This window comes from Pseudomonas sp. NFACC42-2 (assembly GCF_900116055.1).
Classification (GTDB): domain Bacteria; phylum Pseudomonadota; class Gammaproteobacteria; order Pseudomonadales; family Pseudomonadaceae; genus Aquipseudomonas; species Aquipseudomonas marginalis.
The window spans coordinates 571,902-628,874 of sequence record NZ_FOZO01000002.1; the positions used below are offsets into that span (position 1 = coordinate 571,902).

The following is a 56,973-nucleotide window of genomic DNA, read 5'->3' on the forward strand; positions in this document are numbered from 1 at the left end:
CAGTATTCACCGGCGGTCAGCTGACGTTTCTCTTCCGAATACGGCAGCAACAGATCCTTTGGCAACCCCCAGTCGAGGAACACGCCAATGCTGTTGACTTCCACGACTTTCAAACTGGCAAATTCGCCGACTTGAACTTTCGGTTTTTCGGTAGTGGCGATAAGTTTGTCATCGCTGTCCAGATAAATGAAAACGTTAAGCCAGTCTTCATCTTCACTGGGAATATCTTTGGGGATATACCGATTAGGCAAGAGGATTTCGCCATCTTGCGCACCATCGAGGTACAAACCAAAGTTAGTGTGTTTAACCACTTGCAAGCTGTTGTAGCGCCCGACTAAAGCCATTTCCAATACCCTCATTGCGTGGGCGGCATTCTACCCGAGTTGCCCTCGCCGCGCGCGCGCGCCTGAAAAATCGCGGGCTTGCCTGGCGTTCCAGTGGCAGCGCCCCGCTCGTCCGATCATTCGGCTGAATTTTGCCACGCCGCCGGTGCCGGCTCAGCCCGTGGTTTCGAGTTAAAACAGTAAGTTAGGGGCTAATATCAAAAATAAACTTTGGCTGTTTTCAGCTGCCGCGCTTATTCCCGGGAGATATTTACCAAGCAATTGTCAAGTGTTTCCTGTACGATGCCTGGCCAAGTTAATTTTCTACAGGTTAGTGGCCGCCATGCGTGTAAAAGCATCCAATAGCAAAGCAAAGCCAGCTCCCGCCGTTGAAACCAGCGAATCGATCAACAGCCAGATTGCTGCTTTCCTCAAGTCCGGTGGCGAAATCCAGCAAATTGCCAAGGGCGTGAGCGGCCAGACTTTCGGCCCGTCCAAGCAGATCAGCCTGGGTAAAAAGTAATACCGCGCAGCACATCTGGTCCCTAAGCGTCTTGCCTTCAAGGCGCTAGGACTAGAGCCCGAAATACCCTCTCGCGTCACCTTCAGAACGTGCAAATCGACGAACGGGCCTCACCTCCTGGCATTCGCCGGTATGCTTGCACACGTCTAGCACGGGCATCTGCCCTATTTTTCCGTTACTGCTCCTCGCTTTTCATGGAGTGAAGCATGCTTAAACGCTGCATTTTCGTGGCCAGTATCCTGGCGGCCAGCCCTCTCGCCGAAGCGCAGATTTTCCAGCGTGAACTGGGTGACTTCGACCTGAAATTGGGCACCACCCCCAGCCGCAGCATGGCCCAGGGCCTGGTCAAGCCGACCTCGCCAGGCAGTGACTCGTTCCATGGCGGGCTGGACCTGAGCCATGACAGCGGCCTGTACTTCGGCCAGTTTTCGCCGAACATGGGCCTGTCCTCGGCCAGCACCCTCGAAGTCGATTCCTACATGGGGTTCAAACACCCCTTCGACCAGACCCTGGGCTACGAAGTCGGCCTGATCCACTACAGCTACCCCAAGCTCAGCCCCCTCGACAGCCAGGAGTTCTACGGCGGTCTGAATCTACTCGGCAATCGTTTCGGCGCTTCCTTCAGCAACGACCCGGACCGCCAGGACAGCACGCTGTTCGCCGACCTCGGCGGTACCCAGCCCTTCGGCATCGGCGTCAGCATGAAATACACCACCCATCAGCTGGGCACGCCGGCTTCGGTAGAGGGCGGCACCATCAGCAGCTTCAGCGACTGGTCGGTACAGTTCTCCCGCGCCTGGAAAGGCATCGACCTGGACCTGATCTACAGCGACTCCAGCCTCAGCGGCGGCGATTGCTCGGCCTATTCCGGACACAATTCGCAATGCGATGGCCTGTTGACCCTGAAGGCGGCGCGGTCGTTTTATTGATGGGCTGAACTGTCGCGGGCGCCGCGGGTTCACATGCATTAACTCCCCTCTGCGCAAGGACACGCCCATGCTGCGTCGGCTCAAACTGCTGGTGGTATTCCTGACCCTGAGCCTGGTGCTCGCCGGCTGCAACCGCGTGGGCCTGGCCTACCGTAACCTGGACGTGATCATCCCCTGGACCCTCAACGACTACCTGGACATGAACGCCGGGCAGAAGAGCTGGTTCAACGACAAGCTCAAGGACCACCTGGCCTGGCACTGCACCACACAATTGCCGGGTTACCTCGACTGGCTCGACCGCCTGCAAGCAATGGTCGAGAGCAACCAGGTCACCGATGCAGCGCTGCAAACCCGCACGGTTGAGGCCAAGCAGGCGATTGCCGAGATGGCGCGGGAAATCACCCCGTCGGCGATTGAATTGTTACAAGGGCTGGATGACCAGCAGGTCAACGACATGAACGATGCCCTGGCCAAGGACCTGCGCAAACGCCAGGACGAATACCTCAAGCCGCCGCTGGCCAAGCAGATCCAGGACCGCGCCGAGCGTATGAACAAGCGTCTGGATGCGTGGATGGGGCCACTGAGCGATAGCCAGAAGAACCGGGTCATGGCCTGGTCCATCAGCCTGGGCAAGCAAAATGAACAATGGATCGGCAACCGTGCCCACTGGCAGGCACAATTCATCGACGCCGTGCAGCAACGCCACAGCGCCGATTTCCCGCAGAAAATCCAGCAACTGCTGGTGGACCGCGAAAGCCTGTGGACACCGGAGTATCGCGCGGCGTATGCCCAGACCGAAGCCGCCGCACGCAGCCTGATCGTCGACGTCATGGCCGACAGCAGCGTGCCGCAACGGCTGAAACTCACCCAGAAAATCGACAAGGTCCGCAGTGACTTCCAGGCGCTCAAATGCCTGAAAAGCGCGCAGTCCTAATTGGGCGCCAGGGTGCCCAACCAGGCCACCAGCGCGAGGACCAGCGCCCCGGCCCCCATCTCCAGCACCATGCTGCGCCGTAGCGCAGCCATGGCAGCGACATAATCACCGGCCGCCACGGACCGTTGCAGAAGCGGCGTCAGGTGGAAACGATTGAGCGCCGCCAGCCCCAGCATCAAGCCAAACAGTCCCAGCTTCAGGCACAACAGGATCGCGTAGACACCGCCGGTAAGGCCGTCCAGATTCGGTCCGACCACCAACAGATAATTCGCCACACCGGTGCCGATCAGCACCGCGACAAATCCCGCTCCCACATGCTCGAACCCCTTCAGCGCCCTTGCCAGCACCCGAACGTGATAAGCATCGTGCAAAGACGTGCGCCTCGACAACAACCCGAACGCCGCCAACGCCCCGCCCCAGCCACCCGCTGCCAACAGATGCGCGCCGTCGCTGAGGATGTGCCACACACCCAGCGTGCCTTCATGCATCACTCCGTGCCCGGTCCACGCCAGCGTCACCAACGCGGCGGCACCCGACAACGTGACCAATGGCAGGCGGGTGCCAAGCGCAGCCACCACCAGCGCCGCCATCCGTAGCCACCACGTCAAGCCCAGGTCGGTCTGCCAAAGCATCATGTGCAGATGCGGCCACAGCGTCTGCCAATCCGTCGCGCCACTCATGGCCTGGGTCAGCGTCAACAGCGACGCCATCGACAGCACTATCCCGACGCCAGCCGTCAGCCGCAGCAGGCCGCTCAAATTCAGCAGCACGCGCTCCGGCGCCTTGAGCCCGTAGAGACCAAAGAGCCCCAGGCCAAACAACAGCATCAGGTCAAGATAGAGCGCAAAGCGCAGTGTGACTTGGGTCAGTTCGCTCATGGCTGGACGCTGAACACCACATTACCGGTAATCGGGTGCGTGTCGGATGACACTGCGCGCCAATCGACCCGGTAGGTGCCGGTAGCCAGTGCAGAAGCCGGCTTGATCAGCATCACCCTGGGGTCGGTGCTCGCCGCGACACTGGCCTTGATGGGCATCGGCGAATTGGGCATGCCGGGCATATCGGTCATGGTCAGCCTGGCCCCGGAAAACTGCGTCAGCAGGTTCTCCGAAAAGCGCAGTTCAATGACGGCCGGCGCGGCACCTTGGGCCCCGGCTGGAGGGAGGGAGGACAACAGTTTCGGATGGGCCGAGGCCGGCAGGCTGATCATCAATCCGACCCACAGCGCCCCCCCCGTTAACGCGGTTTTCAACATCGACATGCAAGGCTCCAGGCCGCTCAAGGCGGCGAGTTATAGGAATAAGAAACCGGTTAAAACCAAAGGCGCACACCGACCACCCAGCGCAGTTGGCTGATGTCCTCGTCTTCGTCGCGAGCGTATTGCGCCGTCCGCCCATAGCTGCGGTTCCAACTCACACCCACGTAAGGCGCAAACTCCCGACGCACCTCATAGCGCAAGCGCAGGCCCAGCTCGCTTTCCGACAGGCCTGCGCCCAGCCGGCGCTGCGGATCGTTCTGCGCATAAAAATTGAGTTCGGCCGTCGGCTGAAGGATCAGGCGGTTGGTCAGCAGGATGTCGTAGTCACCTTCCAGGCGTGCCGCGGTGTGGCCCGACTCGCCCACAAACAGCGTCGCCTCGGCCTCGAAGTTGTAGAGCGCCATGCCCTGCAGGCCGAACGCCGCCCAGGTCTGGCTGTCTGCGGGCTTGAAGTCCTGGCGCACGCCGCCAACCAGGTCCCACCAAGGGCTGATGGCGTGCCCCCATAACGCCTGGGCTTCGGCGCTGTCAGTGCGACCGGCGCTGCGCTCGCCTTCGCTGCGCAGCCACAGGCGGTCGATGTCACCACCGAGCCAGCCCTTGATGTCCCAGTTCAGCGCACCACCGCCACCGCCGCCTTGCCATTCCAGCTGGTTGACCAGCAGCATTGAGTTGATGCCGCTGTCATGCACCACATGCCCGCCCGGCGCGTTGTACACGGCGGCGCGATCAGCGTCGGTGAGCAGCGGGATCGGCGTACGGCTTTCGCTCAGCGCCGGAACCGCCGGGCTCATGCCTTGAAACTCCTCGGCCTGCGCCGGCGAGCCGAATGCCCACCCGGCCAGCGCGATACACACAGATAAAACCCGACGGCTCATTCTCGCTTCCTCATTCATGCACGCGCACTTCACGGAACATGCCCATTTCCATGTGGTACAGCAGGTGACAGTGATAGGCCCAACGCCCCAGGGCATCGGCGGTCACCCGGTAACTGCGGCGCGAGCCCGGCGGCATGTCGATGGTGTGCTTGCGAACCTGGAACTGGCCGCTTTCATCCTCGAGGTCGCTCCACAGGCCGTGCAGGTGAATCGGGTGGCTCATCATCGTGTCGTTGACCAGCACCAGCCGGACGCGCTCGCCATAAGTCAGCTGCAAGGGCTCGGCATCGGAGAACTTCACGCCATTGAATGACCAGGCGAACTTCTCCATATGCCCGGTGAGGTGCAATTCAAGGGTGCGCGCGGGGTCGCGGCCATCGGGGTCCTCAAAGGTGCTGTGCAGGTCGGCGTAGGTCAGCACTCGCCGACCGTTGTTGCGCAGGCCGATACCGGGATCGTCGAGCTTGGGCACCGGGCTCATCGCCTGCATGTCCACCAAAGGGTTGTTCTGCTCGCTGGCCGGGTGGCTCTGCATCGACATCGCGCCCATCGCGCTGTGATCCATGCCCGCCATATCCGGCATGTCCGCCATGGCGCCGTGATCCATTCCCCCCATGCCCATGTCGTCCATGGTGAGCCAGGTGCGCGGCTCAAGTGCCGGTACGGGTGCCGTCGCCCCCGCCTGGCGGGCAAGCGTGCCACGGGCATAACCTGTGCGGTCCATGGACTGGGCAAACAGCGTGTAGGCCGCTGCCGTGGGTTCCACCAGCACATCGAAGGTTTCGGCGACCGCAATACGGAACTCATCGACGCTGACCGGCTTGACCGGCTGGCCATCGGCGGCGATGACGGTCATCTTCAGCCCCGGGATGCGCACATCGAAATAGGTCATCGCCGAACCGTTGATAAAGCGCAGGCGTATTTTCTCCCCGGCTTCAAACACCCCGGTCCAGTTGAGGCCGGGGGGCTGGCCGTTGAGCAGGTAGGTGTAGGTCTGGCCGCTGACGTCCGCGAGGTCGGTAGGGTTCATCTTCATCTGCGCCCACATCAGCCGGTCAGAGACGGTGGCCGACCAGCCCTGCTTGCCCACATCCCGTGCGAAATCGCCCACGGTGGGCTTATGCAGGTTGTAGTAATCGGACTGCTTCTTGAGGGTTTTCATCAGGGCGACGGGGTCTTCGTCGGTCCAGTCCGAGAGCATCACCACGTAGTCGCGCTGGCAGGTGAAGGGCTCGGGCTCCAACGGCTCGATGACCAGCGGGCCGTACACCCCCTGCTGTTCCTGGAACCCGGAGTGGCTGTGGTACCAGTAAGTACCATGCTGTCTGACCTTGAACTGGTAGACAAACACGCCACCCGGCTCGATGCCCTTGAAACTCAGGCCGGGCACGCCGTCCATGGTCGACGGCAACAAGATGCCGTGCCAGTGGATCGACGTCGGCTCGCTGAGGCGGTTGTGCACGCGCAGGGTCACGGTGTCGCCCTCACGCCAGCGCAGCAACGGGCCGGGCAGGCTGCCATTGATGGTCAACGCGGTGCGCTGTTGACCCGTGAGATTGACCGGCGTCTGCTCGATAAACAGAGCGAATTCGCTGCCCGCCAGCACCGTGGGCTCGCCCGCACTTGTCAGCGCCCATACCGGCGTGCGCCATAGCCCGAGCCCGCCGAGCAGGCCGCCGGCGGTCAAGCCTTTGACGAAGGTTCGTCTGGAGGTAGTAGAGTGCATGCCGATTCAAGTCCGTCAGTTGAATGGCAGCAGATTAGGGGTCGCCGGCTGTCAGCAACCTTAGCGGCAGATTACCGATCCGACAGTTTCGGCGTGCCCGGCACCGCCTGGGTGCCGGGGCATGGAGGGGTCAGGCGATCTGCGCTTTGGACGCCACCTCTGCAAAGGCCGCCGGGTCCAACGCATCGGCCTGTTCATCCAGCACCTGGCGCGGGTGATCGTTGCCCGGGATGGAGCTGTCGATCAGCGCCATCAGCTGCGCGCCCAGGGCGGTCAGAATGAAATTCTCTCCGTTACCGCCTTCTTCCTCAGGCCGCGACTCGATAAACCCACGCTTGAACAACAGCGCTTCATAGTCCGCGGCGGTCTTTTTCAGCGCATCCAGGTTACCGGTGGACTCGCCCGCCGTGGCCTTCTCGGCCGCTTCCTGCTCGGCGTATTTGCGCGGGGCAAAACTGCCCTCGCCGTTCTGCACTTCATGCAGCAGACGTTCGATCAGATCCCAGTTGTAAGTCGTCATCCTGATTCCTCCTGCAGGCCTAAGGAAAGTAGCCCGTCTGTAGGAGTGACCCTGTGGGTCTGTGGCCGTTCATACCAACCGACGGGCGTCATTTCTCTGAACTTTCCAGACGTTCGCCCCCTCAACTGAGCATCACCGCCAAGGAGGTCCGACCATGAAAACCCTGATGAACCTGGCCATCGCCGCCACGTTGCTCACCGCCCTGCCTGCCTGGGCCTGCACGCCGGAGGAGGCCACGGCCAAGCGCGAGCAACTGGCCCAGGAAGTGGCCAAACTCACCGAGCAGAACCCGACCAAGGCCAAGGAGATGAACGACGAGCTGCAGAAGATGGACCTGGATACTGAAAGCGCGGAGTTCCCCGACAAGTGCCAGTTGATCGACGCCCGGCTCAAGGAATTGAAAGAAGCGGCGGCCAAGGCGAACAACTGAGGTTAAAAAAAACCGGACAACGTCCGGTTTTTTCACATCCCCCACGCCTTACTCGGCAGCGGGTGCTTCTGGCTTGCGACGCTTGAGCGGCGCCATGCCATCCTTGCTGACGAGCGACAGGTTGTCGGTCTTCGGCCGGTTGGCGATCTTGCGCTTGGTCGGCGACTTGGCACCGGCCTTTTTCTTCTCGCCCTTGGCGTCGGTCTTTTTCTTCTTCACGCCAACGGCCTTGCCCGATGCCTTGACCTTCTTCGGCCCGGTGTAGGTGCCTTTGACTTCCTTGATGGTGCGGCGCTCGAACGACTGCTTGAGGTAGCGCTCGATGCTCGACATCAGGTTCCAGTCGCCGTGGCAGATCAGCGAGATCGCCAGGCCATCGTTGCCCGCACGCCCGGTACGGCCGATACGGTGCACGTATTCGTCGCCGCTGCGGGGCATGTCGAAGTTGATGACCATGTCCAGGCCGTCCACGTCCAGGCCGCGCGCGGCGACGTCGGTGGCGACCAGGATCTTCACGCCGCCGGCCTTGAGGCGGTCGATCGCCAGTTTGCGGTCCTTCTGGTCTTTCTCGCCGTGCAGCACGAACGCCTTGTAGTCCTGGGCTACCAGGCGGCCGTAGATGCGGTCGGCGGCAGCGCGGGTATTGGTGAACACGATGGCCTTCTGATAGGTCTCGTTGGCCAGCAACCAGTTGAGGATCTGTTCCTTGTGCACGTTGTGGTCAGCGGTGACGATCTGCTGGCGCGTGGTGGCGTTCAGGTCGCTGACGTTGTTAACCTGCAGGTGCTCAGGGTTGTTCAGGACCTTGGCGACCATCTCGCGCAGGGTCGAGCCACCGGTGGTGGCGGAGAACAGCATGGTCTGCTGGCGGTTCACGCATTCAGCCACCAGGCGCTGCACATCGTCGGCAAAGCCCATGTCGAGCATGCGGTCGGCTTCGTCGAGCACCAGCACCTCGACTTCCTTGAGGTCAAGGTTGCCGGCATTGAGTTGCTCGATCATGCGCCCAGGCGTGCCGATCAGGATGTCCGGCACCTTGCGCAGCATGGCGGCCTGGACCTTGAAGTCTTCGCCACCGGTGATCAGGCCGGACTTGATGAAAGTGAACTGCGAGAAGCGCTCCACCTCCTTCAAGGTCTGCTGGGCCAGCTCGCGGGTCGGCAGCAGGATCAGGGTCTTGATGCTGACGCGGACCTTGGCCGGGCCGATCAGGCGGTTAAGAATCGGCAGCACGAAAGCGGCGGTCTTGCCACTCCCGGTTTGAGCCGTCACCCGCAGGTCACGCCCTTCGAGCGCGAGCGGGATGGCCGCTGCCTGCACAGGCGTAGGCTCGACAAATTTAAGCTCGGCCACGGCTTTGAGCAGGCGTTCGTGCAGGGCGAATTGGGAAAACACGGGTGCTACCTCGAAGAAATACAAAAAATCAGCTGCATAGGGTACCGGTTTCGGGCGTCCAAACCGAGTGTCTTTACGCGAACGGCGCTAATCAGTTGCTTTTTTGTCAGAGCATTTGTCCACGGCATCAACTTTGTTGCACTTAAATGCTCTAATCGCGCCGTCTTGTCTTACAGAAGAATCGGTTTCATCCATGGATATCAAACAGCTCTGGCTCAACGTCCAAGACCTCTGGGGCACCCTCGACGAACACCCGCTGCTGCATGCCAGCCTCGGTTTCCTGGTGTTGCTGGTGGTGGCCCTGCTGCTCGGACGGGTGGCCCGTTACCTCATCCTCCACGCCGTCAAATTGCTCGGCCGGCAACCGGCGCTGCACTGGCTCAACGACCTGCGGCACAACAAAGTCTTCCACCGCCTGGCGCAGATGACGCCTTCGCTGGTGATCCAGTTCGGCCTGTACCTGGTGCCGGACCTGAGCAAGACCGCCATCCTGTTTATCGGCAACGTGGCCCTGGCCCTGACCATCCTGTTCCTGATGCTGGCCATGAGCGCCCTGCTCAACGCCCTGCTGGACATCTATGCGCGCACCGAACACGCGCGTACCCGCTCGATCAAGGGCTACGTGCAGTTGGCGAAGATGGTGCTGTACGTGTTTGGCGCGATCATCATCGTCGCGACCCTGATTGACCGTTCGCCACTGTTACTGCTGTCGGGCCTGGGTGCGATGTCGGCGGTGATCCTGTTGGTCTACAAGGACACGCTGTTGTCGTTCGTCGCCAGCGTGCAATTGACCAGCAACGACATGCTGCGTGTCGGCGACTGGATCGAAATGCCCCAGGTCGGCGCCGACGGCGATGTGGTGGACATCACCCTGCACACGGTCAAGGTGCAGAACTTCGACAAGACCATCGTCTCCATCCCGACCTGGCGCCTGATGTCCGAATCGTTCAAGAACTGGCGCGGCATGCAGGCCTCGGGTGGGCGACGCATCAAGCGCAGCCTGTTTATCGATGCCAGCGGCGTGCGCTTTTTGCGTGACGATGAAGAAGTGCGCATGACCCAGGTGCACCTGCTCACCGACTACATCGGGCGCAAGCAGGCCGAACTCAAGGCCTGGAACGAAGCCCAGGGCCACAGCGCGCAACTGTCGGCCAACCGCCGGCGCATGACCAACCTCGGCACCTTCCGCGCGTATGCCCTGGCCTACCTCAAAAGCCATCCGGACATCCAGCCGAACATGACCTGCATGGTGCGCCAGATGCAAACCACCGCCGAGGGCGTACCGCTGGAGATCTACTGCTTTACCCGCACCACCGTGTGGGCCGACTACGAGCGGATCCAGGGGGATATTTTCGACTACCTGCTGGCCGTGTTGCCGGAGTTCGGATTGAACCTGTACCAGCAACCCAGTGGCACCGACTTGCGCACCGGGATACTGGCCCTGGCAGGCACTGCCCGAACCTTGGAAACCCCGGAGTAGTGACAACGATAGCGACGAGGGGCTGGCAAGCGCCTCGTCGGTATATATGACGAAGGACGCAACCGTATTCATCTAAACACTACCGATAAAAGCCGGCAATTATGTGTAGCCGCTGCTTCCGATTATTCAACGGGCTCACCGCATAAAGAAAATTTCTCCTACGCCTTTAGTGAATTTCACTACTTGCGCGCACTATTTCTAATCTGTTTTTAAAAAAAACCACGCCTTAGCATCTGGCCATCAAACAACGCCAGCAAAAGGCCCCCCTCATGTTATGGACAACTCAGCTTTCCGATAATGCAGCAGACTTTGTATTAAGTTCGAATGCCGAAGCATTGACCTACTATTGTGGTGCTGGCGCCTTTGCTCAACCCCTCGACTTTTACACCCAAAGCCCCTATCAGCGACCTTTGCGGCCGCAGGATGTAACCGATTCAATCATCACCACCTGCCTGACCAGCGACCAGCTTTCAAACAGCCAGCATCTATTGGCACAACGGTTGTTATTGAATATCTACGAGCAAGACCTGGTCTTCTTGCCCAAGCCGCCATTGGAACTGGATTTCAAGGCGTTCAAGCGTTTCTATGATCCCCAGCACGCGGCCAGTGGCAAAAAGATCCGCCCGTTGCTGGAACACTACCTGTACAACTGGCTCAAGGAAGAAGTGCATATCAACGGCCCTTGGTGCCTGGACTCTTTTATCGCCCACACCGATAAAGTACTGGATGACGTCGCCCAGTCCGAGTCCAAACTCCATGAAGTGCTGACCACCAGTCGCCATCCCGAACGTGCCGCCAGGTTTTTCATGACGCAATGTGCGGGAGACTTCCTCAGTGAAGCATCGGCCATGGCCCGCAACGTACTGGGTAACAGCGGTGTGTACACCAGCGAATTATTCAAGATCCTGATCGACGAGTATGGCTACGGCATCGACAAAAAGAAGCACAGCACCATTTTTGAAGACATGCTCCAGGACATGGGCATGTCCCATCACGTGCACCACTACTGGCAGTTCTATACGCCGGCGTCGCTGTCGCTCACCAACTACTTCCACTACGTATCGGCCAACCATGGCGAGCTGTTCCGCTATATCGGCGCCATGTACTACACCGAAGCTACATTGGCGCTGACCACCAAGCACCAGTCACGCGCGATCAAGACCATCTTCAACGGCAGCGTCTCCACGGACTATTTCGATGAGCATGCCCACATCGATATGCACCACGGAAGAATGGCCCTCCAGCGCCTGATCATTCCCATGATCCAGCAGTTCGGCACCCAGATCATCCCCGACCTTATTCGCGGCTTTGAAGAGTTCAGACTGCTTCAGGACATCGCCGACGAAGAGTTGTACGCCCATATCAACTGGCATGACGCGTTCGATGAGCATCGCGCACAGGCAGCGGCCCTCCAAGGCCACAAACCCGTGGACCTGAGGATTACCGAGCCTGAACACGAACTGTCGGTGCTGCATACCCACCCGAATGACGAACTGTTCTGGGTCGAATCAGGCGAGCTGGAGTTCGTCGCCAGCCCCGAACTGACGGTGCGCTTCAAGGCCGGCGAAGGCGTGGTGATTCCCAAGGGAATGCTGCACGGCACCCGCATCACCAGCCCGTCCTGCACGTACACCGTCACCGCCATCTGAGTAGGCCACCCAATGAAAGCCATCAGCCTGAATCTCGACCACGCCAACTATGTGGCCGTGGGGGAAAGAACCTACTTTCTCAAGCGTCACGCGTATTCGACGCAATTGCTGCCCACCGCATGCCCCCATCGTGGCGGCCCGCTGCACATGGGCGAAATGACAGACGACGGCCAAAGCGTGATCTGCCCATGGCACGACAACGCCTACAAGGTCTGCAACCTGGAAAAAAAGGCGCTGCCCACCGTGCGCGTCAGGAACCAGATCAGCACCGTCGTCGGCGACACCGAGCGCTGTGTGCCGCTGCTTAAAATCTCCCGTTACGACTGATGAAGCCCATGAATACTAAATCGACATTGACCGCGTTCTATTCAATCGTGACCCTCTTCACCGGCCTCGACATGGCGATTGTCATCGCGATGGTCTGGTTCGGCCTGGAAACCACCGGTTCGACATTCCTGGTCGGCGCCACCTTATGCGTGGCGACCGTGGTGCCCTATTTGTGCGAACAGTACATCGGCAAGTTCTTTACCATTGAACTCAGCCTGAAACGGCTGCTGTACATTCGCCTGGTGGCCTTCGCCGCAGTACTGGGGCTGTCGTTTACCCAGGCCGCCTTGCTGCCGATCGGCTTCCTGGCCATCGCGTTCGTGGTGGGCGTCACCGACTACTTCACCATCAGCACCCTGGAATCGAAAAATACCAAGCTGGTGCTGGCCGGCCTCACCGACAGCGATACCTGCGCGCGGTTGATGCAAACCTCCATCCAGATCGGTGCCTTCGGCGGTGCGCTGCTGGGCGGGTTGATCGTGGATGTGTTTTCGGTCAACCAGACGCTGCAGATCATCAGCCTGGCGGCGATCCTCTCGCTCGCGGCCATCCTCCTGGTGGCCGACAACCCCAACGAACACGCCGCCGAACAGGCCACAGGGGCCTCCAATGCACCACCGCTGGACCTGCCGCGCAACCTCTACATCCTGATCATCGTGTTGAGCATGATCGGTTTCCATATCGGCGCGTTCAACAGCCTGGTGCCCATCGTTTTTCAAAAGCTCAATGAGTGGAATGCCACCCTGTTCGGCGTCGCCAGTGGACTGGCCGGCCTCGGCGCCTTCAGCGCCGCGGTATTGCCGCGCATCAAGCTCAACAGCTACGGGGCCATCTCGCTGGTGATACTGGCGGACGTGGCAATCGTCTACTTCCAGAACCTCTACGTGATGATGGCTGCGGCCTTCCTGCTGGGTTTTTGCATCAACAGTCTGCGGATCCAGTTGCGTAAAACCCTGATCGAGTCGGCGCCCAACGCCCGGGTAGCCGATGTGATCGCGGCCAAGAGTTCGCTCTACTACCTGCTGGTCAGTGGCTCGGCACCGATGATCCTGACGTTCTTCACCACCTCGGGATTTCTCGGACTCGAAGGCGCCCGCCTGTTGATGATCGTCTCCGCCGGCCTGCTGGCCACCGCCGTACTGGCGTGGAAACTGAGCCCGGCCGCCGCGCCCACCGCCACCACGGAATAAGGAATGCACGACGTGAAAACCGTACTGATCGTTGACCCGTTCTCCACGGGCAAACTCTACGCACCCTTGCTCAACGCACAGGGCATACGGTGCATCGCCGTGATCTCCACACGCGCCTTGCCTGAACACTTCACCAACGACCTGATCACAGAGAACTTCCATGAGGTGTATGCCTGGGAAGAGAGCCTGTTGATCACCCTGGAAGCCTTGTCACCGAGCGCCGTGATCGCCGGCTGCGAAACCGCGATCTACCTCACGGACTACCTGACGGAGCTGCTCGACATCCCGGGCAACAGCCGTATCACCAGCGACCTGCGACGCAACAAGTTCTCCATGCAGCAGGCGCTGAAAAAATACCAGTTGGCCCACATCGATTCGCACCTGCTGAGCTCACCGAGCCGCATCGGCGAAGTGCTGGGCAAACTCGACGAGGCGGCCACCTATGTGGTCAAGCCGCTGAACTCGGCCGCCACCGAAGGCGTGGTGTTTGCCCAGGGCAAGCGCGAAGTGGAGACCGCCTTGCAAAACGCGGCCTGGCAGCAGAAAAACGACCTGGGCGAAGTCAACCTCGGTTTTATCGTGCAGTCGTTCATAGCGGGGCCGGAGTACGTGGTGGATATGGTCGCCTTTGACGGCACCTACATCGTTGCCAGCGTCTGCAAGTACACCAAGATCCAGAAGAACGGCAGCATGTTTGTCTACGAAAGCCTCGACACCCTCGACCCGCAGGCTGCAGAACTGCAACCGCTGACCGACTACGCGCGCCAGGCGGCAGCGGCTCTGGGGGTGCGGGTCGGGCCGATTCACATGGAAATCATCTGGTCTGAGGCCGGGCCGGTGATGATCGAGGCCGGCGGTCGCTTGCACGGTGGCATCGCGCCCCTGCTGTTCCAGCAGGTGTATCACCCTGACTTGCTGTCACTGTCGATCGACAGCTACCTCGGCCACCCACGCCCCCAGGCCGATGCGGTCAGCCAGATCAGCCATGGCCGGATCGGTTTCTTCTGTTCCGATGAACGCCATGCCTTCGCTCCGCCCTCACCCCAGGCCATACAAAGCGCCCAGGCGGACGAGGCCTATTGCGGGCACCGTTATTTCATCGGCGCCGGCGATACCACGCCGGTCACGATCGACTTCGCCACCTGTCCAGGGCTGTTCTGGCTGCAAAGCCCTTCGGCGCAGCAACTGGACGCCAGTACCGCCAACCTGCGAAAAAAACTGTGGGGCTAAGGTTATGAAAAGTCGCTTGATCATCAGAAAGTCAGCCTGTGAGCTGGGCATCAATAATGCGTGCGCCGCCGTTATCGAAGACATCACCGTCTCGGATGACCAGAGCTTCGTCGGGGTACTGCAAAGTAACCTGAACCACGTGGCCTCGCGCCTTAACGAGCTGGACTCGAACGTCGTGTACGAAGGGTTTGCCAAACAGCTCAAGAAACTCGGCTACGAAAATACCGTGAGCGCCAACGAAAAGCTGCTGCGCCGCTTCATCGCCAAAGGCGTGTACCCCATCAATAACATCGTCGACGCCTATAACGCGGTCGCGATCCGACATGGGGTCAGTATCGGCGTGCACACCTATCATCAGAAGGATGACATCTACGTGATGCGGTCGGAAAAGCCGAGGGTGCTACGCCCCCTGTTCGCCAAGAAGGCCATCACGATTCCCGTCGGCGATATCGTCTATACCTGCGGTGATGTGCCGTTGGCGAGCATCGGCAAGGTGGATGCCGATGCCCATGACTTTCGGCTGACGAAAGACTCGTCAAGGTTGTTGGTGGTGATCCTGGGGCATGACGACACATCGTTCCAATTCAACCAGGCGGTCATTGAAGAACTCGTGGACACCCTACGTCAGAAAATGCCGAACCTGAGCCATCATTTTCTTGAAACCGTTCGCGATCACGCCTGAAGCCAGGACATGAAGGGCTGGCCGGCGCCTAGCGCCAGGCCTTCAGCACCGGGTTGACCACCACTTCCTTCACATGCTCGATCTTCAGCAGGCTGTCCTTGAAGACCATCAGTTCTTCAAAGCTCCTGTACCGAACGTCGAGCATCATGTCCACGTCGCCAAACAGGGAATAGGCATGCACCACCTGGCTGAACTGCTGGATCTTCGGAAACACCAGATGGCAGTTGCTGCCATTGAGCGTCAGCATCAAGAACGCCGCTTGCAGGGTCTCATCGCCCTCGGCGACGTTGATGGTGAAGCCCAGGATGATGCCTTTTTCAATCAGCTTTTGAACGCGCGACTCCACTGCGGTTCGAGACTTGTGAACTTGCCGCGCCAATTGCGCCAGGCTGACTCGGGAGTCATCCTTCAAGGCTGCAATGATCAGTTCATCAATCTTGTCCACTCTGCCGCCCCCACACCGTTCTTTTCGATAGCAGACTTTCATTGCCGCTCACGCTCGCCTTCGACCGATCACGTCGCAGACTGTACGCCAGGCGCGGGCTTTACGCCCAATCGACTTATCCACACCGCCCCCAGGATCACCAGGCCACCCAAGGCCAGGCGACCCAGCGGCTCGTGCTGGTTCCAGATCAGCAGGTTCAGCAACAATCCTACCGGCACATGCAGGTTGTTCATCACCGCCAACGTGCCGCCATGCACCTGGCAGGCGCCCTTGTTCCACCAGTAAATGCCAAGGGCAGTGCTGACCAGCCCGAGGAACAGCAAGACACCCCATTGCAGCGGCGCTTGCGGCAGGAAATCGGCCTTGCCGAACAACAGGAACGCCGGCAACACCACCAGCAACGCACCGAGGTAGAAATAACCGAAACGCCGGTAGTGCGGCAGGTCACTCGGGTAGCGTGCCACCAAGTGCTTGTACATCACTTGCCCGGCGGCGTAGGTGAAGTTAGCCAGTTGCAGCAGCAGGAAGCCCATCAGGAAGTGCGGGGTGATCTGGTCGAAGCGAATCACCGCCGCCCCCGCCACTGCCACCAGGGCAGCAACCAGTGCCCACGGGTTGAAGCGCCGGTTGAGCGCATCTTCGATCAGGGTCACGTGCAACGGCGTGAGGATGGTGAACAGCAGCACCTCCGGCACCGTAAGCACGCGAAAGCTCAGGTACAGACACACATAGGTCACGCCAAACTGCAGCGCGCCGATCACCAGCAGGCCGCGCATAAAGGCAGGTTCGACCGAGCGCCAGCGGGTCAGCGGGATAAAGACCAGCCCGGCCAGCACGACACGCACCAGCACCGCGAAGTAGCTGTCGACGTGACCGGCGAGGTATTCGCCGATCAAGCTGAAGGAAAATGCCTGAATCAGGGTGACAACCAGTAGATAGCCCATGTGCGCCTCGCATCGAATGGGCGGGACATTAAAGGTTTTCGGCGATTGAAGAAACTCGGGGCAAAAAAAACCCGACCTCGCTAAAGCGGCAGTCGGGCAGGAGCACTCAGGAGCAACAAGTGCAAAGGGAGGTTCGTACGCGTACTTGAAGGGTTTGCGTGGAGCGATATAAACACCGCGCGATTATCTGACGATTAAAGGATCAACCACCTCACGCCACGAGCTGTACCAGCTGGGCCTTGGCGTGGTTGATGCCCTTTTCCTGGAAGTCCCCGCTCAGGTTCACCCCTTCGGCGTGAATGAAAGTGACATCGTGGATGCCGATAAACGCCATGACCTGGCGCAGGTACGGTTCCTGGTGATCGGAACTGGCGCCGGTGTGGATGCCACCCCGGGCGGTCAACACAATGGCACGCTTGCCGGTCAACAAACCTTGCGGCCCGGTGGGGGTGTACTTGAAGGTCACACCCGCCCGCAACACGTGATCCAGCCAGGCCTTGAGGGTGCTGGGGATGGCGAAGTTGTACATCGGTGCGGCCATCACCAGCACGTCAGCGGCCAGCAGTTCGTCGGTCAATTCGTTGGAGCGGTCGAGGGAAGCCTGTTCGTTACCGTTGCGCTGATCCGCCGGTTTCATCCAGCCGCCGAGCAGGTTGGCGTCCAGGTGCGGAACCGGGTTGAGCGCCACGTCACGCACAGTGATCCGGTCCGTCGGGTGGGCGGCCTGCCATTGGCTGATGAACTGCTGGGTCAGTTGACGGGAGATCGAATCCTGCTGGCGGGCGCTGCTTTCGATGATCAGGACATTGGACATGGCTTCGTAGGCTCCATCTGTAATTGCTGTAAGTCGATGGAGTGGAGATTAGACAGAGCCAATTCGATAAAAAAGCGCAAAAAACTGCTATAACCCATCTATAAATTTGTTTATAAGCGGAGTATCGCGATGGGCATGCTCCGCTGCTGTGTTATTTCGGCGCGCAGGCCAACGCGATACGCATCTTGATAATGGCGCGGTTGAACTTGACCGTGGTGTTGGTGCTTTTCCCCGCCGGCACCGTAACCGTGCGACGACGCGGCGATTCCGGGCCGTTGGTGAACGTTACCGAACACACGGCGTCCTGGGTGCCATAGTTATTCAGCTGGATCGAGCTGATATCACCGTCCACGTCGGAGGCGGTGTAATCGATGCTCACGCCGTCGATCTTTTTCGTCACGTCGATGGGGTAGGCAAACGCGCTCATCGGCAGCAGCGTCAGCAACACACAACAGAATTTTCTCATTCGGCAGTCTCCAATAGGGACCGCCAGCTTAGGACAAGAGGAACACATCTTGAAAGCGCCCCGCGTTACCCTCGATCAATGGCGCACGCTGCAAGCCGTCGTCGACCACGGCGGCTTCGCCCAGGCAGCGGAAGCGCTGCACCGTTCGCAGTCCTCGGTGAGCTACACCGTGGCCCGTATGCAAGACCAACTCGGCGTGCCGCTGCTGCGCATCGACGGGCGCAAGGCGGTACTCACCGACGCCGGTGAAGTGCTGCTGCGCCGCTCCCGGCAACTGGTGAAAAACGCCAGCCAGCTGGAAGACCTCGCCCACCATATGGAACAGGGCTGGGAAGCCGAAGTACGGCTGGTCGTCGATGCGGCCTACCCCAACGCGCGCCTGGTACGCGCACTTACCGCGTTCATGCCGCAGAGCCGTGGCTGCCGGGTACGTTTGCGGGAAGAGGTGCTGTCCGGCGTCGAAGAGCTGTTGATGGAAGGTGTGGCCGACCTGGCGATTTGCGGCTTCAGCATCCCCGGCTACCTGGGCACCGAAATGAGCGACGTGGAGTTCGTCGCCGTGGCCCACCCCGAGCACGCCTTGCACCGCATGAACCGCGAGTTGAGCTTCCAGGACCTGGAAAGCCAGATGCAGGTGGTGATCCGCGACTCCGGCCGCCAGCAACCCCGGGATGTGGGCTGGCTCGGCGCCGAACAACGCTGGACCGTCGGCAGCCTGGCCACCGCCGCCGCGTTTGTCGGCAGCGGCCTGGGCTTTGCCTGGCTGCCACGGCACATGATCGAGCGCGAACTCGCCGAAGGCGTGCTCAAGCAGCTACCCTTGGAACAGGGCGGCAGCCGCCACCCCACGTTCTACCTGTATTCAAACAAGGACAAACCCTTGGGGCCGGCAACGCAGATCCTCGTGGAGCTGCTGCGCACCTTTGACACAGCCCCTCTGGACGCGCCTTTCGCCGCCCCCCAGCAAGCCTGAAACGGAGTTCATGCATGGCCTGGTTCGACCATGAAGGCTGCAGCCTGCACTATGAGGAATACGGCCACGGCACGCCGCTGATCCTGATCCACGGCCTGGGCTCCAGCAGCCAGGATTGGGAACTGCAGGTGCCGGTGCTGGCCCGCCACTACCGCCTGATCGTGGTGGATGTGCGCGGCCATGGGCGCTCCGACAAGCCTCGGGAGCGCTACAGCATCGAAGGGTTCACCTACGACCTGATCGCCCTGATCGAGCACCTGGACCTGCCGCCCGCCCATGTGGTGGGTTTGTCCATGGGCGGCATGATCGCGTTCCAGCTGGCGGTGGACGAACCCGGCCGGGTCAAGAGCCTGTGCATCGTCAACAGCGCGCCACAGGTCAAGGTACGCAGTGCCCGGGAGTACTGGTGGTGGGCCAAGCGCTGGACGCTCGCCCGTGTGCTCAACCTCGCCACCGTCGGCAAGGCACTCGGCGACCGGCTGTTCCCAAAACCTGCACAGGCCGACCTGCGCCGCAAGATGGCCGAACGCTGGGCAAAAAACGACAAACGTGCTTATCTCGCCAGCTTCGATGCGATTGTGGGCTGGGGCGTACAGGAACGACTTTCGAGGATTACCTGTCCAACCCTGGTCATCAGCGCCGACCACGACTACACCCCCGTGGCCCAGAAAGAAAACTATGTAAAACTGCTGCCCGATGCGCGACTGGTGGTGATCGAGGATTCCCGCCATGCCACGCCCTTGGACCAACCCGAAGTCTTTAATACCACCCTGCTCGATTTTCTAGAGACAGTCGAAACCACTACCCAGGATCACTGACCCATGCTGAAAAAAATCGCCTTTTTTGCCGGTTCCGTTCTGTTCGCTGCCAACCTGATGGCCGCCGAGCCTTCCAAGGCGCCACACGTATTGATCTCCACCACCAACGGCGACATTGAAATCGAACTGGACCCGGTCAAGGCGCCGATCAGTACCAAGAATTTCCTCGCCTATGTCGACAAAGGCTTCTACACCAACACGATCTTCCACCGCGTGATCCCGGGCTTCATGGTCCAGGGTGGCGGGTTCACCCAGCAGATGTCGCAAAAGCCGACCGAAGCGCCGATCAAGAACGAAGCCAGCAATGGCCTGCATAACGTGCGTGGCACGCTGTCGATGGCCCGCACCTCGAACCCGGATTCGGCCACCAGCCAGTTCTTCATCAACGTGGCTGACAACGCCTTCCTCGACCCGGGTCGCGATGCCGGTTATGCCGTGTTCGCCAAAGTGGTCAAGGGCATGGACGTGGTCGACATCATCGTCAACTCCCAGACCACCACCAAGCAAGGCATGCAGAACGTGCCAATCGATCCTGTCCTGATCAAGTCGGCCAAGCGCATCGACTGAGGTCTGCAGGTAGCTCCGCGCGCAGCCCACAAGGCCGCGCGCGCATTTGAAAGGAGAGCCCGCCAGGCGGGCGTCAACCCTAATGCTCTATCGTCGTTTTGAACAACTGATCGATATTTTCCGCGACGCTCCCAGCGCCGCCCCTCCCGACAAAGTCCTGCCCTTCTACCTCTACTACCTGCGCCAGGTGTGGCCCTGTTTTGCCGCACTGCTGGTGGTGGGCCTGGTCGGTGCGCTGATCGAAGTCGCGCTGTTCAGCTACCTGAGCCGTATCATCGACCTGGCCCAGGGCACACCGCCCGCTGACTTCTTCCAGATCCACAGCACCGAGCTGATCTGGATGGCCGTGGTCGCCCTGCTGCTGCGCCCGATTTTCAATGGCCTGCACGACTTGCTGGTGCACCAGACCATCAACCCCGGCATGACCAGCCTGATCCGCTGGCAGAACCACAGCTATGTGCTCAAGCAGAGCCTGAATTTCTTCCAGAACGATTTCGCCGGGCGCATTGCCCAGCGCATCATGCAAACCGGCAACTCCTTGCGTGACTCTGCGGTGGCAACAGCGGAAGCCATCTGGCACGTGTCGATCTACGCCATCACCTCCCTGGTGCTGTTTGCCGAGGCCGACTGGCGACTGATGATTCCGTTGATCACCTGGATCATTTGTTACTGCCTGGCATTGCGTTACTTCGTACCGCGGGTGAAAGAGCGTTCGGTGATTTCTTCCGAAGCCCGTTCCAAACTCATGGGGCGCATCGTCGACGGCTACACCAACATCACCACCTTGAAGCTGTTCGCCCATACGCAGAATGAGCAGGAATACGCCAAGGAAGCGATCATTGAGCAAACCGAAAAAACCCAGCTGGCGGCACGCGTGCTCACCAGCATGGATGCGGTCATCACCGTCCTCAACGGCCTGCTGATCGTCACCACCACCGGCCTGGCCCTGTGGTTGTGGACCCAGTCGCTGATTTCCGTGGGCGCCATCGCCCTGGCTACTGGCCTGGTGATTCGCATCGTCAACATGTCCGGCTGGATCATGTGGGTGGTCAACGGCATTTTCGAAAATATCGGCATCGTGCAGGACGGCCTCAAGACCATTGCCCAACCCCTGGCCGTGGTCGACCGCGACAACGCCCCGCGCCTGACAGTGCCCCATGGCGAAGTACGCTTCGAGCAGGTGGATTTCCACTACGGCAAGCAGAGCGGGATCATTGGCGGCTTGAACCTTGAGATCAAGGCCGGTGAAAAGATCGGCCTGATCGGCCCGTCCGGCGCGGGCAAGTCGACCCTGGTCAACCTGCTGCTGCGCCTCTACGACCTGCAAGGCGGGCGCATCCTGATCGACGGCCAGAACATCGCCGAAGTGGCCCAGGAAACCCTGCGCGAACAGATCGGCATGATCACCCAGGACACCTCGCTGCTGCACCGCTCGATCCGCGACAACCTGCTGTACGGCAAGCCGGACGCCACCGACGAACAACTCTGGGCCGCCGTGCACAAGGCGCGTGCCGACGAGTTCATCCCGCTGCTGTCGGACTCGGAAGGGCGTACCGGGCTGGATGCCCACGTCGGCGAACGCGGGGTGAAACTCTCCGGTGGGCAGCGTCAACGTATCGCCATTGCCCGTGTACTGCTCAAGGATGCGCCGATCCTGATCATGGACGAAGCCACCTCGGCGCTGGATTCGGAAGTGGAAGCGGCGATCCAGGAAAGCCTGGAAACCCTGATGCAAGGCAAGACGGTGATTGCGATTGCGCACCGGTTGTCGACCATCGCGCGGATGGACCGCCTGGTGGTGCTGGAGAAAGGCCAGATTGCCGAGACGGGCAGCCATACTGAACTGCTGGCCCATGGCGGGTTGTATGCGCGGTTGTGGCAGCACCAGACCGGGGGGTTTGTCGGCATCGACTGAAGCCCCCTCCCACACTTGATGGTCTGGATTTGTGTAAAAACCGTGCTGTACTCAGTGCAGTGCCCAGACGGGCGCTGAAGTAAATCTGCAGGGAGCATCACTGATTTACTGATTGGGTAGAGCGATCTATCAAGGACGTGCTGCATGTCTTTGTTCAAGCGTTCAGTCACAGAGGGGTTGGGAACGTTTTGGCTGGTGTTGGGCGGTTGCGGGAGTGCGGTGTTGGCCGCCGCGTTTGCCGCCGTCGGGATCGGGTTGCTGGGTGTGGCCCTGGCGTTCGGGCTCACGGTGCTGACCATGGCGGTGGCCATCGGGCATATCAGCGGTTGTCACCTCAACCCGGCGGTATCGGTGGGGCTGGTGGTGGGCGGGAGGTTTCCGGCCAGGGAGTTACCGGCGTACATCGTGGCCCAAGTCATCGGCGGGGTGGTCGCCGCCGCATTGTTGTACTTCATCGCCAGTGGCAGGCCGGGCTTTGAACTGTCCGGCGGGCTGGCCTCCAACGGCTATGGCGAGCATTCGCCGGGCGGCTATTCAATGGCTGCGGGGTTGGTCTGTGAGCTGGTGATGACAGCCATGTTCGTGCTGATCATCCTCGGCGCCACCGACCACCGTGCCCCGAAGGGCCTCGCGCCCATCGCCATTGGCCTGGCCCTCACCTTGATCCACCTGATCTCCATCCCCGTGACCAACACCTCGGTCAACCCGGCCCGCAGTACCGGCCCGGCACTGATCGTCGGCGGGTGGGCGATCCAGCAGTTGTGGATGTTCTGGCTCGCGCCGATCCTGGGTGCGGTGGCGGGCGGTGTTGTCTATCGATGGCTGGGCAAGGAGGAGCCGGCCTGAGGCAAAGGGTCAGCCCTGCCGGTAAGGCAGGGCTGCCCTCGCCTCTTCGGCATACGCCACAATCCCCACCCGCTCGCGCTCGAGGAAATCCTCCACGGCATTCTTCAACCCGGGGTGGCGCAGGTAGTGCCACGACCGGGTAATCACCGGTTCAAACCCGCGAATCAATTTGTGCTCGCCCTGGGCGCCGGCGTCGAAGCGTTGCAGGCCATGAGCGATGGCGTAGTCCATACCCTGGTAGAAGCAGGTTTCGAAATGCAGCCGGTCGAACTCCGCCAGGCAACCCCAGTAACGGCCGTAGAAGCTGTCGCCACCGATCAGGCTGAAGGCCATGGCCACCGGTCGTGTGCCTTGCCTGGCCAGCACCACACGGATCGCCTCGGGCATGCGTTCGGCCAGCAGGCTGAAAAATTCGCGGGTCAGGTACGGTGCCTGGCGGCGTGCCGCATAGGTATTGGCGTAGCAGGCGTAGACAAAATCCCACTGCGCCTCGCTCAACTCGTGGCCTTGCAACCACTGGAAGTCGATGCCCTGCCCCGCCACTTGTTCGCGCTCCTTGCGCATCTGTTTGCGCTTGCGGGAACTGAGGGCGTCGAGGAAATCCTGGAAGTCACGGTAACCACGATTCTGCCAGTGAAACTGACAGCCCAGGCGCTGCAACCAACCCGGTTGCTGGGCTAACGCCTCATCGGCCAGGCCGTCGGTGAAGTTGATATGGGCACTGGAGAGCCCTTCGATTTCCAGATAGCCCGGCAGGCTCTTCAGCAGTTCGAACCCATCGTCGGCGCTGGCCGCCAACAGGCGTGGACCGCTGACCGGGCTGAACGGTACGGCCGTCAGCAGCTTGGGGTAGTAATCAATGCCCGCACGCTCGCAGGCATCGGCCCAACCATGGTCGAACACGTACTCGCCGTAGGAATGCCATTTGCGATAACTGGGCAATGCCGCCACCAGGCGGTCGCCTTCCCAATGCAACAAATGCTCCGGTTGCCAGCCCGATCGAGGGCCCAGGCTGGCACTGTCTTCCAGCGCGCTGAGGAAGGCGTGCCGCACAAAGGGCTGGGCGTCCGGCACCAGTGCGTCCCAGGCCTGCGGAGCGATTTCGGACAGGTTGTCCAGGCGTTGCAGCGGCATTGGCATCCTCACTACGTCATGGCATGAAAGCCTCGCGAGTATCGCTTATCGCAGGTCCGGACACACCCCTCAATCGCCCGACAAGGCTCTAAATCAATAGTTCCATTCTTAAATAATTTGTCATCTACATGACATCACTTCGCCACTGCGCCGTCATAAACGATCGTGATACTGACGCCTGTTTTTAGAGCGCCTGGTTCTATCAGGTGGTTACTTTTCCGTCCGTCATCGGTCGGTTGTGTCCTGGATGGTTTGCCATCCCTCCTCACTTTCGGAGATTGATATGCGTCTTGCTTCCACTAAAACTGCAGCGGCCCTGTGCGGGGGCCTGTTACTGGCCCTGAGCGTTCCGGCCAGCGCTGCAGTCGACGCTAAATTGCTCGACATGCTCAAGGCCAACGGCCAGATCACCGCTTCGCAGTACACCGAACTGCAAAACGAGTTGGCCAAAGACCAGAAAGAACAGCAGATCGCACGGCAAGCTCAACAAGAGACCAACGAACAGATCGCGGCCACCGCGAAGAAAACCAACGAGCTGAGCAGCTTCGACCAGAAACTGGCCTGGGCCGCCAAGACCCAGTTCAAGGGTGATGTGCGCATGCGCCACGAGACCATCAAGGTCGAAGGCGAAAATGGTGTCACCCGCGCCGGCGTCACCGGTCGTGACAAGGACCGCGAACGGATCCGCGCGCGCCTCGGCGCCTACACCGAAATCAACCCACAGGTGGACACCGGTATTCGTATCGCCACCGGCGGCGGCAGCGATGCGCGCTCCACCAACCAGGACCTGGACGGCTACTTCGATAAAAAATCGATCTGGCTGGACCTCGGCTATATCGACTACCACCCCGACCAGATCAAAAACCTGCACATCATTGGCGGCAAAATGCTGCAGCCCTGGGTCAACATGGGCGATGTGATCTGGGATAGCGACATCAACCCGGAAGGCCTGGCACTCACCTATAAGTACCCACTGGGCGGCAGCGCCGAACTGTTCGGCAGCCTGGGTAACTACAACCTCAAGGACAACGTGGACGGTGACGGCGTGCAGTACCGCCATGACCTGCGCCTGACCACCGGCCAGTTGGGGACCCGCTTCTCGGTGACCGACAACCTGAAAATGACCCTGGGCGGCAGCGTCTACGCCTACCAGAACGATGAAGACAGCCGCGCCTCAGGCACCAGTACCCCGAACGTGCTGGCAACCAACGGCAACACCCCCAACGGCGAGTTCCGCCTGTATGAAGGCTTCGGTCAAGTCGATATCGGCGGCCTGGCGGTCCCCCTGTCGTTCTACGGTCAGTACGTGAAAAACAACGACGCTGTCGACGATGCGGACACGGCCTGGTTGCTGGGTGCCAAGTCCAAGGTGTTCGGTTTCAACCTGGACTACAACTATCGCGACGTGCAGAAAAACGCCGTGGTGGGTGCCTTCACCGATTCGGACTTCGGCGGCGGCTTCACCGGTTCCCGTGGTCACAAGTTCAAAGTCGGCTATGACATCGACAAGAACTTCGCCGTCGGCGCGACCTACTTCCTGACCAAGACCGACACCTACAGCCGCACGCTGGTGGACGGTAGCGCCAAAGCCAACACCTTCCAGCTGGATGCAGAAGCCAAGTTCTAAATGTAAAAGTTGAAAGCCTTGGGCCAGGACGGCCCAAGGTGGCTGTACCAGACTTGCGTGGATGGATCGGTCCCCATCATCCGTCCGCTCCTCCCCACGTGAGCCTGTTTATTCCCCGCCTTTCTGATCCTTGAGCCGCTCGGCAGCCAGCCGCTGCGCCAAGGCATCCACATCCTTCACCGGTTCCTGCGGCAGCATCCGCAACGTCGCCTGCAGCAGGCGCATCTGGCGGATAAACCGTCGGCAGTTGGGGCAGAACATCAAGTGATGACGCACCAGCAGACGTTCGCGAAAGGTCAATTGCCCATCGAGATAGTCACTGGAACGTGCCACTTGTTCTTTACAGGTCAACATTCGCCCGTTTCCTCAAAATGCTCCACCGTGGCGAAGACTTTAAGCCGTGCTCGATGCAACAGCACGCGGACATTGGAGAGTGAGAGCGTCAGAAGATTACAGATCTCCTCCAGCTCCAGGCCCTGGCGTTCACGCAGCACCAGCACGCTGCTTTGCAGTTCGGACAAACTCAGCAACGTGTGCTCCAGGCATTTGCGCAGTTCATCCTCGGTCAGCAAGGCTTCCGGGGTGTCCTGGTGCCATGCATACGGGGCGACGGCCCAGTGACCATCATCGGCAGTAAAGCGGTCATCGCCGATGGTGCCATGGGGCGAAGGCAAGTCGTCGAGCAACACTTCCCGGCGATTCTGCTTATAGCGCCCCTTGGCGGCGTTGGCGGTGATGGTCAGCAGCCAGGTCTTAAGGCTGGAGCGCCCTTCGAATTTGGCCAGGTTGCGCACCACCGACAGCCAGGCGTCCTGCACCACTTCGTCGGCATGCCGCTGGCCGGCGATGGCATACGCCACCGCCCGCATCGCGCTTTGGTACGTGGTGACCAATTCCTTGTAGGCCCGTTGCTCGCCCTTGAGCAGTCGTTCAAGCAGGTGCGCGTCGTCCGCTGCTGCCATTCAAGACCTCGATTGTCTTAACGCTTGCGCAGGATCACGCTACCGATCGAATAGCCTGCGCCAAACGAACTGAGTACCGCGACGGCGCCCTTGGGCAGATCGTCCTGGTAGGTGTGGAATGCAATCACCGAACCCGCCGAGCTGGTGTTGGCGTAAGTATCGAGGATCACCGGTGCTTCTTCCACCGTGGCTTCGCGGCCCAGCAGTTTCTTCACGATCAGGTGGTTCATGCTCAGGTTGGCCTGGTGCAGCCAGAAGCGCTTCACATCGGCCACGTTCAACTGGTTCTCGGCCAGGTGCACGCCGATCAGTTCGGCGACCATCGGGCACACGTCGCGGAAGACTTTGCGGCCTTCCTGCACGAACAGTTTGTCGGGCGCACCGATGCCCTCTTCCGCCGCGCGGTTGAGGAAACCGAAGTTGTTGCGGATGTTATTGGAGAACTTGGTCAGCAGCTTGGTGCTCACCACGTCGAACTGATGCTCGGAGGTCGCCAGGTCGGCGCGCTCGAGGACGACGGCCGTGGCGGCGTCGCCGAAGATAAAGTGACTGTCGCGGTCGCGGAAGTTCAAGTGGCCGGTGCAGACTTCCGGGTTGACCATCAGGATCGCCCGGGCCTGGCCCAGCTGGATGCTGTTGGCGGCGTTCTGGATACCGAAGGTCGCCGAGGAACACGCCACGTTCATGTCGAAACCGAAACCTGCGATGCCCAGGGCTTCCTGGACTTCGATGGCGATGGCCGGGTAGGCACGTTGCAGGTTGGAACAGGCGACGATAACACCGTCGATGTCGGCGGCAGTCTTGCCGGCGCGCTGCAGGGCCTGTTCGGCGGCACCGATGGCCATCTGGCAAAGCACCGACCACTCGTCATTGCTGCGCTCGGGCAGGCGCGGCGCCATACGCTGCGGGTCAAGGATGCCCTCCTTGTCCATCACAAAGCGGCTCTTGATGCCCGAGGCTTTTTCGATGAACGCAGCGCTCGACTCCGTCAGCGCCTGGACTTCACCGCGCTCGATGGCAGCGGCGTTGTCCGAGTTGAACTGGTGCACGTAAGCATTGAAAGACTGCACCAGTTCTTCGTTGCTGATGCTGTTGGCAGGGGTGTAAAGGCCAGTGCCGCTGATGACGACGTTATGCACGATCGTTCCTCTAAATCTGTCAGGCAGATGATATTGGTACCGACGTACCAAACCGTAAGTAGTTCTATTCCGCCCAGCGGACATCAAACTGGCATCGCTTTATTCCATCGCGCCGTGGCTACACACCAGCCCATCACGACGATCCCGGCATTTATAACCGCGAAGTTTGCCACAAACCCTGGGGTTTGGCGCCATATGCCGGATAAACACCCCGATCAAAACGCCATCAAGTTTCAATGTGGGAGGGGGCTTGCCCCCGATAGCGGTGTACCAGACACAGGTTCTGTCACTGACACATCGCTATCGGGGGCAAGCCCCCTCCCACATTTGGACCTGTCTGGTCTGGATAACCGAGAAAGGGATCAGGCCTCGACCAGGCTCCACTGCTTGCTCAAGCGCTTGTCGGAAATCGGCACCTTGGTCCCCAACTGCTGGGCAAACAACGACACCCGGTATTCCTCCAACCACCAGCGATACAGCTCCAGTTGCGGGTCGCGCTTGCCTTCCTGGGCGTGCTTGTTCAAGCGGGTCTGGTACTGCGCCCACAGGCCGCCCAGTTCGCTGCTCCACACCCGATCCTTTTGCACCTGGCTAGGCAGTTTCTCCAGGCGCAATTCGATGGCCTTGAGAAAACGCGGCAATTCCTTGAACCACTGCGCCGGGGTTTCGCGCACAAAGCCGGGATACACCAGGTTGCTCAATTGCTGCTTGATGTCGTTCAGGGCCACGGCCTGGGCCAGGTCGATCTTGCCCTTGAAGCGCTTTTGCAGGCCATGCCAGAGCTTCAGCACTTCCAGGGTCAGGCGCGCCAGGCGTTCGGCGTGTTCGGTCCAGCTGCCACGCTTGCGTTCAGCCAGCGCCGCCAAACCGGCACCGTCACGGGGCAGGCTGGCTTCGCCTTCCAGCACGCAGGTGTCGAGGCTGGCCAGCAGGATGTCTTCCACCAGGGCGTCGATACGCCCCAGTTCGCGGTACATCAGGCCCAGTTCGGTCAGGCCGGGCAATTTGCCGCGCAGGAATTTGGCCGGTTCCGCCAATTGCTGCATCAGCAGGCGCTGCAACGCCCGGCGGTGCTGGAACTCAGCCTCGGCGGCGGTGGAGAAACGCCCCTCTTTCACGGTGCCGTTTTCTTCCACCAGCGCCGGGTAGACCGTCATCGACAGCCCGGCGATCTTCTGCTGGGTTTTCTCAGCCACCGCCGCGAACACCTTGGCCTCCACCGGCTGCTGGCTTTTCGCGGTCTGCGGCACGGCCAGCGCGGCCTGGCTGGCTTCGGCAAAGCGTGCGGTCAGCTCGGCCAGGTCGCGGCCTTCGCCAAGGAACTGGCCTTGGCCGTCGACCACTTCCAGGTTCATCTTCAGATGGTTCTCCACCTGCTGCGCCGCTTCGGCCCAGGCCTCATCGCTGACCCGCGCCCCGGTCATGCGCAGCAATTCGCGCCCCAATGCCTGGGGCAGCGAACCCTGGCCAAACTCGATGCGCTGCAGCGCGGCCTTGACGAAATCCGGCACCGGCACGAAGTTCTTGCGCAGGGCCTTGGGCAGGTTGCGCACCAGGGCGATGCACTTGGCTTCGATCAGCCCCGGCACCAGCCATTCCAGGCGCTCCGGCGGCAAGGCCGGCAGCAGCGGTGCCGGTACGCGCAGGGTCACGCCGTCGCGGGGGTGGTTGGGTTCGAAGTGGTAACTCAGGGCCAGTTCCAGGTCGCCCAGGTGCAGGGTGTCCGGGTAATGGGCGGCAGTGACTTCACTGGCCTCGCGGGCCAACACGTCTTCCTCGCGCATGATCAGCAACTGCGGATCTTTCTGGCTGCTGACCTTGTACCAGCTGTCAAAGGTGGCGGTCTGGTGGATCTCCGCCGGCAGCCGTGCATCGTAGAAGGCGTACAAGGTCTCTTCGTCGGCCAGGATATCGCGGCGGCGTGCCTTGGCTTCCAGTTCGTCGAGCTGCTCCAGCAATTGCTGGTTGGCCGTGAGGCACTTGGCGCGGGACTGGATCTCGCCACGCACCAAGCCTTCGCGAATAAACAACTCCCGCGACACCACCGGGTCAATCGGCCCGTAATGCACCGGCCGACGCCCGACCACGATCAGCCCGAACAGGGTGATCTGCTCAAACGCCACCACCTGGCCGCGCTTCTTCTCCCAGTGGGGCTCGAAGTGGTTTTTCTTGATCAGGTGCCCGGCCAGCGGTTCGATCCAGTCGGCATCGATCTTCGCCACCATGCGCGCATACAGCTTGGTGGTTTCCACCAGTTCGGCGGTCATCAGCCATTGCGGGCGTTTCTTGCCGATACCCGAGGACGGGTGAATCCAGAAGCGTCGCTGACGGGCGCCGAGGTAATCGCCGTCTTCGGTCTTCTGGCCGATCTGGCTGAGCAGGCCGGACAGCACCGCCTTGTGCAGCTTGGGGAAGTCCGCCGGTTCTTTGTTGACGGTCAACTGCATGTCGCGGCAGATCAGGCTCAACTGGCGATGGGAGTCGCGCCACTCGCGCAGGCGCAGGTAGTTGAGGAAGTTCTTGCGGCACCAGTTGCGCAGCGGGCTGGCGGTGAGTGCCTGGCGCTGCTCTTCAAAGCCACGCCACAAATTGACCAGCCCGGCGAAGTCCGAATCCGGGTCCTTCCATTGTGCATGGGCCTGGTCGGCGGCCTGCTGGCGCTCCGGTGGGCGCTCGCGCGGGTCCTGGATCGACATGGCACTGGCCACGATCAACACTTCCTGCAAGCTGCCGAGCTTGGCGGCTTCGAGCAGCATGCGGCCCATGCGCGGGTCCACCGGCAGGCGCGCCAGCTGGCGGCCCAGGGGGGTCAGCTGGCTGTTGCGGTCGACCGCCGAGAGTTCCTGCAACAGGTTGAAACCGTCACTGATGGCCTTGCCATCCGGCGGCTCGATAAACGGGAAGTCGGTGATTTCGCCCAGGCGCAGGTGCAGCATCTGCAGGATCACCGCCGCGAGGTTGGTGCGCAGGATTTCCGGGTCGGTAAATTCCGGACGACCGATAAAATCCTCTTCGCTGTACAAGCGAATGCAGATCCCCGGCTCCACCCGGCCGCAACGGCCTTTACGCTGGTTGGCACTGGCCTGGGAAATCGCCTCGATCGGCAGGCGTTGCACCTTGGCGCGGTAGCTGTAGCGGCTGATGCGTGCGGTGCCGCTGTCGATCACATAACGAATGCCCGGCACCGTCAGCGAGGTTTCCGCGACGTTGGTCGCCAGCACCACTCGGCGCCCTGGGTGGGACTGGAAAATGCGCTGCTGTTCGGCCGGCGACAGGCGTGCGTACAACGGCAGGATCTCGGTGTGCTTGAGCTGGGCCTTGCGCAGCATCTCCGCTGCATCGCGAATCTCGCGCTCGCCGGGCAAAAATACCAGCACGTCGCCAGGGCTGCGGCGTTCGCTGCGCTCATAGGCGGCGATTTCGTCGAGGGTGGCGAGGATCGCCTGGTCGACGGTCAGGTCGTCTTCGACACGGTTGCCCTCCTCGTCCTGTTCCAGGGTCAGCGGGCGGTACCAGGTGTCCACCGGGAAGGTGCGGCCCGAGACCTCGACAATCGGTGCGTCGTCGAAGTGCTTGGAAAAACGCTCCAGGTCGATGGTCGCCGAAGTGATGATGACTTTCAGGTCCGGACGACGCGGCAGCAGGGTCTTGAGGTAACCGAGCAGGAAGTCGATGTTCAGGCTGCGTTCGTGGGCTTCGTCGACGATGATCGTGTCGTAGCGTTCCAGGTAACGGTCGTTCTGGGTTTCCGCCAGCAGGATGCCGTCGGTCATCAGCTTGATCAGGGTGTTGGCATCGCTCTGGTCTTCGAAGCGCACCTGATAGCCGACCAACGCGCCCAGCGGCGTGGCCAACTCTTCGGCGACGCGGCTGGCAACGCTGCGCGCAGCGATCCGGCGTGGCTGGGTATGGCCGATCAGGCCATATTGGCCGCGCCCGATCTCCAGGCAGATCTTCGGCAACTGGGTGGTCTTGCCCGAGCCGGTTTCGCCGGCAATGATCAGCACCTGATGCTTTTGCAGCGCGTCCTTGATCTCATCGCGCTTGGCGGCGATCGGCAGGCTGTCGTCGTAACGAATCACCGGCAGGCTGGCGCGCCGTGCCGTGACTTGGGCGCAGGACGCCTGCATGCGCGTGACCCACTGCGCCAGCTTCTCCTCGTCGGGCTTCTTGCGCAGCTCGAGCAACTGGCGCCGCAAGCGGTGGCGGTCGGCGAGCATGGCGTGGTCGAGGTTTTTCAGCAGTTGGTCGATAGCGGGCGCTTGGTCAGTCATCGGGTACGCAAAGGTCGTCTATTTATGCAGGGTGCGGATTGTCGCAGAAAACCTTGGATCCGCGCGCCCCTCATTCATTGTTGCGGTCCTTGCGTCGGTACGGGAATACGTCGATGACCTTCCCTGCGCGAATCGCCTCCTGCAGGCCTTTCCAATAATCCGCGTTATACAACTCGCCATGCAGTTCATCGAACAGCTTGCGCTGGCCGGCGTCGGCGAACAGGAACGGCGGGAACTCTTCCGGGAACACGTCCAGCGGGCCGATGGAGTACCAGGGCTCCGAGGCCATTTCATCCTCGGGCGTGCGCGGCGCGGGGATGTGGCGGAAGTTGGCTTCGGTGAGAAAGCAGATTTCGTCGTAGTCGTAGAACACCACGCGGCCATGACGGGTGACGCCGAAGTTCTTCAGCAGCATGTCGCCGGGGAAGATGTTCGCTGCCGCCAGTTGCTTGATCGCCAGGCCGTAGTCTTCCAGGGCTTCGCGCACCTGGGCGGGGTTGGCGTTTTCCAGGTAGAGGTTGAGCGGGGTCATGCGCCGTTCGGTCCAGCAGTGGCGGATCAGCACGGTGTCGCCTTCCACTTCGACGGTACCGGCGGCGACGTCCAGCAGCTCCGCCAGGCACTCGGGCTCGAACTTGCCCAGGGGAAAGCGGAAGTCGGCGAACTCCTGGGTATCGGCCATGCGCCCGACGCGGTCGACGCTTTTGACCAGGCGGTACTTCTCGATCACCGTGGCGCGGTTGACGTTTTTCGACGGTGAAAAACGGTCCTTGATGATTTTGAACACGGTGTTGAAGCCCGGCAGGGTGAACACGCTCATGACCATGCCACGCACGCCGGGGGCCATGATGAATCGATCGTCGGTGGTCGCCAGGTGGTTGATCAGCGCGCGGTAGAACTCCGACTTGCCGTGTTTGTAGAAACCAATCGAGGTGTACAGCTCGGCAATGTGCTTGCCCGGCAGGATGCGTTTGAGAAAGCCGATGAATTCCGCCGGCACTGGCACGTCGACCATGAAGTAGGAACGGGTGAACGAAAAGATGATCGACACCTCGGCCTCGTCGGTGATCAGCGCATCGATCTGGATGCCCTGGCCTTCGCGGTGCAGCAGCGGAATCACCAGGGGCCATTGTTCGTCGCGGGTGTAGATGCGCCCGACGAGGTAGGCGCCTTTGTTGCGGTAGAGCACCGAGGAAAACAGCTCGACCTTGAGGGCCGGGTCCTTGCACACCCAGTCCGGCAGGTTTTCCCGCAGTTGGGTTTCGAGGCGACCCAGGTCGGCTGCCAGGTCGGCGTAGGGCTCGCTGAAACGATAGTCGGCAAAAATCTGCGCGAGCATCTCGGGAATCTGGCCGGCGGGCGCGTAGGTATGGGTTTGTGCCGCCCGTGCCCGGCGCAGGCTCGGCCGCGTGGTGTGGATGAACATGCAGCCGTCGCTGATCAGGTCATGGCTGAACAGGCCGCAGAAGATCGAGTTGTACCAGGTCTCGGACAGCTCATCGTCAAAGCGCAGGTCGATCAGGCCGATATAGGCGCTTTTCACCAGCGGCCACAGGTCAATGTCGAGCAATGCGCTGCCCTCGAAGTTCGCACGAAGGCGCGCGCTGACTTCACCGACCTTGTCTTCGTACAGGTTGATCCGCGCCGCTGACGCCGCCTGCCCCTGTTGCCACTGGGCCTTTTCGAAACGCTCGCGGGCGCCATCGGTGATCTGGCGAAAGTGTTCGCGGTAATCGTCGAAGCCTTCGAGGATGGTGCGGGCGATAGCGAGGGCAGGCGTGGATGGCGACATGCGGGAAACCTCGAGCGGGCATCGGGAAGCCCTGAGCTTAGCCAGTGTACGCAGGCAGGAGAAGGGTGATTTTTTGCACTGACTTATACAAGTCCGTTCATTTCGTACATTTATTTTCAATTTTTTTAATTCGACCATCCGGTCAATAAACGCACCTCATAGTCGATCCGCGTTTGATCCACACGCCTTGAGCGCCGTGGCCTGGCAGGTAGAAGCCGAAAAACCGCCAACCAGAACGGCCGCGGGTCCTCCATAGGGCTTTGGATCCAACTAAGGGAAACCCCGATTACTACCTTGATGGCACTTTGATATATAGCGCGCCCTCTCCCACCCTAACAAGGTCCGAAGACCGATCCGGGAGCAGGTTCTAATCGCCCAAGGAGCATTGAGATGTCATTGAGGAACATGAGGATCGGTCTGCGTGCCAGTCTGAGTTTTGGGGTTTTGGCCAGCTTGCTGGTGATTGTGGGAATGTTTGGCCTGGGCCAGATGGCCAAGCTGCGGGAAAGCGCACTGGTCATTGAACAAACCTGGATGCCGAGCATCGAGAACATCCACGACAGCGCAGCCTTGGTGGCCACCATCCGCCTGGAATCCCTGCGCCTGGTGAGCACCGACGAATCTCGCGTGCGTGACACCAGCAGAGGCCTGATCAGCCGCACCAGCAGCGAGCTGCAAGCCCTGCTCGAGCGTCATGAAACCTTGCTGAGCAATGACGAAGAGCGCGAACTGCTGAAAACCCTCAAGGCCAATGTCGCGACGTACCTGGCCATCGTCGGGCAGATGATCGCGCTGGTGGACAAGGATCAACAGCAAGACGCCCTCGACCTGCTCGTCAGCCGTCTCGCCCCCCAGGGCACGATCCTGAGCCAGAGCCTGGAAAACCTGATCGTCTTTAACCAGAACGGCGTCGAAGCGGCGGCTGATTCGGCCGCACAGATGTATTCGAGCGCACAGTGGATTGTCGGCCTGATTATCGCAGTCGCCCTGATCGCCACCTTGCTGCTGGCCTGGCTGCTGACCCGCAGCATCACCGCGCCGATCGGCCAGGCCCTGAACGTGGCGCGCACCATCGCCGCCGGCGACTTGAGCCAGCCGATCGTGGTGCGCGGCGATGACGAACCCGCGCAACTGCTGAGCGCCCTGGCGACCATGCAAGCGCAGCTGCAGACCACCATCCGTGGCATCAGCGAATCGGCGCAGCAACTGGCTTCCGCCGCGGAAGAAATGAGCGCGGTGATGGAACAAAGCACGCGCGGCCTGCAGGCGCAGAACGATGAAATCGAGCAGGCTGCCACCGCCGTGACCGAGATGAGCACGGCAGTGGACGAGGTCGCGGGTAATGCGGTGTCCAGCGCCGAGGCGTCCCAGGCTTCCGATGAGGACAGCAAGCACGGCCACTACCAGATCAGCGAAACCATCAGCTCGATCCAAAACCTGGTGGACGAAGTGCTCGGCGCCTCGAACAAGGCCGAAGGCCTGGCGCTGCAAGCCCAGGACATCAGCAAGGTGCTGGAAGTGATCCGTGGCATCGCCGGGCAAACCAACCTGCTGGCGCTCAACGCCGCGATTGAAGCGGCGCGTGCCGGTGAAGCCGGGCGTGGGTTTGCGGTCGTCGCCGACGAGGTGCGTTCGCTGGCACAGCGCACCCAGGACTCCACCGAAGAAATCGAGCAGATGATCACCGGTATCCAGCAAGGCACCCAGGCCACCGTCGAGGCGCTGAACAGCAGCGCCGAGCACGCCGGCCAGACCTTGCAACGGGCCAACAGCGCCGGCAGCGCCCTGGAAAAAATCACCGCCGCCATCTCGCAAATCAGCCAGCGCAACCTGGTGATCGCCAGCGCCGCCGAGCAGCAGGCGCTGGTAGCACGCGATGTGGACCGCAGCCTGGTGAATATCCGCGACCTGTCCACCCAGACCGCCGCCGGCGCCACCCAGACCTCGGCTGCCAGCCAGGAACTGTCGCGGCTGGCGGTGGACCTGAATGGGCTGGTGACACGGTTTGTCCTGTAATCAGTGAAGGCGGCGTGCAACACTCGCGGCCTTATTGATGTAGGAGTGTTCCGTGAGGCCCGTTGACACCCTTTACCTGCTGGGACTTGCCGCCATCTGGGGCGCGAGCTTTCTGTTCATGCGCATCATCGCGCCGGAAATCGGCACGGTGCCGACCGCATTTTTCCGCGTATCGATTGCCGCCGCCGGGCTATTGGTGATCCTCGCGATGGCGCGGGTGCGCTGGGATTTCCAGGGCAAGTTCAAGACGGTCCTGTTGCTGGGGGTGATCAACTCGGGGATCCGGCGACCATGTATTCGGTGGCCGCCCAGGTGCTGCCGGCGGGTTACTCGGCGATCTTCAATGCCACCACGCCGTTGATGGGGGTGTTGATTGGCGGGCTGTTTTTCAGCGAGCGCCTCACCCCGTCGAAAATCGCCGGGGTGTGCCTGGGTCTGTTCGGTGTAGGCGTGCTGACCCGTGCGGGACCGGTGGCGTTTGACCTGGAATTATTGATGGGCGCACTGGCTTGCCTGTTGGCCACCACCTGTTATGGCTTTGCCGGGTTCCTCGCCAGGCGCTGGCTGGACCAGCGTGGCGGCCTGGACAGTCGTCTCGCGGCCCTGGGCAGCATGCTGGGCGCGACCCTGTTTCTGCTGCCGTTGTTTGCCTACAGCGCGATCAGCCATCCGCCGGCGAGTTGGGGTGGGTGGCAGGTGTGGCTGTCGTTGCTGGGGTTGGGACTGGTGTGTACAGCGTTTGCCTATGTTTTGTACTTCCGCTTGCTCACTGCGATTGGCCCCGTGAGGTCGATGACCACCACCTTCCTGATCCCGCCGTTCGGCGTGTTGTGGGGGGCGTTGTTGCTCGACGAGCCGTTATCGATGGCGCATTTATATGGCGGCGTGTTGATTGCCGGGGCGTTGTGGCTGGTATTGCGCCCTAGAAAACCGTAGGCGCCGGCTGGCCGGCACCTACGGGGGGCATCAGTTTTTGCGGAACACGAAGACCAGCCCAATGATGATCAAGCCCATCCCCAACAGGCTCAGCATCGCGAGCCGATTGCCGAAGATCAGGTAATCCATCACCGCCGTCACCGCCGGCACCAGGTAGAACAGGCTGGTGACATTCACCAGGTTGCCCCGGGCGATCAGGCGGTACAGCAACAGCGTTGCCAGCAACGACACCACCAGGCCCATCCACAGCACCGGCAGGTAAAAGCCGGCGTTGTGTTCAACGTGGAACGGCTGGAACGGCACGAACACCGAACACAACAGCAGCCCCGCCAGGTACTGCACCGGCAGGGTGCCGAGGGGGTTGTCGGTGATGCGCTTTTGCATGATCGAGCCGAAGGTCATGCTTGCCAGGGCCAGCAGCCCGAACAGCATCCCGGCCAGGGACATGCCCGCCAGCCCGATGCCTTGGTAGACCACCATGATCAGCCCGGCCAAGCCCAGACTCAGGCCGAACATCCGGCGCCAGGAACGCTGGCGTTCCATCAGCACCACGGTGAGGATCGGCTGCACCCCCATGATGGTCGCCATGACGCCGGGGGTGACGCTGAGGTCCAGGGCCAGCAGATAGAAAATCTGATAGGCCCCCAGCAATACCAACCCGGTTGCCGCCGCGTACAACAGGGGCTTGCCGGGACGCGGCAATTTCAAACCCAGGATCGGCACCAGGACCACCAGCCCCGCCAGGGCGATGGCAAAACGGATCAGCAGGAAGGCGAAGGGCGAAGCATGGGCCAGGCCCAGCTTGGAGAAGATCGCCCCGCTGCTCCACAGCAGGACAAACAGGCTCGTCGAGGCCGCCGCGGCCACGGAGTGTTTCGAAAGAACGGACATGGTTACCACCTGTAATCAGGCAAAAAAAGCCGATTCAGCCGCTGAGGCTGAAATTCAGTAGTTTTTTTTCAGGCAGGCAGAGCGGGCACAGCAACGTGCCGATCAGCCCGAAATGCCAACACCCGGCGGTGATACGACTGCGTACACCGGCGTGCTACTGACAGGTGGGGGGTAGTGACTGATCTGCGCAGGCTGCCTGTTCGCGCACGGCACGCGCACAGCGTTGACCGCTGAATCGACTACCGCTATGCGCAGGGAAGCTGGCATGTGCTGATCTTTTTGAAGGGATAAGGACGCGAGGACTATAACCAGCCGATGACATGTTTTGCAATCACTTGCCCAAGCCCTTTTGCGGGGAGGCGTCTTCACGTTCCACCGCGCGGGGCGTCGCTATAATGCCGACCGGTTTTTTCCAAGGATTCCCCCATGCTCCCATTACCCTGGCTGTACCTGGCGCTTCTTTCCATCGGCTATGTGCTGGCCTTGGCCTACGGGCAACTGGGCGTACTGGCGCTGGTGTCCGTCACCCTGCTGTTGATCGCCGGCTATGCCGTACGCCAGCAGCGCACGCCGTGGGCGCGTTACCTGGGTCACGGGCTGTTTATCGTGTTGGCGCTAGGCCTGGCGATGCACTGGCTGCCGGGGTTCCATAACGGTCGCGGCATTGACCCGCAGCGATTTACGCCTGATGCCGTGCCGTTCTCGATGTACCTGAACCAGGACAAGCCGCTGATTGGTTTCTGGTTGCTGCTGGCCTGCCCGTGGATTGTGGCGCGGCGTTCGTTGCGCCTGTCGATCTGCGTCACCGCGTTGGTACTGACCCTTACCGCCATCGTCGCGCTGGGTGGCGCAGCCTTGCTGGGCGTGATCGGTTGGGCGCCGAAATGGCCGGACCAGGCCTGGCTATGGGTGCTCAATAACCTGTTGCTGGTGACCCTGGTGGAAGAAGCCCTGTTCCGTGGCTACATTCAAGGCGGCTTGAGCCGGCACTTCAGACAGTTGCCCTACGGTGAAAACCTCGCGCTGCTGCTGACATCGCTGCTGTTCGGCCTGGTGCACGTGGGTGCAGGGTGGCAATGGGTGCTGCTGGCGGGCATCGCCGGGGTCGGTTATGGCCTGGCGTATCGGTTTGGCGGGCTGGGTGCGGCGATTGCCACGCACTTTGGCTTGAATCTGCTTCACTTCGGGTTGTTTACCTATCCAATGCTGGCGGGTTGACATCCCCTCGAGGAATGACCAACCCGCCGATTGTTGCAAAAATAAGTTAAATAAACCCCCGTTACCGCCGATACCCAATGAAAGCCTTGCGGATTGAACAATCATGCGTAATAACCAACCCGTTACCCAGCGCGAACGTACCTTCCCCGCTCAGCAACGGTTGATCTCCACCACAGATGCCAAAGGCGTGATCACCTACTGCAACGACGCATTCGTCGAAATCAGTGGGTTCTCTCGCGACGAACTGGTGCGTGCCCCGCACAACCTGGTCCGTCACCCGGACGTGCCAGCGGCCGTGTTCGGGCATATGTGGACCACGCTCAAACAAGGCTTGCCATGGATGGGCATCGTTAAGAACCGCTGCAAGACGGGCGATCACTACTGGGTCAACGCCTATGTGACGCCGGTCTTCGAAGGCAACCAGGTGGTCGGCTACGAATCGGTGCGCATCAAGCCCACCGCCGAGCAGATCCGCCGTGCCGAGGCGCTCTACCAGCGCATCAACCAGGGCAAGTCGGCCGTTCCCCAGCGGGACAAGTGGCTGCCGGTGTTGCAGGACTGGCTGCCGTTTATCCTGATCAGCCAGTTGAGCTTCATGATCGGTGCGTCGCTCAACTCCCACTGGGGCTTTGCCCTGGCGGCGGGTTTGTCGGTGCCATTGGGGCTGCTGGGCCTTAGCTGGCAACAGCGCGGCCTCAAGCGTCTGCTGCGCCTGGCCGAGCAGACCACCTCCGACCCGTTGATCGCGCAGATGTACACCGACAGCCGTGGTGCCCAGGCGCGTCTGGAGATGTCGATCCTCAGCCAGGAGGCACGCCTGAAGACCTGCCTGACGCGCCTGCAGGACACTGCCGAGCACCTCAACGACCAGGCGGCGCAGTCCAATACCCTGGCGCATAACAGCTCCAGCGGCCTGGAACGCCAGCGCGTGGAAACCGAGCAGGTGGCCACGGCGGTCAACCAGATGGCGGCGACCACCCAGGAAGTGGCCAGCCATGTGCAGCGCACGGCCGATGCGACCCAGGAAGCCAATCGCCTGACCGGTCGCGGTCGCTCTATTGCCGGGGAAACCCGCGAGGCGATTCAGCGTCTGTCGGTGGCCGTGGGCGAGACCGGCGTGACCGTCACCCAACTGGCCAAGGACAGCGACGAGATCGGCGGCGTAGTCGACGTGATCAAAGGCATTGCCGACCAGACCAACCTGCTGGCGCTCAACGCCGCCATTGAAGCGGCGCGGGCCGGTGAGATGGGCCGTGGGTTTGCGGTGGTCGCCGATGAAGTGCGCCAACTGGCGCAGCGCACGGCTGAGTCGACCGGGCAGATTCATGCCCTGATCGCCAAGCTGCAGCAAACCGCTGCCGCTGCCGTACAAACCATGGACACCGGGCATCGCCAGGCCGAAGAAGGCGTGGCGCGGGTAATGGAGGCGGACCAGGCATTGGTGGGCATCAGTGAAGCGGTGGCGCATATCACCGACATGACCACCCAGATCGCGGCCGCCACCGAAGAGCAAAGCTCGGTGGCCGAAGAGATCAGCCGCAATATCAGCACCATTGCGCTGTTGGCGGACCAGACCTCGGAGCAGGCGCTGAACTCGGCGCAGTTGAGTGAAGAGCTGACGCATACGGCGAATACCCAGTATTCGTTGGTCGAGCGTTTCAACCGGTAGACCGCTATCGGGAGCGAGCCCCCTCCCACAGTTAACTGCGTACATCCCTTGGAATGCGGTCGAATGTGTGTGGGGGCTTGCTCCCGATTGGCCCTAACAGACGCTGAGAAACTCAGCCACTTGCACGGCCGCAGCCTCCAAATGCTGCTCATGCGTAAACCCCGAAGCCTTCAACGGCTTCAAGTCATGATCCCCCGCCACCAGCCACATCACTTCGATGCTCGGCGACAAGTCATACCCTTCCACCGCCGCCCGATTGCCCAGTGCATCGCGCTCGCCCTGCACAATCAACGTCGGCGTCTTCAATCCGGCCAAATGCGCTACACGTGGTTTCTCCGGCTTGCCCACCGCATAAAACGGATAACCCAGGCACACCAGCCCATCGGCGGCCACTTCATCCGCCAACAGACTCGCCATCCGCCCGCCCATGGACTTGCCGCCAATGGCCAGTTTCCCAGCGACATGACGTCGCACCTCGGCATACACCCCGCGCCAGGCTTCCAGCAGTCTTGGCGCCGGGTTGGGCGGGCGTTTGCCGCCGTCCACCCGGCGCTGGGCCATGTAGGGAAACTCGAAGCGCAACACGTTGACGCCATGCCCGGCAAGGCGTGCAGCCATGTCGTTCATGAAGGATGAGTCCATCGGTGCGCCGGCACCATGGGCCAGGATCAACGTCACGCAATCACCCGAAGCAACGCCCGACGCGACATCCCAAAGCCAACCGTGTTCCCGCACACACTGCGCCCATTGATCCCCGTCAATACTGGCCTTGTGCTCTTTGCCCATGCTTGCCTCGCTATTCAGTCTGCCTATAACTCCAGCCCAAGTGCCGCATCTGCTTGGGTTGAACCGTGGATGGGGAACCATGAACACTACTTTAAGTACCGCCTATAACTACAAGGTGGTCCGCCAATTCGCCATTATGACGGTGGTGTGGGGCATCGTCGGCATGGGGCTCGGGGTTTTTCTCGCCGCCCAATTGGTTTGGCCCGCGCTCAACTTCGACTTGCCCTGGACCAGCTTCGGCCGCCTGCGCCCGCTGCACACCAACGCGGTGATCTTCGCGTTCGGTGGCTGTGCGCTGTTCGCCAGCTCCTTCTACTCGGTGCAGCGTACCTGCCAAACCCAGCTGTTCGCGCCGAAAATCGCCGCGTTCTGCTTCTGGGGCTGGCAACTTGTCATCCTCCTGGCCGCGATCAGCTTGCCCCTGGGCTACACCAGTTCCAAGGAATACGCCGAGCTGGAATGGCCGATCGACATCCTGATCACCATCGTCTGGGTGGCCTACGCCATCGTGTTCTTCGGCACGGTGATGAAGCGCAACACCAAGCATATCTACGTCGGTAACTGGTTCTTCGGCGCGTTCATCATCACCGTGGCGATCCTGCACATCGTCAACAACCTGGAAATCCCGGTCAGCCTGACCAAGTCCTACTCGCTGTACGGCGGTGCGACGGATGCCATGGTGCAGTGGTGGTATGGGCATAACGCGGTAGGCTTTTTCCTCACCGCCGGCTTCCTCGGGATGATGTACTACTTCGTGCCGAAACAGGCCGAGCGCCCGGTGTATTCCTATCGCCTGTCCATCGTGCACTTCTGGGCGCTGATCACCCTGTACATCTGGGCCGGTCCTCACCACCTGCACTACACCGCGCTGCCGGACTGGGCACAGTCCCTGGGCATGGTGATGTCGCTGGTACTGCTGGCGCCGAGCTGGGGCGGCATGATCAACGGCATGATGACCCTGTCGGGTGCCTGGCATAAGTTGCGCAGCGACCCGATCCTGCGTTTCCTGGTGGTGTCCCTGGCGTTCTACGGCATGTCGACCTTCGAAGGTCCGATGATGGCGATCAAGACCGTCAACGCCCTCTCCCACTACACCGACTGGACCATCGGCCACGTACACGCCGGCGCCCTCGGCTGGGTAGCGATGATCTCCATCGGCGCGCTGTACCACATGATCCCGAAAGTCTTCGGTCGCGAGCAGATGTACAGCCTCGGCCTGATCAACGCGCACTTCTGGCTGGCCACCATCGGCACCGTGCTCTACATCGCCTCGATGTGGGTCAACGGCATCGCCCAGGGCCTGATGTGGCGTGCGATCAACGAAGACGGCACCTTGACCTACTCCTTCGTCGAAACCCTGGTGGCCAGCCACCCAGGCTTCATCGTGCGGCTGGTGGGCGGTGCGGTGTTCCTCAGCGGCATGTTCCTGATGGCTTACAACACATGGCGCACCGTGCGCTCGGCACAACCTGTCGAAGCCGCCCCTGTCGCGCAGATGGCCTGAGGAGTCTGTGATGAAACACGAAACGATTGAAAAGAACGTCGGCCTGCTGATGCTGCTCATGGTGCTCGCCGTGAGCATCGGCGGCCTGACCCAGATCGTCCCGCTGTTCTTCCAGGACGTGACCAACAAGCCGGTCGAAGGCATGAAGCCCTACACCGCGCTGCAACTGGAAGGCCGCGACATCTACATCCGCGAAGGCTGCGTACAGTGCCACTCGCAGATGATCCGCCCGTTCCGCGCCGAGACCGAGCGCTACGGCCACTACTCGGTGGCCGGTGAAAGCGTGTGGGACCACCCGTTCCTGTGGGGCTCCAAGCGCACCGGGCCAGACCTGGCGCGCGTCGGCGCGCGCTACTCGGACGACTGGCACCGCGCGCACTTGTACAACCCGCGCAACGTCGTGCCCGAGTCGAAAATGCCGGCCTACCCGTGGTTGGTCACGGCGGCGGTCGACAGCAGCCACACCGAGACCAAGTTGAAAGTGATGCGCACCCTCGGCGTGCCGTACACCGACGACGACATCAGTGGCGCCGTGGCCAGCCTCAAGGGCAAGACCGAAATGGACGCGCTGGTTTCGTACCTGCAAGTACTCGGCACTGCCATCAAGAGCAAGAGGTGAGCCATGGGATTTGAATTCGATGCGGGCACCATCCGCGGCCTTGGCACGCTGGTGGTCGCCATCGCCTTTATCGGCCTGTCGCTGTGGGTGTTCAACAACCGGCGCAATGCGGAATTCGAGCAGGCGCGCCTGCTGCCCTTCGCCGATGAACCCTCTCCAACCGACGCTCAAGAAGAGCCTGTAACAAGGAGCAACCGGCCATGACTACCTTTTGGAGTACATGGATCTGCGTACTGACCCTCGGCAGCCTGATCGGCCTGACCTGGCTGTTGATCGGCACCCGCAAGGGCGAGACCAAGGGCAGCGTCGACCAGACCATGGGCCACGCCTTCGACGGTATCGAGGAATACGACAACCCCCTGCCCCAGTGGTGGTTCATGTTGTTTGCCGGCACCCTGGTGTTTGCGGTCGGCTACCTGGTCCTCTATCCGGGCCTGGGCAACTGGAAAGGCGTGTTGCCGGGCTATGAAGACGGCTGGACCTCGGCCAAGGAGTGGGACAAGGAGATGGCCAAGGCCGACACCAAGTTCGGACCGATCTTCGCCAAATTCTCGGCCATGCCCGTGGAACAAGTCGCGAAAGACCCGCAAGCGTTGAAAATGGGCGGCCGTCTGTTCGCCTCCAACTGCGCGGTGTGCCACGGCTCGGATGCCAAGGGCGCATTCGGCTTTCCCAACCTGGCTGACAACATCTGGCGTTGGGGCGGTTCGGCCGAAGCGATCAAGACCACCATCATGAACGGTCGCCACGCGGCGATGCCGGCCTGGGGCGACATGCTCGGCGACGACGGCGTGAAAAACGTCGCCGCCTATGTGCGCCACGACCTGGCCAAGTTGCCATTGCCGGCCGACAGCACCGCCGACCTGGCCGCAGGGCAAGCCGCATTCAACACCACCTGCGTGGCCTGCCATGGTCCGCAGGGCCACGGCATGGAAGCCATGGGCGCGCCGAACCTGACCCTGCCCGCCGGCTACATCTACGGCACCAGCCTCGCGCAGTTGCAGCAGACCATTCGCCACGGCCGCCAAGGCCAGATGCCTGCCCAGGAAGTGCTGCAGGGCAACGACAAAGTGCACCTGCTCGCCGCCTACGTTTACAGCCTGTCCCATAACGCCGATGGCGCAACGCCAGAAAGCCCAGCCCAGTAACACCTGACTGCCGCCCCAATCTGGGGCGGCAGCTCTACCGCGCTACGCGACCAAGTGTCGCACCCTTCCAAAGCACACCTTTCCCCTCCTGCCATTCGGGTCTACGCTTGCTTGCACAGCGGACCGATCCTGGCGTACGCGACGACAGTCGTTGCGACCCCCGAAATTTCCTGTCCACTCGATCAGCTTTCGATTTCGGATTTTATCCTTACGCCAAACATGGAAAGGGCGCAGAATCTGGCGTGGAACGCATTGACACAGGTCAGCCTTGCGTTGCAATGGCCCCTTGCTTTCTACATACTTGCGGCCGAATTTTACCTATAAAAAAACCTAAACCGTGGAACCTTAGAATGAGCACAGCAATCAGTCCGACTGCTTATAACTATAAGGTAGTCCGCCAGTTCGCCATCATGACGGTGGTCTGGGGGATCCTTGGCATGGGGCTCGGGGTGTTCATCGCCTCGCAACTGGTTTGGCCGGAATTGAATTTCGGTCTGCCATGGACAACCTTCGGCCGCCTGCGCCCGCTGCACACCAACCTGGTGATCTTCGCCTTCGGCGGATGTGCATTGTTTGCCACCTCCTACTATGTCGTGCAGCGAACCTGCCAGACGCGACTCATCTCCGACAGCCTCGCGGCCTTCACCTTCTGGGGTTGGCAAGCGGTGATCGTCGGCGCCATCGTCACCTTGCCGCTGGGCTACACCACGACCAAGGAATACGCCGAGCTGGAATGGCCGATCGCGATTCTGCTGGCCATCGTCTGGGTGACCTACGCAGTGGTGTTCTTCGGCACCATCGTCAAGCGCAAGACCAAGCACATCTATGTGGGCAACTGGTTCTACGGGGCCTTCATCCTGGTGACGGCGATGCTGCACATCGTCAACCACGCCTCGTTGCCGGTCAGCCTGTTCAAGTCCTACTCGGCTTACGCCGGGGCGACGGATGCGATGATCCAGTGGTGGTACGGCCACAACGCCGTAGGCTTCTTCCTCACCACCGGTTTCCTGGGGATGATGTACTACTTCGTGCCGAAACAGGCCGAACGGCCTATTTACTCGTATCGCCTGTCCATCGTGCACTTCTGGGCGCTGATCACCCTGTACATCTGGGCCGGCCCGCACCACCTGCACTACACCGCATTGCCGGACTGGGCCCAGTCCCTGGGCATGGCGATGTCGATCATCCTGCTGGCCCCGAGCTGGGGCGGCATGATCAACGGCATGATGACCCTGTCGGGCGCCTGGCATAAGCTGCGCACCGACCCGATCCTGCGCTTTTTGGTGGTGTCCCTGGCGTTCTACGGCATGTCGACCTTCGAAGGGCCGATGATGGCGATCAAGACCGTCAACTCGCTGTCCCACTACACCGACTGGACCATCGGCCACGTACACGCCGGCGCCCTCGGCTGGGTAGCGATGATCTCCATCGGCGCGCTGTACCACATGATTCCCAAACTGTTCGGCCGTGTGCAGATGCACAGTGTCGGGCTGATCAACGCGCACTTCTGGCTGGCCACCATCGGCACCGTGCTCTACATCGCCTCGATGTGGGTCAACGGCATCACCCAGGGCCTGATGTGGCGTGCGATCAACGATGACGGCACCCTCACCTACTCCTTCGTCGAAGCGCTGCAAGCCAGCCACCCTGGCTTCATCGTCCGCGCCCTGGGAGGTGCGTTCTTTGCCAGCGGCATGCTGTTAATGGCCTACAACGTCTGGCGCACCGTGCGTGCCTCGGACCCGGCAGAAGCCGAAGCCGCCGCCAAGATCGCCGTTGTGGGAGCCCACTGATGAAGCATGAAGTCGTCGAGAAGAATATCGGCCTGCTGGCCTTCTTCATGGTCATCGCCGTGAGCATCGGTGGCCTGACCCAGATCGTTCCGCTGTTTTTCCAGGACGTGACCAACAAGCCGGTCGAAGGCATGAAGCCACGCACCGCCCTTGAACTGGAAGGCCGCGACGTCTATATCGCCAACGGCTGTGTCGGCTGCCACTCGCAGATGATCCGCCCGTTCCGTGCCGAAACCGAACGCTACGGCCACTACTCGGTCGCCGGTGAAAGCGTGTGGGACCACCCGTTCCTGTGGGGTTCCAAGCGCACCGGCCCGGACCTGGCCCGTGTCGGCGGGCGTTACTCCGATGACTGGCAACGTGCGCACTTGTACAACCCGCGCAACGTGGTGCCTGAGTCGAAAATGCCGGCGTATCCGTTCCTCGTGGAAAACAAGCTCGACGGCAAGGACACCGCGAAGAAGATGGAAGTCCTGCGCACCCTGGGCGTGCCCTACACCGACGAAGACATCGCCGGTGCAGCCGCAGCCGTGAAGGGCAAGACCGAAATGGACGCATTGGTGGCCTACCTGCAAGGCCTGGGCACCATCATCAAAAGCAAACGGTGATTCTTCATGGATATCGGGATGATTCGAGGCCTGGGCACCGTCGTGGTGATGGTGGCCTTTATCGGCCTGGCGCTGTGGGTGTTCAGTCCCCGGCGCAAGTCGGAGTTTGACGACGCGACCATGTTGCCCTTTGCGGATGATCCCGAAGCCATCAAGCACGTCGAGCAAGCTTCTAGGAGTAACAAAGAATGACTACGTTCTGGAGTCTGTACGTCACAGTCCTCAGCCTGGGTACCATCTTCGCCTTGACCTGGCTGCTGCTGTCGACCCGCAAGGGCCAGCGCGCCGAGCAGACCGACGAGACCGTCGGCCACTCGTTCGACGGCATCGAGGAGTACGACAACCCGCTGCCCAAGTGGTGGTTCATGCTGTTCGTCGGCACCATCGTCTTCGCCCTTGGCTACCTGGTGCTCTACCCCGGCCTGGGCAATTGGAAAGGCCTGCTGCCGGGCTACAACTACCTCGACAACGACAAGCAAACCCCGTTCGCCAACGGCCAGACCGGCTGGACCGGCGTGCACGAATGGGAAAAGGAAATGGCCAGGTCGGACGCCAAGTTCGGGCCGATCTTCGCCAAATTCGCGTCGATGCCGATTGAAGATGTCGCCAAGGACCCGCAAGCCTTGAAGATGGGCGGTCGCCTGTTCGCCTCCAACTGCTCGGTATGCCACGGCTCCGACGCCAAGGGCGCCTATGGATTCCCCAACCTGACCGACGCCGATTGGCGCTGGGGGGGCGAACCGGCCACCATCAAGGAAACCATCATGAAGGGCCGTCATGCCGTCATGCCGGCCTGGCTGGACATCCTCAAGGAGCAAGGCGTCAGCGACGTCGCCGCGTTCGTCGTCACCAACCTCGACGGCCGCAAGCTGCCGGAAGGCGTGAAAGCCGATGTGGCCAACGGCGAGAAACTCTTCGCCGCCAACTGCGTGGCCTGCCACGGCCCGGCCGGCAAGGGCACTCCCGCCATGGGCGCGCCGGACCTGACCCACCCGGGTGCATTCATCTACGGTTCGAGCTTCGCCCAACTGCAGCAGACCATCCGTTGGGGCCGCCAGGGCCAGATGCCTGCGCAGGAGCAACTGCAGGGCAACGACAAGGTGCACTTGCTCGCGGCGTATGTTTACAGCTTGTCCCATGGGGATAAGAAGGCCGAAGAGCAGTAAGGCTCTCGGAAACAAAAGAGCCCCGCCCAGCGAAAGCTGGCGGGGCTTTTTCATTTCCAAGGCCGTGACACCCCCCATGGGAAAAGCACGTTGACCGCTTGTAGCTTTAGGCTTGTGGCTTGCCAAGGCCAAGTAGTAACGTAACTACATTCAACCCGCTCCAGGGGAGGCGCACCATGACTTTCACCATTATTTCCAGTCGCGAATTCAATCAAGACACAAGCGGTGCCAAAAAAGCCGCTCGCCAAGGCCCGGTTTTTATCACCGATCGCGGCAAGCCTGCCCATGTACTGCTAAGCATTGAGGACTACCAAAAGCTGACAGGCCTCAATGCCAACCTCGTTGACCTGCTGGTGATGCCGGAAGCGGCCGATATCGACTTTGAAACCGAACGTGCAGTGATCACTCATCGACCCGTGGACCTCTCTTGATGTATCTGCTCGACACCAACGTAATCTCTGAACTGCGTAAACCCCAGGCTGATGCAAACGTGGTCGCCTGGGCCAAAAGTGTCATCGCACCGCGTATGTTTATTTCGGCAATCACCCTGAAAGAATTGGAAACCGGGGTCTTGCGCATTGAGCGGCGCGACCCGGCTCAGGGGAAGGTGTTGCGAACCTGGCTCAAGCGGCATGTGATGCCGGCCTTTGATGCCAGAATCCTGCCCGTCGATGCGGCAGTCGCGTTGCGTTGCGCACACTTGCATGTGCCGGACCGCGCCAATGAAAGTGACGCATTAATTGCCGCGACCGCGCTGGTGCATGGGCTCACGGTTGTCACGCGCAACGTCAGCGACTTCAAATCCAGCGGCGTTCCACTGATCAATCCTTGGGACGAATGACCGCCTCCTCCACGAAAACCGTCCATACTTCCCAAGTCAATTGATCCAGATCACGTACACCATCAATTGATTTCCCCCAACGCGACCAAAGGTCGCACCCTTTGAGCTCCATCGGGGGCGTATCATTACGCCACTGCAAGACCCTTAATTTGACCCCGGTTGGCACGTACTGGCCGAGGCAAATCTCCACCGCCGTGGGATGCAATGATGAGCAACCAGATACCGGTACATGACGTTACCCCGCCTGCCAAAAACGCCAGCAGTGCTGACACCAAGACTGTCGACCTGTACGCCTCGCGCGAAAAAATCTACACCCGCGCCTTCACCGGCCTGTTCCGCAACCTGCGCATGCTCGGCGGCGCCGGTCTGTTCCTGCTCTACTTCGGCACGGTGTGGCTGAACTGGGGCGGCCACCAGGCGGTGTGGTGGAACCTGCCGGAACGTAAGTTCTTTATTTTCGGCGCGACCTTCTGGCCCCAGGACTTCATCCTGCTGTCAGGCATCCTGATCGTCGCGGCGTTTGGCCTGTTCTTCATCACGGTGTACGCCGGCCGCGTATGGTGCGGGTATACCTGCCCGCAAAGCGTGTGGACGTGGATCTTCATGTGGTGCGAAAAGGTCACTGAAGGCGACCGCAACCAGCGCATCAAGCTGGACAAGGCGCCCATGGGGGCCAACAAGTTCCTGCGCAAATTCAGCAAGCACACCCTGTGGCTGTTGATCGGTTTTGTCACCGGCATGACCTTCGTCGGCTACTTCTCGCCGATCCGCGAACTGGTGTTCGACTTCTTCACCGGCCAGGCCGACGGCTGGTCGTATTTCTGGGTCGGCTTCTTCACCCTCGCCACCTATGGCAACGCCGGCTGGCTGCGCGAGCAGGTGTGCATCTACATGTGCCCGTATGCACGCTTCCAGAGCGTGATGTTCGACAAGGACACCCTGATCGTTTCCTACGATCCACGCCGTGGCGAAGTGCGTGGCCCGCGTAAAAAAGGCACCGACTACAAGGCCCAGGGCCTGGGTGACTGCATCGACTGTACGATGTGCGTCCAGGTATGCCCTACCGGTATCGACATCCGCGACGGCCTGCAAATCGAGTGCATCGGTTGCGCCGCCTGTATCGACGCCTGCGACACCATCATGGACAAGATGGAATACCCGCGCGGCCTGATCAGCTACACCACCGAGCACAACCTGTCGGGGCAGAAAACCCACAAGTTGCGCCCACGCCTGATCGGTTATGCCCTGGTGTTGCTGGCGATGATCAGCCTGTTGGCCGGGGCGTTCTTCATGCGTTCGCTGGTGGGCTTCGACGTGAGCAAGGACCGCGTGCTGTACCGCGAAAACGCCGAAGGGCGCATCGAAAACGTCTACAGCCTGAAGATCATGAACAAGGACCAGCGCGATCACACCTACGTGCTCGACGCCGCCGGCCTGCCGGACCTCAAGCTGCAAGGCCGACGTGAAATCAGAGTGGCGGCGGGCGATATCGTCAGCATGCCGGTGGAGCTGTCGAGTGCGCCGGAGCAACTGCCGTCGAGTACCAACGAGGTGAAATTCATCCTCACCGATGCCGATGACGCCAGCGTCCATGTTGAAGCCAAGAGCCGATTCATCGGCCCACAAGTTCGATAACGAGAGAACTGAACAATGCCCGTAGCCACTGCCGCAAGCCCCTGGTACAAGCACCTCTGGCCCTGGATCATCATTGGGATCCTGGCCTGCTCGGTGACCTTGACCTTGTCCATGGTGACCATCGCGGTGAACAACCCGGACAACCTGGTCAACGACAACTACTACGAGGCCGGCAAAGGCATCAACCGCTCCCTGGACCGCGAACGGCTGGCCCAGCCCCTGCAACTGCGCGCCAAGCTGCACCTGGATGAACTGACCGGCGAAGTCGAGCTGCAACTCACCGGCTACAGCAACCCGAACACCCTGGAACTGAACCTCATCTCCCCGACCCAGCCGGAGAAGGATCGCAAGATCAACCTGACCCGCAGCGACAGCGAACCGGGCCGCTACATCGGCCAGGTCACCGACAAGGTCGAAGGCCGCCGCTTCGTGGAATTGCTGGGTGTGGAGGGCGACAAGACCTGGCGCCTGTTCGAGGAAGAGGAAGTCAGCCACGACAAGGACTTGCTGCTGGGTGACGAGCCATTGCTGGGTGCTGAAGACCTGAAAAAATAGCGGCGCCCATGACCAGCCCAACCCCCTGCTACCACTGCGCCCTGCCGGTCCCGTCCGGCAGTCGGTTCACCGCCGTGATCCTCGGCGAGCGCCGCGAGCTGTGCTGCCCCGGCTGCCAGGCCGTGGCCGAAGCCATTGTGGCCGGTGGGCTGGAAAGCTATTACCAGCACCGCAGCGAAGCCTCGGCCAACCCCGAGACGCTGCCGGTGCAACTGGTGGATGAACTGGCGTTGTATGACCGCGCCGACGTGCAAAAACCCTTCGTACACCATCAAGGCGAGCTCGCCGAAACCACCCTGCTGATGGAAGGCATCAGTTGCGCTGCCTGTGGCTGGTTGATCGAGAAACACCTGCGCAGCCTGCCCGCCGTGGCCGAGGCGCGGCTGAACCTGTCCAACCATCGCCTGCAGGTGCGCTGGGCCGACGGGCAATTGCCGTTGAGCCAGGTGCTCAGTGAACTGCGCCATATCGGCTATGCCGCCCACCCGTATCAAGCAGACCGTGCGGCCGAGCAACTGGCCAGCGAGAACCGCCTGGCCCTGCGTCAGCTGGGGGTCGCCGGACTGCTGTGGTTCCAGGCGATGATGGCGACCATGGCCACCTGGCCGGAATTCAATATCGACCTGAGCCCCGAGCTGCATGTGATCCTGCGCTGGGTGGCGATGTTTCTGACCACCCCCATCGTGTTCTACAGCTGTGCGCCGTTTTTCAAGGGCGCCATGCGCGACGTGCGTACGCGTCACCTGACCATGGACGTGTCAGTGTCCCTGGCCATTGGCGGGGCTTACCTGGCCGGGATCTGGACCGCAATCACCGGCGTGGGCGAGTTGTATTTCGATGCGGTGGGCATGTTTGCGCTGTTCCTGCTGGCCGGTCGCTACCTGGAACGCCGTGCCCGGGAACGCACGGCCGCCGCCACCGCGCAGTTGGTCAACCTGCTGCCCGCTTCATGCCTGCGCCTCAAAGGTGATGGCCAGAGCGAACGTATTCTCTTGAGCGAACTGGCACTGGGCGACCGCGTGCTGGTGCATCCGGGCGCGGTTCTGCCGGCAGATGGGGTGATCCTCGACGGCCGCTCCAGCATCGATGAATCGCTGCTCACCGGGGAATACCTGCCGCTGCCGCGCCAAACCGGTGATGCCGTCACCGCCGGCACGCTGAACGTCGAAGGTGCGTTGACCGTCGAAGTGCGCGCCCTGGGCCACGAGACCCGCCTGTCCGCCATCGTACGCCTGCTGGAGCGGGCCCAGGCCGAGAAGCCGCGCCTGGCGCAGATCGCCGACCGCGCCGCGCAGTGGTTCCTGTTGTGTTCGTTGATTGCCGCGGCGGTGATCGGCCTGTTGTGGTGGGAGCTGGATTCATCGCGGGCGTTCTGGATCGTGCTGGCGATGCTGGTGGCCACCTGCCCCTGCGCGTTGTCCCTGGCCACGCCGACCGCCCTCACCGCCGCCACCGGCACCTTGCACAAACTCGGTTTATTGTTGACCCGCGGCCATGTGCTTGAAGGTCTGAACCAGATCGACACGGTGATTTTCGACAAGACCGGCACCCTCACCGAAGGCCGCCTGGCGTTGAAAGCGATCCGGCCCCTGGCCGCTCTGAACAGCGACCAGTGCCTGGGCCTCGCCGCCGCCCTGGAAAACCGCTCCGAACACCCGATTGCCCGCGCCTTCGGGCGTGCGCCGCTGGCCGCCGACGAGGTGCTCAGTTCCCCGGGCCTTGGCCTGGAAGGCCGTGTCGACACACGCCAGTTGCGCATCGGCCAGCCGGGGTTTGTTTGTGCACTCAGTGGTTGCCCGATTCCCGCCGCTCCGGAGGATGACGGCCAATGGCTGCTGCTGGGCGACGGCGACGGAGCCCTGGCCTGGTTCATCCTCGACGACCGCCTGCGCAGCGATGCCCCCGCCCTGCTGGCCGCCTGCAAGGCGCGTGGTTGGCGCACGCTGCTGCTGTCGGGGGACAGTTCGCCGATGGTCGCCAGCGTCGCCGCTGAACTGGGCATCGATGAAGCCCACGGCGGCCTGCGCCCCGACGACAAGCTGCACGTGCTGCAACAGTTGCACAAGGAAGGCCGCAAGGTGCTGATGCTCGGCGATGGCGTCAACGATGTGCCGGTGCTGGCCGCCGCCGACATCAGCGTGGCCATGGGCTCGGCCACCGACCTGGCCAAGACCAGCGCCGATGCGGTGCTGCTGTCCAACCGCCTCGACGCGCTGGTGCAGGCCTTCACCCTGGCGCGGCGCACCCGCCGGGTGATCATTGAAAACCTGCTGTGGGCGGGGCTGTACAATGGCCTTATGCTGCCGTTTGCCGCCCTCGGTTGGATCACTCCGATCTGGGCGGCGATCGGCATGTCCCTCAGTTCGTTGACCGTGGTGCTCAACGCCCTGCGCCTGACTCGCCTGCCGAGTGCGCAGGCCACAAGCGCCCCTTTGGTAACCCGCCCGCTGCCGGCTTGAGCCGCGCGGGCATGGAGTGCAGATGCCAGCTCTATACGTGATGATTCCGGCGGCGCTGCTGTTAGTGGGCGTGGCCATCTACATCTTCTTCTGGGCGGTGGACAGCGGCCAGTACGACGACCTCGACGGCCCGGCCCACAGCGTGCTGTTCGACGACCAGGACCCGAACCACCTGGCGGCCGTCGACGAAGCCAACGGCCCCGAGCAACCGCCCGTGCCCAAAGACCCACCCCATGCTTGAGCTGGCGCCGCTGCTGGTCTCTGCGCTGATCCTCGGCCTGCTGGGCGGCGGCCATTGCCTGGGCATGTGCGGCGGCCTGATGGGCGCGCTGACCCTGGCGATTCCCAAGGAACAACGCAGCCGCCGGTTCCGCCTGCTGCTGGCCTACAACCTGGGGCGCATCCTCAGCTATGCCAGCGCCGGGTTATTGATCGGCCTGGCCGGCTGGGCGCTGGCCAACAGCCCGGCGGCCCTGTTCATGCGTGTGCTCGCCGGGTTGCTGTTGATCTGCATGGGGCTGTACCTGGCCGGTTGGTGGAGTGGCCTCACCCGTATCGAAAGCCTCGGGCGCGGCCTGTGGCGCTGCATACAGCCCGTCGCCAACCGTTTGCTGCCGGTATCCAGCCTGCCCCGCGCGCTGCTGCTGGGCGCGCTGTGGGGCTGGTTGCCGTGCGGGCTGGTCTACAGCACCCTGCTGTGGGCCGCCAGCCAGGGTAATGCGCTGGACAGTGCGCTGCTGATGCTGGCTTTTGGCTTAGGCACCTGGCCGGTACTGCTGGCAACCGGGTTGGCGGCCGAACGCGTGACCGCGTTATTGCGCAAGCGCAGCGTGCGGATGGCCGGTGGCCTGCTGGTGATTATTTTCGGTATCTGGACCCTGCCAGGTCCGCACCAGCACTGGCTGATGGGCCATTAAAAGGCTATGTGGCATAGCGCCGCTCCCCGTTGATGCAAATCAAGATGCCCTACCAACCACACCCCTAGACTCGGCTCACTAGCCTATCCGGGGAATGCCCGCATGCTCGACGCCATTCGTTGGGACCCACATCTGATTCACCGCTACGACCTGGCGGGACCGCGCTACACGTCCTACCCCACCGCCGTACAATTCGACAGCCAGGTCGGCACCTTCGACCTGCTCCACGCCCTGCGCGAAAGCCGCAAGGCCACGCGACCGTTGTCGCTGTATGTGCATGTGCCGTTCTGCGCGAACATTTGCTACTACTGCGCGTGCAACAAGGTGATCACCAAGGACCGCGGCCGCGCCCAGGCCTACCTGCAACGCCTGGAGCAGGAGATTCAGTTGGTGGCCTGCCACCTCGACCCGAAACAGTCGGTTGAACAACTGCATTTCGGCGGCGGCACCCCGACCTTTCTCAGCCACGACGAACTGCGCCAGGTCATGGGCAGCCTGCGCCAGCACTTCAATCTGCTCGACGACGACTCCGGCGACTACAGCATCGAGATCGACCCGCGCGAAGCCGACTGGGCGACCATGGGCCTGCTGCGTGAACTGGGCTTCAACCGGGTGAGCATCGGCCTGCAAGACCTCGACCCCGACGTGCAGCGCGCGGTCAACCGCCTGCAAAGCCTGGAAGAAACCCGCGCGGTGATCGACGCCGCGCGTACCCTGCAGTTTCGCTCGATCAATATCGACCTGATCTACGGCCTGCCCAAGCAAACGCCGATCAACTTCGCGCGCACCGTGGAGGAAGTGATCAAGCTGCAGCCGGACCGCCTGTCGGTGTTCAACTACGCGCATCTGCCGGAGCGCTTCATGCCCCAACGACGGATCAACAGCGAGGAACTGCCGTCGCCGGAATCCAAGCTGCTGATGCTGCAGACCACCATCGAGCAACTGACCCAGGCCGGCTACCGCTATATCGGCATGGACCACTTCGCCCTGCCGGACGACGAACTCGCCATTGCCCAGGAAGAAGGCACGCTGCAACGTAACTTCCAGGGCTACACCACCCACGGCCATTGCGACCTGATCGGGCTCGGCGTGTCAGCCATCAGCCAGATCGGCGACCTGTATTGCCAGAACAGCAGTGACCTGAACGGCTATCAGAACGCCCTGGCCAGCGCCCAACTGGCCACCAGCCGTGGCTTGCTGTGCACCACGGATGATCGGTTACGTCGGGAAGTGATCCAGCAGTTGATCTGCACGTTCAGCCTGGCCTTCGAGCAGATCGAACAGGCGTTCAACATTGATTTTCGCGGGTATTTCGACGAGGTCTGGCCGCAACTTGAGGCGATGGCGCAAGACGACCTGATCGAACTGGATGCCCAAGGCATTCGCGTGCTGCCCGCCGGACGGCTGCTGGTGCGTTCGGTCTGCATGGTGTTCGATGCGTACCTGGAGCACCAGAACCGGCAGCGGTTTTCGCGGGTGATCTAGTTACATCGACAACGACGCGGCTTTGAGCGCGTCATCGGCGCTCATGGTCTTCATCGCTTTGGCCAGAGAGGTCTGGGCCGTCATCAAACCTGCCTGCAACGAACTGATCGCGCCTTGCACATTGGCGGTCTTGGCCCGGGCCTGCTCCGGGGTCAAGCTTTTGTCCGCCGCGATCGCCTGAAGCTCAGCCATTTTCTCGGCGATCTGCTGTTTCAGCTTGCGGATCATTTTCAGCACCTCCTTGACGTTATCGTCCAGGCCGCTGTCGTCGATATCGGCATTCGCGCTTTTGGGCGCCCCGGCCGCCTTGAACGCTGCGGCGGAAATAGTCACCGTCACCCCTTCAATCACCTTGGTTTCAGGCGCCGGCGCGGTCACGGGCAGCTTCTCCTCGGCCTCGGCAGCGGGCTTCAAGTCCTGCACGCTGGGTACACGGATGGCAGGGTTGTAAGCCGCGATAACAGACATGATCCGAGCTCCGAAGGGTAGATATGCAACTGTATCGGCATCGGTACAAAAAGCTTTATACCGTTGCCT

Annotated in this window: 55 protein-coding genes and 1 pseudogene (1 of these 56 cut by a window edge); 36 read left to right on the plus strand and 20 right to left on the minus strand. The window is 61.4% G+C overall.

Annotated elements, in window-relative coordinates:
- Positions 1-344, minus strand: partial view of a CvfB family protein gene (locus tag BM416_RS06465; RefSeq protein WP_092486634.1) — the start only. The gene continues 493 nt to the left of window position 1, outside the view; only the first 344 of its 837 coding nucleotides appear in the window; the start codon lies at positions 342-344; the stop codon falls past the left edge of the window.
- Between the two features lie 322 nt (positions 345-666).
- Between BM416_RS06465 and BM416_RS06470 the strand changes: the two genes are divergently transcribed.
- From BM416_RS06470 to BM416_RS06480, 3 genes are all read left to right on the plus strand, one after another.
- The gene (locus BM416_RS06470; protein WP_003193095.1) at positions 667-846 is read left to right on the plus strand and encodes a hypothetical protein; all 180 of its coding nucleotides are present in this window, start codon (positions 667-669) and stop codon (positions 844-846) included.
- Between the two features lie 206 nt (positions 847-1,052).
- Entirely contained in the window at positions 1,053-1,775 is a 723-nt protein-coding gene (locus BM416_RS06475; protein ID WP_092486637.1) for a TorF family putative porin, read from the plus strand.
- A gap of 67 nt (positions 1,776-1,842) precedes the next feature.
- Positions 1,843-2,709: a DUF6279 family lipoprotein gene (locus BM416_RS06480; RefSeq protein ID WP_092486639.1), complete on the plus strand. Its 867-nt coding sequence runs from the start codon at positions 1,843-1,845 to the stop codon at positions 2,707-2,709.
- Here BM416_RS06480 and copD read toward each other — a convergent pair.
- The 5 genes from copD to BM416_RS06505 all read right to left on the minus strand — a co-directional run bounded on the left by copD (position 2,706) and on the right by BM416_RS06505 (position 7,091).
- Positions 2,706-3,587 (minus strand): copper homeostasis membrane protein CopD, encoded by an 882-nt coding sequence (gene copD / locus BM416_RS06485; protein WP_092486642.1) that lies wholly within the window; start codon positions 3,585-3,587, stop codon positions 2,706-2,708. The two genes, BM416_RS06480 and copD, sit on opposite strands and share 4 nt — an antisense overlap.
- On the minus strand, positions 3,584-3,970 hold the full coding sequence (copC, locus tag BM416_RS06490; RefSeq protein WP_027603774.1) for a copper homeostasis periplasmic binding protein CopC: 387 nt from the start codon (positions 3,968-3,970) through the stop codon (positions 3,584-3,586). Before copC ends, copD begins: the two co-directional genes overlap by 4 nt.
- Positions 3,971-4,020: 50 nt before the next feature.
- Positions 4,021-4,845, minus strand: a complete 825-nt coding sequence (locus BM416_RS06495; RefSeq protein ID WP_092486645.1) for a copper resistance protein B — start codon at positions 4,843-4,845, stop codon at positions 4,021-4,023.
- Between the two features lie 10 nt (positions 4,846-4,855).
- Entirely contained in the window at positions 4,856-6,571 is a 1,716-nt protein-coding gene (locus tag BM416_RS06500; protein ID WP_092486648.1) for a copper resistance system multicopper oxidase, read from the minus strand.
- 130 nt (positions 6,572-6,701) lie between these two features.
- On the minus strand, positions 6,702-7,091 hold the full coding sequence (locus BM416_RS06505) for a transcriptional regulator (protein WP_092486651.1): 390 nt from the start codon (positions 7,089-7,091) through the stop codon (positions 6,702-6,704).
- 154 nt (positions 7,092-7,245) lie between these two features.
- On the opposite strand from BM416_RS06505, the gene BM416_RS06510 reads away from it, so the two are divergent.
- Positions 7,246-7,521, plus strand: coding sequence for a hypothetical protein (locus BM416_RS06510; RefSeq protein WP_027603771.1), 276 nt, complete (start codon positions 7,246-7,248; stop codon positions 7,519-7,521).
- 48 nt (positions 7,522-7,569) lie between these two features.
- Here BM416_RS06510 and BM416_RS06515 read toward each other — a convergent pair whose 3' ends face one another.
- Positions 7,570-8,916: a DEAD/DEAH box helicase gene (locus tag BM416_RS06515; RefSeq protein WP_027603770.1), complete on the minus strand. Its 1,347-nt coding sequence runs from the start codon at positions 8,914-8,916 to the stop codon at positions 7,570-7,572.
- Positions 8,917-9,109: 193 nt separating this feature from the next.
- Here BM416_RS06515 and BM416_RS06520 point away from each other — a divergent pair, with 193 nt between their 5' ends.
- The 6 genes from BM416_RS06520 to BM416_RS06545 all read left to right on the plus strand — a co-directional run bounded on the left by BM416_RS06520 (position 9,110) and on the right by BM416_RS06545 (position 15,474).
- A complete protein-coding gene (locus tag BM416_RS06520; protein WP_092486654.1) occupies positions 9,110-10,396 on the plus strand; it encodes a mechanosensitive ion channel family protein in 1,287 nt (428 codons plus the stop codon).
- A gap of 269 nt (positions 10,397-10,665) precedes the next feature.
- A complete protein-coding gene (locus tag BM416_RS06525; RefSeq protein ID WP_256577462.1) occupies positions 10,666-12,045 on the plus strand; it encodes an iron-containing redox enzyme family protein in 1,380 nt (459 codons plus the stop codon).
- Positions 12,046-12,057: 12 nt separating this feature from the next.
- Positions 12,058-12,372 carry a Rieske 2Fe-2S domain-containing protein gene (locus BM416_RS06530; protein WP_092486657.1) on the plus strand — a complete coding sequence of 105 codons (315 nt, stop codon included), beginning with the start codon at positions 12,058-12,060 and terminating at the stop codon, positions 12,370-12,372.
- 8 nt (positions 12,373-12,380) lie between these two features.
- Positions 12,381-13,562 (plus strand): MFS transporter, encoded by a 1,182-nt coding sequence (locus BM416_RS06535; protein ID WP_092486660.1) that lies wholly within the window; start codon positions 12,381-12,383, stop codon positions 13,560-13,562.
- Between the two features lie 3 nt (positions 13,563-13,565).
- Positions 13,566-14,792 (plus strand): ATP-grasp domain-containing protein, encoded by a 1,227-nt coding sequence (locus tag BM416_RS06540; protein WP_256577463.1) that lies wholly within the window; start codon positions 13,566-13,568, stop codon positions 14,790-14,792.
- Between the two features lie 4 nt (positions 14,793-14,796).
- Positions 14,797-15,474, plus strand: a complete 678-nt coding sequence (locus tag BM416_RS06545) for a phenylalanine--tRNA ligase beta subunit-related protein (RefSeq protein ID WP_027603764.1) — start codon at positions 14,797-14,799, stop codon at positions 15,472-15,474.
- Between the two features lie 28 nt (positions 15,475-15,502).
- Here the strand turns inward: BM416_RS06545 and BM416_RS06550 are convergent, their stop codons facing one another.
- From BM416_RS06550 to BM416_RS06565, 4 genes are all read right to left on the minus strand, one after another.
- Positions 15,503-15,919: an Lrp/AsnC family transcriptional regulator gene (locus tag BM416_RS06550; protein WP_027603763.1), complete on the minus strand. Its 417-nt coding sequence runs from the start codon at positions 15,917-15,919 to the stop codon at positions 15,503-15,505.
- A 68-nt stretch (positions 15,920-15,987) separates the two neighbouring features.
- The gene (locus tag BM416_RS06555; protein WP_092486663.1) at positions 15,988-16,863 is read right to left on the minus strand and encodes a carboxylate/amino acid/amine transporter; all 876 of its coding nucleotides are present in this window, start codon (positions 16,861-16,863) and stop codon (positions 15,988-15,990) included.
- 211 nt (positions 16,864-17,074) lie between these two features.
- Positions 17,075-17,677 carry an FMN-dependent NADH-azoreductase gene (locus tag BM416_RS06560; RefSeq protein WP_027603761.1) on the minus strand — a complete coding sequence of 201 codons (603 nt, stop codon included), beginning with the start codon at positions 17,675-17,677 and terminating at the stop codon, positions 17,075-17,077.
- Between the two features lie 151 nt (positions 17,678-17,828).
- Positions 17,829-18,143, minus strand: coding sequence for a hypothetical protein (locus tag BM416_RS06565; protein WP_027603760.1), 315 nt, complete (start codon positions 18,141-18,143; stop codon positions 17,829-17,831).
- 49 nt (positions 18,144-18,192) lie between these two features.
- Between BM416_RS06565 and BM416_RS06570 the strand changes: the two genes are divergently transcribed.
- The 5 genes from BM416_RS06570 (at position 18,193) to aqpZ (ending at position 23,262) form a co-directional block, all read left to right on the plus strand.
- Positions 18,193-19,116, plus strand: coding sequence for a PA3225 family LysR-type transcriptional regulator (locus BM416_RS06570; RefSeq protein WP_065946860.1), 924 nt, complete (start codon positions 18,193-18,195; stop codon positions 19,114-19,116).
- Between the two features lie 14 nt (positions 19,117-19,130).
- On the plus strand, positions 19,131-19,934 hold the full coding sequence (locus BM416_RS06575; RefSeq protein ID WP_092486665.1) for an alpha/beta fold hydrolase: 804 nt from the start codon (positions 19,131-19,133) through the stop codon (positions 19,932-19,934).
- 3 nt (positions 19,935-19,937) lie between these two features.
- Entirely contained in the window at positions 19,938-20,501 is a 564-nt protein-coding gene (locus BM416_RS06580) for a peptidylprolyl isomerase (protein ID WP_027603757.1), read from the plus strand.
- A gap of 82 nt (positions 20,502-20,583) precedes the next feature.
- Positions 20,584-22,416 (plus strand): ABC transporter ATP-binding protein, encoded by a 1,833-nt coding sequence (locus BM416_RS06585; protein ID WP_092486668.1) that lies wholly within the window; start codon positions 20,584-20,586, stop codon positions 22,414-22,416.
- Positions 22,417-22,560: 144 nt separating this feature from the next.
- Positions 22,561-23,262 (plus strand): aquaporin Z, encoded by a 702-nt coding sequence (gene aqpZ, locus BM416_RS06590; RefSeq protein ID WP_092486671.1) that lies wholly within the window; start codon positions 22,561-22,563, stop codon positions 23,260-23,262.
- Positions 23,263-23,271: 9 nt separating this feature from the next.
- Here the strand turns inward: aqpZ and BM416_RS06595 are convergent, their stop codons facing one another.
- Positions 23,272-24,396 carry a GNAT family N-acetyltransferase gene (locus tag BM416_RS06595; protein WP_092486674.1) on the minus strand — a complete coding sequence of 375 codons (1,125 nt, stop codon included), beginning with the start codon at positions 24,394-24,396 and terminating at the stop codon, positions 23,272-23,274.
- A gap of 283 nt (positions 24,397-24,679) precedes the next feature.
- Between BM416_RS06595 and BM416_RS06600 the strand changes: the two genes are divergently transcribed.
- The gene (locus BM416_RS06600) at positions 24,680-26,023 is read left to right on the plus strand and encodes a putative porin (RefSeq protein ID WP_092486677.1); all 1,344 of its coding nucleotides are present in this window, start codon (positions 24,680-24,682) and stop codon (positions 26,021-26,023) included.
- Positions 26,024-26,131: 108 nt separating this feature from the next.
- Here BM416_RS06600 and BM416_RS06605 read toward each other — a convergent pair whose 3' ends face one another.
- From BM416_RS06605 to aceK, 5 genes are all read right to left on the minus strand, one after another.
- Positions 26,132-26,377 (minus strand): anti-sigma factor family protein, encoded by a 246-nt coding sequence (locus BM416_RS06605; protein ID WP_027603752.1) that lies wholly within the window; start codon positions 26,375-26,377, stop codon positions 26,132-26,134.
- The gene (locus BM416_RS06610) at positions 26,371-26,985 is read right to left on the minus strand and encodes an RNA polymerase sigma factor (protein WP_065940633.1); all 615 of its coding nucleotides are present in this window, start codon (positions 26,983-26,985) and stop codon (positions 26,371-26,373) included. Before BM416_RS06610 ends, BM416_RS06605 begins: the two co-directional genes overlap by 7 nt.
- Before the next feature lie 17 nt (positions 26,986-27,002).
- The gene (locus BM416_RS06615; protein WP_092486679.1) at positions 27,003-28,124 is read right to left on the minus strand and encodes a beta-ketoacyl-ACP synthase III; all 1,122 of its coding nucleotides are present in this window, start codon (positions 28,122-28,124) and stop codon (positions 27,003-27,005) included.
- 362 nt (positions 28,125-28,486) lie between these two features.
- On the minus strand, positions 28,487-32,398 hold the full coding sequence (hrpA, locus tag BM416_RS06620; protein WP_092486682.1) for an ATP-dependent RNA helicase HrpA: 3,912 nt from the start codon (positions 32,396-32,398) through the stop codon (positions 28,487-28,489).
- 70 nt (positions 32,399-32,468) lie between these two features.
- Positions 32,469-34,190 (minus strand): bifunctional isocitrate dehydrogenase kinase/phosphatase, encoded by a 1,722-nt coding sequence (gene aceK / locus BM416_RS06625; protein ID WP_092486684.1) that lies wholly within the window; start codon positions 34,188-34,190, stop codon positions 32,469-32,471.
- A 405-nt stretch (positions 34,191-34,595) separates the two neighbouring features.
- Between aceK and BM416_RS06630 the strand changes: the two genes are divergently transcribed.
- Both BM416_RS06630 and BM416_RS06635 read left to right on the plus strand, forming a co-directional pair.
- The gene (locus tag BM416_RS06630; RefSeq protein ID WP_371856045.1) at positions 34,596-36,206 is read left to right on the plus strand and encodes a methyl-accepting chemotaxis protein; all 1,611 of its coding nucleotides are present in this window, start codon (positions 34,596-34,598) and stop codon (positions 36,204-36,206) included.
- Between the two features lie 52 nt (positions 36,207-36,258).
- Positions 36,259-37,142, plus strand: a pseudogene (locus tag BM416_RS06635) (DMT family transporter).
- A gap of 30 nt (positions 37,143-37,172) precedes the next feature.
- Here the strand turns inward: BM416_RS06635 and BM416_RS06640 are convergent.
- The gene (locus tag BM416_RS06640) at positions 37,173-38,033 is read right to left on the minus strand and encodes a DMT family transporter (RefSeq protein WP_092486690.1); all 861 of its coding nucleotides are present in this window, start codon (positions 38,031-38,033) and stop codon (positions 37,173-37,175) included.
- Positions 38,034-38,459: 426 nt separating this feature from the next.
- Here BM416_RS06640 and BM416_RS06645 point away from each other — a divergent pair, with 426 nt between their 5' ends.
- Positions 38,460-39,251, plus strand: coding sequence for a CPBP family intramembrane glutamic endopeptidase (locus BM416_RS06645; RefSeq protein WP_092486693.1), 792 nt, complete (start codon positions 38,460-38,462; stop codon positions 39,249-39,251).
- A gap of 103 nt (positions 39,252-39,354) precedes the next feature.
- Positions 39,355-40,920 carry a methyl-accepting chemotaxis protein gene (locus BM416_RS06650; RefSeq protein WP_092486696.1) on the plus strand — a complete coding sequence of 522 codons (1,566 nt, stop codon included), beginning with the start codon at positions 39,355-39,357 and terminating at the stop codon, positions 40,918-40,920.
- A 93-nt stretch (positions 40,921-41,013) separates the two neighbouring features.
- Here the strand turns inward: BM416_RS06650 and BM416_RS06655 are convergent, their stop codons facing one another.
- The gene (locus tag BM416_RS06655; RefSeq protein WP_092486699.1) at positions 41,014-41,706 is read right to left on the minus strand and encodes an alpha/beta family hydrolase; all 693 of its coding nucleotides are present in this window, start codon (positions 41,704-41,706) and stop codon (positions 41,014-41,016) included.
- Positions 41,707-41,785: 79 nt separating this feature from the next.
- Here BM416_RS06655 and ccoN (BM416_RS06660) point away from each other — a divergent pair, with 79 nt between their 5' ends.
- The 16 genes from ccoN (BM416_RS06660) (at position 41,786) to hemN (ending at position 56,436) form a co-directional block, all read left to right on the plus strand.
- Positions 41,786-43,210: a cytochrome-c oxidase, cbb3-type subunit I gene (gene ccoN, locus BM416_RS06660; protein ID WP_092486702.1), complete on the plus strand. Its 1,425-nt coding sequence runs from the start codon at positions 41,786-41,788 to the stop codon at positions 43,208-43,210.
- A gap of 10 nt (positions 43,211-43,220) precedes the next feature.
- Positions 43,221-43,829 (plus strand): cytochrome-c oxidase, cbb3-type subunit II, encoded by a 609-nt coding sequence (gene ccoO, locus BM416_RS06665; RefSeq protein WP_017735321.1) that lies wholly within the window; start codon positions 43,221-43,223, stop codon positions 43,827-43,829.
- 3 nt (positions 43,830-43,832) lie between these two features.
- The gene (locus BM416_RS06670; protein WP_027603735.1) at positions 43,833-44,033 is read left to right on the plus strand and encodes a cbb3-type cytochrome oxidase subunit 3; all 201 of its coding nucleotides are present in this window, start codon (positions 43,833-43,835) and stop codon (positions 44,031-44,033) included.
- Positions 44,030-44,977, plus strand: coding sequence for a cytochrome-c oxidase, cbb3-type subunit III (gene ccoP, locus BM416_RS06675; RefSeq protein WP_065940645.1), 948 nt, complete (start codon positions 44,030-44,032; stop codon positions 44,975-44,977). The genes BM416_RS06670 and ccoP (BM416_RS06675) overlap by 4 nt, the downstream gene beginning before the upstream one ends.
- Positions 44,978-45,327: 350 nt before the next feature.
- Positions 45,328-46,770, plus strand: coding sequence for a cytochrome-c oxidase, cbb3-type subunit I (ccoN, locus tag BM416_RS06680; RefSeq protein ID WP_027603733.1), 1,443 nt, complete (start codon positions 45,328-45,330; stop codon positions 46,768-46,770).
- A complete protein-coding gene (gene ccoO, locus BM416_RS06685; protein WP_003193167.1) occupies positions 46,770-47,378 on the plus strand; it encodes a cytochrome-c oxidase, cbb3-type subunit II in 609 nt (202 codons plus the stop codon). Before ccoN (BM416_RS06680) ends, ccoO (BM416_RS06685) begins: the two co-directional genes overlap by 1 nt.
- A 6-nt stretch (positions 47,379-47,384) precedes the next feature.
- Positions 47,385-47,570 (plus strand): CcoQ/FixQ family Cbb3-type cytochrome c oxidase assembly chaperone, encoded by a 186-nt coding sequence (locus tag BM416_RS06690; protein ID WP_003193169.1) that lies wholly within the window; start codon positions 47,385-47,387, stop codon positions 47,568-47,570.
- Entirely contained in the window at positions 47,567-48,544 is a 978-nt protein-coding gene (gene ccoP / locus BM416_RS06695) for a cytochrome-c oxidase, cbb3-type subunit III (protein WP_027603732.1), read from the plus strand. The genes BM416_RS06690 and ccoP (BM416_RS06695) overlap by 4 nt, the downstream gene beginning before the upstream one ends.
- 176 nt (positions 48,545-48,720) lie before the next feature.
- On the plus strand, positions 48,721-48,975 hold the full coding sequence (locus BM416_RS06700; RefSeq protein WP_092486705.1) for a type II toxin-antitoxin system Phd/YefM family antitoxin: 255 nt from the start codon (positions 48,721-48,723) through the stop codon (positions 48,973-48,975).
- Positions 48,975-49,385, plus strand: coding sequence for a type II toxin-antitoxin system VapC family toxin (locus BM416_RS06705; RefSeq protein WP_053132925.1), 411 nt, complete (start codon positions 48,975-48,977; stop codon positions 49,383-49,385). Before BM416_RS06700 ends, BM416_RS06705 begins: the two co-directional genes overlap by 1 nt.
- Positions 49,386-49,592: 207 nt before the next feature.
- Positions 49,593-51,020 (plus strand): cytochrome c oxidase accessory protein CcoG, encoded by a 1,428-nt coding sequence (ccoG, locus tag BM416_RS06710; protein ID WP_027603729.1) that lies wholly within the window; start codon positions 49,593-49,595, stop codon positions 51,018-51,020.
- Positions 51,021-51,035: 15 nt separating this feature from the next.
- Complete coding sequence (locus tag BM416_RS06715; RefSeq protein WP_092486708.1) at positions 51,036-51,575, plus strand: FixH family protein; 540 nt, start codon at positions 51,036-51,038, stop codon at positions 51,573-51,575.
- Between the two features lie 8 nt (positions 51,576-51,583).
- Complete coding sequence (locus BM416_RS06720) at positions 51,584-54,034, plus strand: heavy metal translocating P-type ATPase (RefSeq protein WP_092486710.1); 2,451 nt, start codon at positions 51,584-51,586, stop codon at positions 54,032-54,034.
- 22 nt (positions 54,035-54,056) lie between these two features.
- Entirely contained in the window at positions 54,057-54,275 is a 219-nt protein-coding gene (gene ccoS, locus BM416_RS06725) for a cbb3-type cytochrome oxidase assembly protein CcoS (protein ID WP_027603726.1), read from the plus strand.
- Positions 54,268-54,951: a sulfite exporter TauE/SafE family protein gene (locus BM416_RS06730; protein WP_092486713.1), complete on the plus strand. Its 684-nt coding sequence runs from the start codon at positions 54,268-54,270 to the stop codon at positions 54,949-54,951. Before ccoS ends, BM416_RS06730 begins: the two co-directional genes overlap by 8 nt.
- Before the next feature lie 102 nt (positions 54,952-55,053).
- On the plus strand, positions 55,054-56,436 hold the full coding sequence (gene hemN / locus BM416_RS06735) for an oxygen-independent coproporphyrinogen III oxidase (protein WP_092486716.1): 1,383 nt from the start codon (positions 55,054-55,056) through the stop codon (positions 56,434-56,436).
- Here the strand turns inward: hemN and BM416_RS06740 are convergent, their stop codons facing one another.
- On the minus strand, positions 56,437-56,904 hold the full coding sequence (locus BM416_RS06740; protein ID WP_092355340.1) for a hypothetical protein: 468 nt from the start codon (positions 56,902-56,904) through the stop codon (positions 56,437-56,439).
- Positions 56,905-56,973 lie beyond the last annotated feature (69 nt).

Coding starts and splice junctions, on each gene's coding strand:
- BM416_RS06470 (WP_003193095.1), top strand. CDS start 667: ATGCGTGTAAAAGCATCCAATAGCAAAGCAAAGCCAGCTCCCGCCGTT.
- BM416_RS06475 (WP_092486637.1), top strand. CDS start 1,053: ATGCTTAAACGCTGCATTTTCGTGGCCAGTATCCTGGCGGCCAGCCCT.
- BM416_RS06480 (WP_092486639.1), top strand. CDS start 1,843: ATGCTGCGTCGGCTCAAACTGCTGGTGGTATTCCTGACCCTGAGCCTG.
- copD (WP_092486642.1), bottom strand. CDS start 3,587: ATGAGCGAACTGACCCAAGTCACACTGCGCTTTGCGCTCTATCTTGAC.
- copC (WP_027603774.1), bottom strand. CDS start 3,970: ATGTCGATGTTGAAAACCGCGTTAACGGGGGGGGCGCTGTGGGTCGGA.
- BM416_RS06495 (WP_092486645.1), bottom strand. CDS start 4,845: ATGAGCCGTCGGGTTTTATCTGTGTGTATCGCGCTGGCCGGGTGGGCA.
- BM416_RS06500 (WP_092486648.1), bottom strand. CDS start 6,571: ATGCACTCTACTACCTCCAGACGAACCTTCGTCAAAGGCTTGACCGCC.
- BM416_RS06505 (WP_092486651.1), bottom strand. CDS start 7,091: ATGACGACTTACAACTGGGATCTGATCGAACGTCTGCTGCATGAAGTG.
- BM416_RS06510 (WP_027603771.1), top strand. CDS start 7,246: ATGAAAACCCTGATGAACCTGGCCATCGCCGCCACGTTGCTCACCGCC.
- BM416_RS06520 (WP_092486654.1), top strand. CDS start 9,110: ATGGATATCAAACAGCTCTGGCTCAACGTCCAAGACCTCTGGGGCACC.
- BM416_RS06525 (WP_256577462.1), top strand. CDS start 10,666: ATGTTATGGACAACTCAGCTTTCCGATAATGCAGCAGACTTTGTATTA.
- BM416_RS06530 (WP_092486657.1), top strand. CDS start 12,058: ATGAAAGCCATCAGCCTGAATCTCGACCACGCCAACTATGTGGCCGTG.
- BM416_RS06535 (WP_092486660.1), top strand. CDS start 12,381: ATGAATACTAAATCGACATTGACCGCGTTCTATTCAATCGTGACCCTC.
- BM416_RS06540 (WP_256577463.1), top strand. CDS start 13,566: ATGCACGACGTGAAAACCGTACTGATCGTTGACCCGTTCTCCACGGGC.
- BM416_RS06545 (WP_027603764.1), top strand. CDS start 14,797: ATGAAAAGTCGCTTGATCATCAGAAAGTCAGCCTGTGAGCTGGGCATC.
- BM416_RS06555 (WP_092486663.1), bottom strand. CDS start 16,863: ATGGGCTATCTACTGGTTGTCACCCTGATTCAGGCATTTTCCTTCAGC.
- BM416_RS06560 (WP_027603761.1), bottom strand. CDS start 17,677: ATGTCCAATGTCCTGATCATCGAAAGCAGCGCCCGCCAGCAGGATTCG.
- BM416_RS06565 (WP_027603760.1), bottom strand. CDS start 18,143: ATGAGAAAATTCTGTTGTGTGTTGCTGACGCTGCTGCCGATGAGCGCG.
- BM416_RS06575 (WP_092486665.1), top strand. CDS start 19,131: ATGGCCTGGTTCGACCATGAAGGCTGCAGCCTGCACTATGAGGAATAC.
- BM416_RS06580 (WP_027603757.1), top strand. CDS start 19,938: ATGCTGAAAAAAATCGCCTTTTTTGCCGGTTCCGTTCTGTTCGCTGCC.
- BM416_RS06585 (WP_092486668.1), top strand. CDS start 20,584: ATGCTCTATCGTCGTTTTGAACAACTGATCGATATTTTCCGCGACGCT.
- aqpZ (WP_092486671.1), top strand. CDS start 22,561: ATGTCTTTGTTCAAGCGTTCAGTCACAGAGGGGTTGGGAACGTTTTGG.
- BM416_RS06595 (WP_092486674.1), bottom strand. CDS start 24,396: ATGCCGCTGCAACGCCTGGACAACCTGTCCGAAATCGCTCCGCAGGCC.
- BM416_RS06600 (WP_092486677.1), top strand. CDS start 24,680: ATGCGTCTTGCTTCCACTAAAACTGCAGCGGCCCTGTGCGGGGGCCTG.
- BM416_RS06605 (WP_027603752.1), bottom strand. CDS start 26,377: ATGTTGACCTGTAAAGAACAAGTGGCACGTTCCAGTGACTATCTCGAT.
- BM416_RS06610 (WP_065940633.1), bottom strand. CDS start 26,985: ATGGCAGCAGCGGACGACGCGCACCTGCTTGAACGACTGCTCAAGGGC.
- hrpA (WP_092486682.1), bottom strand. CDS start 32,398: ATGACTGACCAAGCGCCCGCTATCGACCAACTGCTGAAAAACCTCGAC.
- aceK (WP_092486684.1), bottom strand. CDS start 34,190: ATGTCGCCATCCACGCCTGCCCTCGCTATCGCCCGCACCATCCTCGAA.
- BM416_RS06630 (WP_371856045.1), top strand. CDS start 34,596: ATGAGGATCGGTCTGCGTGCCAGTCTGAGTTTTGGGGTTTTGGCCAGC.
- BM416_RS06640 (WP_092486690.1), bottom strand. CDS start 38,033: ATGTCCGTTCTTTCGAAACACTCCGTGGCCGCGGCGGCCTCGACGAGC.
- BM416_RS06645 (WP_092486693.1), top strand. CDS start 38,460: ATGCTCCCATTACCCTGGCTGTACCTGGCGCTTCTTTCCATCGGCTAT.
- BM416_RS06650 (WP_092486696.1), top strand. CDS start 39,355: ATGCGTAATAACCAACCCGTTACCCAGCGCGAACGTACCTTCCCCGCT.
- BM416_RS06655 (WP_092486699.1), bottom strand. CDS start 41,706: ATGGGCAAAGAGCACAAGGCCAGTATTGACGGGGATCAATGGGCGCAG.
- ccoN (WP_092486702.1), top strand. CDS start 41,786: ATGAACACTACTTTAAGTACCGCCTATAACTACAAGGTGGTCCGCCAA.
- ccoO (WP_017735321.1), top strand. CDS start 43,221: ATGAAACACGAAACGATTGAAAAGAACGTCGGCCTGCTGATGCTGCTC.
- BM416_RS06670 (WP_027603735.1), top strand. CDS start 43,833: ATGGGATTTGAATTCGATGCGGGCACCATCCGCGGCCTTGGCACGCTG.
- ccoP (WP_065940645.1), top strand. CDS start 44,030: ATGACTACCTTTTGGAGTACATGGATCTGCGTACTGACCCTCGGCAGC.
- ccoN (WP_027603733.1), top strand. CDS start 45,328: ATGAGCACAGCAATCAGTCCGACTGCTTATAACTATAAGGTAGTCCGC.
- ccoO (WP_003193167.1), top strand. CDS start 46,770: ATGAAGCATGAAGTCGTCGAGAAGAATATCGGCCTGCTGGCCTTCTTC.
- BM416_RS06690 (WP_003193169.1), top strand. CDS start 47,385: ATGGATATCGGGATGATTCGAGGCCTGGGCACCGTCGTGGTGATGGTG.
- ccoP (WP_027603732.1), top strand. CDS start 47,567: ATGACTACGTTCTGGAGTCTGTACGTCACAGTCCTCAGCCTGGGTACC.
- BM416_RS06700 (WP_092486705.1), top strand. CDS start 48,721: ATGACTTTCACCATTATTTCCAGTCGCGAATTCAATCAAGACACAAGC.
- BM416_RS06705 (WP_053132925.1), top strand. CDS start 48,975: ATGTATCTGCTCGACACCAACGTAATCTCTGAACTGCGTAAACCCCAG.
- ccoG (WP_027603729.1), top strand. CDS start 49,593: ATGAGCAACCAGATACCGGTACATGACGTTACCCCGCCTGCCAAAAAC.
- BM416_RS06715 (WP_092486708.1), top strand. CDS start 51,036: ATGCCCGTAGCCACTGCCGCAAGCCCCTGGTACAAGCACCTCTGGCCC.
- BM416_RS06720 (WP_092486710.1), top strand. CDS start 51,584: ATGACCAGCCCAACCCCCTGCTACCACTGCGCCCTGCCGGTCCCGTCC.
- ccoS (WP_027603726.1), top strand. CDS start 54,057: ATGCCAGCTCTATACGTGATGATTCCGGCGGCGCTGCTGTTAGTGGGC.
- BM416_RS06730 (WP_092486713.1), top strand. CDS start 54,268: ATGCTTGAGCTGGCGCCGCTGCTGGTCTCTGCGCTGATCCTCGGCCTG.
- hemN (WP_092486716.1), top strand. CDS start 55,054: ATGCTCGACGCCATTCGTTGGGACCCACATCTGATTCACCGCTACGAC.
- BM416_RS06740 (WP_092355340.1), bottom strand. CDS start 56,904: ATGTCTGTTATCGCGGCTTACAACCCTGCCATCCGTGTACCCAGCGTG.